Below are 56,118 nucleotides of genomic sequence, written 5' to 3' on the forward strand. Positions count from 1 at the left end.
CCGGATTCAGCAGCGACATGCTGCTCTGGATCTCCTGCGGCGTGAAATGCAGCGAGCGGCGCGTGCCGGCGTCCTGCAAGAATGGAACAGCGGGCGGGCTGGGGCGTGACATGGGAAATGGGATGAGCCTGGGGACCAGGCCGCCGCAATGCGGTCCGCAGCCTGTAAGAACGCCGATAGTACCGAATTGCCCCGCTGCCGTGCGCCCCATGGCTACCGCACCGGCTCCGCCAAGCCGGGGTCGAACGCGCCGCAGCATTGCAGGGGACGCAGCGACCTGTCACCGTCCCGCAAGCAATGTTCCACCACGTCATGATGGTTCGCCTGGGATGAACTGCCTGCACCCGTTCTTCTGGGTCACGAGTTGCAACGCAAAGCCAGATGCTCGGCTCGCGGTACTCGAAAATGGTCGCTGGCCCGTACGGGAACGTGATCGTCCGGCCAATCCCTACGCACGAGGCTCGCGCATCGCATGGGCAGCCGCCATCATACGGTTGGGGCGAACGCCGGCGCGACGTCCGCTCAGGGCTTGCGCTCGGGTTTTGCGTTAGCCCGGGGCACCAGCAGGACAGGGCACACGGAAAGCCGCAGGTAGGCTTACGCCACGCTGCCCAGCACAAACCGCTGGAAGCCGCGCCTTCCGTGGCTGCCCATGACCACGATGTCGCTGTGGAAGTCGGCCGCCGCGTCGAGGATGTCCTGCGTGGCCGAGCCTCCGACGCCGGCGGAATCCACGATCTTCGTCTCGCCGGCGACATCGCTCTGCGCCATCTGCTGCAGCGTTTTGTCCAGGACGCGCTGCGCCTGCGCGACGAGACCGTCGTGGAAAGCGCCGATGTCGATGAAATCAGAGTCGTAGATCATGCTCGGGTATTCGATGACAAAGACGGCCAGCAGCCGCGCGCGCTACGACTGGGCAAGCCTGAGGGCGTGCGCCAGCGCCTGCTTGGCCGTATCGCTTCCATCGACGGCCACGAGAATGCGTTCGTACATAGTGTGCTCCGCAGCGTGAAGGTCGCGCACCCGTGCCGGTCAATGCGAGAACATGACCGGTACCGTCATGCTGGCCAGCATCTCGCGCGACGCGCCTCCCAGCATCCACTCGCGGGCCCGGCTATGCCCATAGAACCCCATGACGACGAGGTCCGATCCGGAGTCGGTGGCGGCGTTCACGATCGCGTTGCCCATGCCGATCCCGCGCGAGGTGCCCGATACAAGCCTGGCCTCGACGTAGCCATGCGCGCGCAGATAGCCATCCAGGCCGTTCATGGCCTCCCCGGGGGCGAGATCGGTATCCCGGTCCAGCAACAGGACCCGGATTTCCTGGGCCTTCGCAAGGAAGGGCGCGGCGTCGGCCACGGCCCGGGCGGCCTCGCGGCTGCCGTTCCAGCAAACCAGCAGGTTGTCGATCCGCTCGAGTTTCCCCCCGATGTACGGCAGCGCCACGATCGGCCGGCCCGCCGTCATGATCACCGATTCGAGCTGGTGCGACTCGATCAAAGACTGATGACCCTTCGGGTCCGCCTGGCTGAGCACCAAAAGGTCACTGCATCGCACGTATGGCGGCAACTTGTCCTCCAGGCGGCCGTCGAATTCCTGCCACGCGGCCGGTACCCCGCTGGACGCCGTCCAGCGTCGGAAATTCTCTTCGCATCGTCGCCGGTTGTCGGTCCGCAGTCCGCGTTCCAGCTCCATCAGGCCGGGGGAAAGGACGGACTCGCCGTAACCGTAGACGAACAGCGGCTCGTTGACGTAGGCGCCCAGGACCTGCGCGCCATGCATCCTAGCCAGCGCCAACGCGTTCTCTACTCTTCCCTGGCAGGCAGGGTCCTTATCGATGTGAACGACGATCCGCTTCAGCATGGTTGATCTCCAGGGCGTTCGGAAAGCGTGTGATCAGAGGTGATTGGCTGCCAACAGCCCGGCCGGCTCTTCCTGCGCCACGACCAGGCCCTGCATGGAATGGGACCGGGACTGTCCCCGATCCCACCTGAATTCGCCGGGCGGCGTCCACAACGCCTGCGCGGACCGCAGCACCTCCGTGCCCTCGTCATAGCTGACGCCGACGGTGATCAGGAATTGATTGAGCATGGCTGCGAGCAAGGCAATGTCATAGGATTCGCGTTTCATGTTGCACGGCTCCAACTGTGTCGGCCTACGGCCGACCTGTCCATCGGCAGGCGTGGGCATCAATGTTCAAGCACATACGTGCCTGGCGCCTCGCCCAAAGTCTTGGCGGCAGGATACGGAGGGGCGGGCGCCTTCGCGCCGGAATGCCGCGCCAGCCATCCCTGCCAATGGGGCCACCATGACCCCTCTTCCAGCTTGGCGCGCTCCACCCATTCGTCGGGGGAAACGTAGGCCCCTCCCGGTGACCTGGTCTTCCAGCGGAAGTACCGCTTCGGCTGTCCCGGCGGGTTGATGATTCCCACGTTGTGCCCTCCGGAACACAGGACGAACCCCAGTTCACCATGCGTCAACAGATGGATCTTGTGGACGGATCGCCAGGGAGAAATGTGGTCTTTCTCGGTGGCGACGACCATCATCGGCACCTGTATGTCGGCCAAGGCGACCCGCTCGCCGGCGACGCACAGGCGACCGCCCGCCAGGTTGTTCTCCAGGTACATGTTGTGCAGCACGTCGCTGTGCAACCTGTAGGGCAGCCGCGTCGTGTCGGCGTTCCATGCCATGAGGTCGGTCATCGGCAAATCACGCCCCAGCAGGTACTCGTGGGTCATCCGGGACCAGATCAAGTCGCGGGAGTTCAACAACTGGAACACGCCCGCCAGTTGCTTGCCGCCGAGGAAGCCTTGCTGCCACATCAGCGCGTCCAGGAACGACACGCCGCTGGAACTGGTGAACAACCCCAACTCGCCTGGCTCGGAGAAATCCGTCTGCGCCGCCAGCAAGGTCATGCTTTTCAGCAACGGTCGCCTGGCGTGCTTGCGGGCCAGCGCCGCAGCGCCCACCGCCAACAAGGTGCCGCCCAGGCAATACCCCACCGCGTGCACCGGATTGCCGTCCATCTCGTGGCTGGTGTGGTGCAATGCCGCGCGAAGCCCTTCCTCGAGGTAGGTGTCCAAGCCCCAGTCCTTGCTTTCCTCGCGCGGATTCTTCCAGGAGATCATGTAGACCGTGTGGCCGCTTTCGACGAGGTACCGCACCAGGGAGTTCCGGGGCGACAGATCCAGGATGTAGTACTTGAGCAGCCAGGACGGGACGATGAGTACCGGCTCGGGATGGACGTGGGGCGTTTGCGGCGTGTACCGGATAAGCTCCATGATCTTGTTGCTGTAGACCACCGAGCCAGGCGTGATCGCGAGATCCAGGCCCACGCGGAGCCCTGTCGCCTTCGACTCCGAGGTGCCCGGCGCCCTGCCGGCGGCCAGGTCGCGGGCGTCGGCCTGCATGCGTATCATGCCTCGCACCAGACACTGTCCATGCGTCTGCTGCACGGCCTCCATCACTTCGGGATTCGCAAACCACACGTTGCTGGGCGAGAGCGTGTCCAGCATCTGCCTGCCGAGGAAGCTCACGACGCTCTGATGCCTAGGCGTCACGCCACTGACCTCCGTGGTCGCCGCCGCCCAGCAGGCTTCCATGCGCTGGAAGGCGGCCATGTACGCGCTGTAGGGCCAATGGGTCCATCCGGGGTGTTTGAACCTCGGGTCCTTCAAATAGGGCGAGCGGCCCAGCCTGAGATCGGCCCCGACGGCATCGGGCCGCAGTGCGGCACGCAGCAGCGTGGTCTGCTTGCCGGGCGATATCGCCAGGTGCATGGCCCAGTCCATGCAATCGAGATACAGGCTGATGGGCGACACGCCGCCTGACATGTGTCCCAGCGCCGCCTGGATCACGCGGTCGAGGTCGCGCCAGGATGGCTCCCGGTGCGGTGGCGGGCATGATGGCATGCCCGCCACCGCGGCGTCCATTGACGGCGCCTCCACCTCGAATGGGTTCCTGTCCATGTCTGCTGCCCTCGTGTCGACGGAAGACATCGCCACACGGCGGTGTTCATGCACCCATCCTACGGACCCGGCCCCCCCGCGTTATTGATCTTGCGCAAACATCCCTGCCTGCGACCCGGCCGGCGAGCCCGTGGCGAAACGCGGCGGCTTGACGCGCGTCAACCAAGCGGTCGAAACCGGCGCCTAAGGTGTGGACATTGCGCGGTTGCGCGGCAGACTGGAGGAGAACCATCATGCCTGTAAGGACAGCTCTGGTAACGGGGGGAATGGGCGGCCTGGGCCAGGCGATCGTGGCCAGCCTCAATGATGCCGGCGTCCGCATCGTGGTCACCGTGTCTGTGCAGAATCGTCACGCGCAGGGATGGCTGGAAGAACGACGGCGCAGCGGGCTCGAGGTGTGGGCCTATCCGGCCGACGTATCGGACTTCGACAGTTGCGACGTGGCGATCAAGCGCATCCGCGCCGAGGTGGGACCGATCGACATACTGGTGAACAACGCGGGGATCACTCGGGACGCCAAGGTACGCAATATGAGCCGCGCCGATTGGGCGGAGGTCCTGCGCACCGATCTCGACTCCGCATTCAACGTCACGCAGCCACTGCTGGCAGACATGATCGAAAAGCGGTGGGGCCGCATCATCAACATCTCGTCCGTGAATGGCCAGCGCGGGCAGATAGGCCAAGCAAACTATGCGGCGGCGAAAGCGGGGCTGCACGGCTTCACGATGTCATTGGCGCTGGAACTGGCCCGCTACGAGATCACCGTGAATACCCTGACGCCGGGTTACTTCGATACAAAAATGGTGGCGGCCGTACCGAAGGACGTCATGGAAAAGCACATCCTGCCGCAGATACCGCTGGGACGACTCGGCCGACCCGAAGAAGTGGGTGCCCTGGCGGCGTTCCTCGCATCGGACGCAGCAGGTTACATCACCGGTGCAAACTTCGCGATCAACGGCGGCCTGCATATGCAGTGACGGATCGCGGCGCCTCAGTCCCGCTGCGCCGTGTCCCGCGACCTCCAGAGCCACCGCAGGCTGCCTGCAGCGCGCGGCGGCCTACGCCATCTGTACCAGTCCATCTTTCTGGCCTGGGCGCGCCCTTGGCGCTAGAATCAATCGATGAGCGACGAAGATCGTCCACTGGTTCGCAGCCCAGGCCCCCTGCGCAGACGACTGGCACAATGAAGGGCGGCGCATCGGCGCCGCCCCGCCATCACCCATCCGGTCTAGCTGCTACGGGTGCCTGTGCCTCAGGAGGCATCCGTGAATTTCCCGGAGAAAAAGGACACGGAGGCGCCGGCGCCGAACATCGTCTGGCTGCCTTCGTCTCGCACGCTCCCCAGCTCCGGCGTGCCCCTGCCCTGCAGCGATTGCGACGCGGAAAGGCCGTGCCAGGTCCCGACGATAGCGGCGGGACATCTGGTAAGCGCCCTCGGCTCTCAGATCGGAATGCGCGTAGTGCGTGTTGGCAAAGCCATCTATCGGGCCGGCGACGTGTTCCGCAATCTCTATGTTCCCCGTTGCGGCATCTGCAAGTGCGTCCGTCTCGACCGGGACGGGCGTCAACAGATCACCGGCTTCAAGATCGCGGGAGAATGCTTCGGCATGGATGGCATCGCGGGTGGTATCCACCAGTTGGAAGCCGTTGCACTGATCGACATGCAGGTGTGCATTATCCCCTTCTCCGGCATCGAACTGGCCGCCGGCAATCTGCCCGATGTTCATCGCGACATGGAACGCATGTTGAGCATGGAGCTCATGGCCACGGAGTCGCTGCTCATGCTGGTGGCGCAGTGCAACGCACAGCAGCGCGTCGCCGGGTTCCTGCTCGACCTGGCGACCCGATATGGCCGCCGAACGTCGCGGCCCGACCGGTTTCCCCTGTGCATTAGCCGGGAAGACATCGGCGCGTACCTCGGCCTGACGCTGGAGACCGTCAGCCGCGTGTTCAGCCGGCTCAAGAAGCAGAATCTGATCAATTGGGAAGGACGGGTCATGCACTTGCTGGATATGCAGCGCCTGGCAGCGCTGTAGGAAAGCTTGACGCAGGTCAATGCCCGACGGCGCTCCCTGGCGGTATACCGAACCGGCGACAATCGGAAGGGAAACCTCATGTACGACAGGATTCTGGTGCCGGTGGACGACGGGGAAGAGAACCGGCGGGCAGTGGAGCATGCCGCCGCATTGCGCAAGCTCAGCGGCGGACGCATCTGCCTTCTGCACGTCGTCGATCCGCTTTGGTATGCCAATGGCAGGGAGTGCGCGGCCATCTATTTCAACAGCGTGCTTCCCGCCATGCGGCGGGATGGGCAGCGCATCCTGCAGGAATTCCGGGACATGCTGGGCGATGACGCGGTATCTTCGGAGCAGGTGCTCGAAGAGTCCGGCATACGCAGCGTACCGGAGATCATCATCGGGCAGGCGAAACAGTGGGGGGCCGATGTCATCGTGATGGGTACGCATGGCCGCCGCGGCTGGAACCGCACGCTGATGGGCAGCGTGGCGGAAGAAGTGGCGCGCCTTGCACCGGTCCCCGTGATGCTGGTGCGCCCCGCAACACCGAAGCAGCCGTAGTGCGTTCCCTGCAGGGGCACCAACGAGGCGGCCCGAGACCTGCCCGCGGAAGATGCCGCGGGACGCCCAGGCACTGCAGGAATGCGTGCGCGGCACGGACGTGTTTGCCAGGGCATATCCTCAGCACAAGCCGCGCCTGGTCAAGGCGATACAGGCCAACGGGCTTTTTTTCGCCATGACGGGAGACGGCGTGAACGACGCACCGGCCCCGCACAGGGCGGATGTCGGCGTGGCGATGGGGATCAAGGGCACGCAGGTCACCCGCGAGGCTGCCGAGATGATCCTTGCCGACGACAATTTCGCCTCGATCTCTGCTTCCGTGAAAGAGGGGCGGTCCGTCTACAACAATATCGAGAAAGCCTTGCTGTTCATGCTGCCGACCAATGCGGGACAGGGTGCGGTGATCGCTGCGGCGATCCTGTTCGGTTTTGCGTTGCCGATCACTGCGCCTCAGATCCTGTGGGTCAACATGGTCACGTCCGTTGCTCTGGGACTGGTCATCTCGTTCGAGCCCCATGAGGCTGTCGATGCGAGCCCTTACCGGCAACCCCGTGCTCTGGCGCGGCATCCTGTCGATGATGGTGCTGCAGCTGTTGTTCACCTACGCGCCCCCCCTGCAGGTTATGTTCGATACCACGGGATTGCCCATCGGTGTCTGGATGAAACTGCTGGCGGGTGCGGTAGCGCTCCTTCTCGTCGTGGAGGCCGAAAAATTGGCCGTCAGGTCTGTCCCCGCCTGGCGATGCGCGGCGCCCCCCCGGACAAAGAACGGTTCGCCGCAGCGAGCCCGGGTTTGACGCGGTAGGCACGGCGACGCGTCGTCGCGAACGCTACTTGACGACGGTCACGGGAACGTCGGACAGGTGCAGCGTCCTGGTCGTGACCGAACCAAGCCAGAGCCCGGCGGTGGCGCTCAAGCCGCGCGACCCCATGACGATCTCGTCGCACCCGGCCTCTTTCGCGCACGCGACGATCGTCTCTGCGATCCGCCCCACCTTGACCTGCGCTTCATACGCCAAGCCGGCGACGGCCAGCAGTTCCCGCGCGCGGGCCAGTTCCGCCTCGCCTTCCTCTTGATGGAATTGGCTGATCGTCGCCTGGTCGATGAACAGGTGGACCGTACCGGTGGCGATGGGAGGCTGCACGTTGAGCAGCAGCACGCTGAGCGGCTTGAACCGCTGTTCGTTCTTGATTACATGGTTCAGGGCGCGCAGCGCGCAATCGGAACCATCCATCGGGATCATCACCTTGCTCATGGCTGCCTCTCTTTGCGGATGGCCGGCAACCCTGCGAAGGCCGCTTGGTCCGTACCATAGTGGCTCATGGTGCCCGGCGCCAGCGGCGCCGGCTTTGATCTCGATCAAGCCGCGACGAATGCGCGCGAAGGATGATGTCCGCAGCCCTGCCGGCGCCCGCCGCCTAGGGCCGCCACGCAACTTCCAAGGAGCCGCCATGGCCAGGACGATGAAGGCCGCCGTGTTCGTCGAACCCGGACGGATAGAGATAAGGGAAAAGCCGATACCCGAGGTCGGGCCGAACGATGCGCTCATCAAGATCACCACCACGACCATCTGCGGCACCGATGTGCACATTCTCAGGGGCGAGTACGCGGTCGCAACGGGCCTGACCGTGGGGCACGAGCCGGTCGGCACGATAGAAAGACTGGGCAGCGCCGTAACCGGATACCAGGAAGGCCAGCGCGTGATCGCCGGAGCGATCTGCCCGAACTTCAATTCCTACGCCGCGCAGGACGGATATCCCTCCCAGGATGGCAGCTATCTGGCGCACCAGGGCGCTTGCGGGTGCCACGGGTATCAGGCTACGGCTGGCTGGCGCTTCGGCAACAAGATCGACGGCGCACAGGCCGAGTACCTGCTGGTGCCCGACGCTCAGGCAAACCTTGCGCCGGTTCCAGACGGCCTGAGCGACGAACAGGTACTGATGTGCCCGGACATCATGTCGACCGGTTTCAAGGGCGCAGAGAATGCAAACATCCGCATCGGAGACACCGTGGCGGTATTCGCGCAGGGGCCCATCGGCCTGTGCGCCACAGCGGGGGCCCGGCTATTGGGTGCGACCACGGTCATCGGCGTGGACGGAAACCCCCATCGCCTGGATATGGCGCGCCGCTGGGGAGCCGACGTCGTGCTGAACATCAACGACTGCGATGTGGTCGCCGAGATCATGCGGATGACGCAGGGCAAGGGCGTCGATTCTGCCATTGAGGCGCTGGGACAGCAGAAGACGTTCGAGTCCGCGCTGCGGGTCATCAAGCCGGGAGGCACCCTGTCGAGCCTGGGCGTGTACTCCGAAGACCTCAGGATCCCGATGGCTGCCTTCGCCGCCGGCCTGGGAGACCATCGGATCAACACCGCGTTGTGCCCGGGCGGCAAGGAACGCATGCGGCGCCTGATGAACGTGATCCAATCGGGACGCCTCGACCTCGGCGCCATGGTCACGCACCGGTTCCCGCTGGACCAGATCACGGACGCCTACGAACTGTTCTCGCATCAGCGCGACAACGTGCTGAAAGTCGCGATCCGCACGTTCTGAGCGCTCACGACGCAAGGCGGACCAGCCTGTGTGGCCCGCCTCGCTCGCACGCAGGGCATTACGCCACGGTCAACCTGCGCTTGCCCTCGCCGGCCCGCTTCGGCAACGTGAGCCGCAGCACGCCATTCTCGTAGCTGGCGCTCGCCTTCTCTTCGTCGACCGGCGCCGAGAGGATCAAAGCGCGCTGCAATTCGCCCCAGTACCGTTCGCTGCGCAGCAGCGTGCCGTCCTTCTCCACTTTGTTCTCGGACGACTTCCTGGCGGAGATCCGCAGCGTGTTTCCGTCGATGTCCACATTGATGTCCGACTTTTCCACGCCCGGGATCTCGGCCTGGATGATGTACTCGCTCTCGGTTTCCGACAGGTCGAGATCCATGCGGGCACCATCGTCGACGAAGCCGCGGATGGGGCGCAGGAATCCCTCGAAGGCATCGGCCAGCGGATCGGCCGAAAACGGGTTGTATCGTGTGAGGCGGGTCATGAATTTGCTCCTGTTGCAGATGACGATTGGAGATGTCGGCCGGGCCGGGACGGCGTCAGCCGATCGACAGCGGGTTCACCACCGAGGTCACGCCTGGGACGGACCACACGGCCTGCTGCACGGCATTTCGCTCATGCCAGCTGTGCACATTTCGCTCATGCCAGCTGTGCACGCGCCCCGACGCCGTCACGGCGCCGGCAGGGATGATCGCGTCCCAGGAGCAGATGTCCAGCACGCGTTGGGCGAACTGGTCGTCGTCGGTATGGGCGGACGCGGGGCGGACCTCGATCTCCTCGGCCAGGCCGCGCACGCCCTTCACGCGCTGCACCGCGCGCTCCGCACTGTATTTTTCCGCGTGGCACGTGACGTGGCCCGTCAGCGTCACGATGCCGTCCTGTACCGCCACGCCGATGTTCCTCGCATCCACGCTCGGCTCGAACTCCAGTTCGTCCAGGACTAGCCTACGCAATTCCCGATCGCTCATGATGATCTCCTTGATTGGTCGCAAGGAATACGGCGCCGGGCGCCGTGCGGTCACTATCGCCAAAAGGCCCGGCCGGGGGTTTGATTTCCGTCAATTCGTCCGGCCAGGCATCGGCGCCTTGCGCTCATATGCCCTGCGGTGGGACGGCCGCCTCACCTGCCTGATCGCGCCCGCCGCCATGGCGATCAAAATGACTCCCGAGATCACCGAACTCCAGACCAGCGCCCCGGCATCCGAGAATCCCAGGATCCACGGCGACAGAAACACGTATAGGCCCACCAATGTGGTGATCCAGTACTGCCAGCGCTGCTTTTTCATGATCGCACTCCATCCAGTGAGGTGAGCAGGCGCTCGCCCTCGGCCTCGGCATTCGGGGCGCCAGGGGCTGGCTGCTTCATACTAGACCCGTGGCCAAGCCCGCCTTTGACATTGATCAAACCCATCCGGGCGTTTGCGATGCGTCAATTCCCACTTCGGACGGCATCGCACGCTTTCCGGAAAAGCGGGTGTCGCCGGGCATCGGGAATCGCGCAGCCGCGCGTCCGCAATGAAGGATTGGCCATGGAAGAACCACGTTGCACGGACGCCTGCCGGACAGGGCTCCCGCACGCAGTTTCTGGCGGCCCTGGCTGACCGCCTCCAGTGCGGGAAACGTCGGGCACGCCTCGGTCCACAGTGCGGGCATGATCAGCTTGCGTCGGCGAGCGACTTCACCGCTTCCTTGAATTCGGCGTCTTCCAAGCGGTTGATCGAGGTGCGATCGTAGGTCGGCAGATGGCCGATGACGTCACGCAGTTGCGGGATCGGCGGCTTGTTTCGGCCGGGCGGCGCGCGGCGGGCGCGGCGCTCCTTGCCTGGGCCCAGGCGACAGGCAAGGCCCGGCCAGATCTCGATGGGAACGAGCTGTTCGACGTGATTGCGGCGCTCGCCTGGCTGCGCCAGCGCCCTCGCACGCCCTCCGCGCCGAGCGCCTGTTCGAGGGGATTGCCGGCGCGATCCTGGCAGGCCCGTGCCGGTATCGCCCGGCCAAACGCGCAGGGCACCCACATCTTGGGCACAACGCGTGCACAAACTTCACGTAAGCCGTTGATATTGTGGCGCGCCCGACAGGAATCGAACCTGTATCAAGAGCTTCGGAAACTCTCATTCTATCCATTGAACTACGGGCACAGCGCGGCAACTATTGTACCGGACTTTTCGGACAGGCCCGCCGGCCCTTGTGCGGTGCGGTCTTGGCGCATCGGCCTTTGTAGATATAATCGTCCGCTTGAGGAGGAAGTGGAGGGAGGCCACTGCAGTCCTGGGTGATAGCCTGCCCGACGTACAAGAGTAAAAGTTGCCGCCGACAAGGCGCCCCTAGTACCCGTTACGCAGGAAAGGCTATGAGCAACGAGCATCAGGCAGAACATCAAGAACACGCGTCCCCGATCAAGACGCCGAAGCAATTGGTCGTCACGATCGTCCTGTCTTTCATCATCCCCATCGCAGTCATTCTTCTGTTGGTGAACTACGTCACCTCCGCCGACAAGGTGGGGGCGGGTTCCGACACGATGAGCCCCAAGGCCATCGAAAATCGCATCATGCCGGTGGCCGGCTTCGAGCTCGTCGATGCCAATGCGCCCAAGGTCTTCAAGACGGGCGAGCAAGTCTTCCAATCCACCTGTACCGCCTGCCACACGTCGGGCGCCGCCGGCGCGCCCAAGCTGGGAGACAAAACCGCCTGGGCGCCCTTCATCAAGACGGGCTTCGACGAAATGCTCAAGGTGGCCATCCACGGCAAGGGCGCGATGCCGGCCAAGGGCGGCAATCCCGGACTGGACGACTTCGAGATCGCGCGCGCCGTCGCCTATATGGCGAACAAGTCCGGCGGCGACTTCCCGGAACCGAAAGAGCCCGAGAAGAAGGCGGAGAAGACCGCCGACGCGCCTGCCGCGGCGCCGGCTCCCGCAGCAGCAGCAGCCCCCGCGCCGCAACAGGCCCAGGCCCCCGCCCCGCAACAGCAGGCCCAGGCGCCGGCCCAGCCGCCCGAACCGCAGGCGGCCGTCAACCCGGCCGGCGAGAAACTCTACAAGACCACCTGTTTCGCCTGTCATGGCACGGGCGCCGCCAACGCGCCCAAGCTGGGCGACAAGGCCGCCTGGGCGCCTTACATCGCCACCGGCCTGGACACCATGGTGAAGGTCGCCACGCAAGGCAAGGGCGCGATGCCGCCCAAGGGTGGCGCGATGAACGCCTCCGACGCCGACTTCCGCGCGGCGGTCGAGTACATGGTCAACGCGTCGAAGTAAGCCGCGTCCCGGCCCCGCGCCGGGGATATCCGCGAATCAGTCGATAGGGCCGGCACCTACGCCGGCCACCGGTGTTGTGCGCGTCCATTGTCCGCTGACGGATATCGCTCATGACTTCATCGAGTGGCCGCGGGCCGGCATGCGCGCGCCCCCAAGCCAAGAATAGAGGGAACTCCGGCGCTCAAGGCAAGGCAATCCCGTCTGTCTCTTCAAATATAAAATGTTATATCATTTCATATTTACAAATGACTGAACCGCCTCCCGGAGCGTGGTTCCCGATCCGGCATGAAGACCGCCTCCTCGCCACGCCTCTCCCGGCAGCACAGCCTTTCCTCCCTTCCAGACCTCCGCAAGAATCGGTTGCCGCGAGCCTGCCATGCCATGGCGCTGGCATGCTGGGCCAGCGTGGCCGCAGCCCAGGAACCGTCGCGCCCCCGGGATTCGTCCTTCCATCTGCCAACCGTGCAAGTCACGGGCGCCGCGCCGGACGATGCCACGACCGAAGGCACGGGCAGCTACGCCACTCCCCGCCTGACGGTAGGCGGCAAGACGCCGGTTCCCGTCATGGAAATACCGAACTCGGTCAGCGTCATCACCCGCCAGCGCATCGAGGACCAGAACCTGCGCAGCGCCGAAGAGGCCCTGGCCCAGGTGACGGGCGTGACCGTCACGCCCTGGGACGGCACGTCGTCGCAGATCCGCTCGCGCGGCTACTTCCTGGAGCCCAGCTACGACGGCATCCCGGCCTATGGCGGCCTGAACGCCACGCAGCAGTACGACATCGCCATGTTCGACCGCATCGAAGTGCTGCGCGGTCCGGCCGGCCTGTTCCAGGGCTCGGGCCAGCCTGGCGGCACGGTGAATTTCGTGCGCAAGCGCGCGCCGTCGCAGTTCAGCGGATCGGCCGCGCTGACCTATGGCTCATGGAACGACAAGCGCGCGGAAGCCGACATCGGCCTGCCGCTGAACACCGAGGGCACCCTGCGCGGGCGCGTCGTGGCCGCGGTCCAGGACCGCGACTTCTATTACGATCACGCCCACGGCAACAAACAGTTCGTCTACGGCACGCTGGACTACGACCTGACGCCGGCTACGTCGTTCTCGCTCTATGCCGCCTTCCAGGACGACAAGACCGATCCGTTCACGGGCCTGCCCGCCTATACCGATGGGCGGCTGATCGACGCGTCGCGCTCGGCCAACACCATGGCGCCCTGGAGCCGCTACGACACGCAGAACAGCACGGTCGCGGCCGAGGCCGTGCATCGCCTGGCCAATGGCTGGCAGTTCAAGGTGCATGCCGCGCAGGCCGAACGCGACTGGCGCCTGCACGACGGCTATCCCACGACCGGCGTGAACCCGGCCACCGGATTGATCAGCAGCTATACGCGCCGAGGCTGGGACGACGAGACCACGCGCAAGGCCATCGACCTCTACGCCACCGGGCCGTTCCAGTTGCTGGGTCGCCGCCATGAGGCCACGGTGGGCTACAACTACGAACGCTATCGCGGCCAGACCCTGTACGGCGCCACTACGACCGTGCCGAACATCCCCTTCGGGCGCCCTGACCTGGTCCCCGAGACGTCCATCACCCCCTACGTGCGCGGCAGCGGCTACGAAACACGGCAGGATGGCTTCTACGGACAACTGCGCCTGTCCGTCACCGACCCGCTGACGCTGGTGCTGGGCGGCAGGCTGAGCGACTTCACCACGCGCAATCGCAACGTCTCCCCCTCCACGCCCACGCCCTGGACCGAGGCCACGCGCGAGCGCGACGTCTTCACGCCCTATGCCGGCGCGGTCTACCGCCTGTCCGAACAGTTGGCCGTGTATTCGAGCTACGCCGACATCTTCATGCCGCAATCTCAGAAGGACGTGAACGGCAACACGCTGGACCCTCGCGAGGGCAAGCAGATCGAAGCCGGTATCAAGGGGGAACTGAACGGCGGCAAACTGCAGTTCAACGCGGCCGTGTTCCGCACCCGCGACGTGAACCGCTCGTATGCCGACATCGACAACCCGGGTTTCTTCCTGTCCGCCGGCGAGGTCGAGATCAGGGGCGCGGAGGCCGAAATCAGCGGCAGCCCGATCCGGAACCTGCAACTGACGGCCGGCTACGCCTACCTGACCAGCCGCTACGCGACGGATCGCAACAACGCCGGCAAGGCCTTCTCGCTGTTCGAACCCCGCCATGTGTTCAAGCTGTACGGCAACTACCGCGTGCCGGACACACCGTGGATGGTGGGCGGCGGCGTGCTGGTCAGTTCCGCGGTGCTGGGCAGCGGCGCCGAAGGCGTCCGGGAAGGCGGCGGCTATGCGGTGATGAACGCGCAGGTGGCGTATGCCGTCGATGCGGACACGCGCGTGACGCTGGCGGTCAACAATCTGGCCGATCGCCGCTATTACGCGCGGGTCGGCGGATTGAACAGCTACAACATCTACGGCGAACCGCGCAGCGTATCGCTGAACGTGCGCACGCGCTTCTAGCGCGCCGTGCCATGCATCCGCCGGCATGACGACACATGCCGGTTGGCGCAGACCAGGCGCTCATCCGCCAAGTCTTGCGCCACGTGGAGAATGGCCCCGCGAGACGCCGAGGGGCGGCCTCTGGCCGGGCTTATCCGCGCGCAGCTTCCCGCAGCGACATGCCCAACTGCACGCGGCGCTGCAGCCACAGACTGGGGCGGTAGCGCATGTCGCCCGTGACACGCTGCATGTTGCGCAGGATCTCGAGGATGCGCTCGCTGCCCAGCTCGTCGCCCAGCGTGAGCGGACCGGCCGGATAGCCCAGGCCCAGCGTCACGGCCAGGTCGATGTCTTCCGGCGTGGCGATGCCCTGCTGCGCGATGTCGCAGGCGATGTTGACGATGCTGGCCACGATGCGCTGCGCGACGAAGCCCGCCGAATCCTGCACCACCGTGACCGGCGCGCCATCGGCGGCGAACAGCGCATGCGCGGCGTCGCGCCATTCGGCCGTCGTGCCCGGCGACGCCATCAGGGTGCGGCGGCGCGTGGGCTCGAAGGCATGCAGCGTATCCAGTCCCACGGTGCGCGCGGCATCCAGGCCCTGGTCGGCCACGCAAGTGGAGACGTCTTCACCGAACGGCGTGACCACGATCAGCGCATCGGCCGGCGGCTTGGCCGCGGCCACCGGCTCGGCGCCCAGCGTGCGCAACAGCGCGGCGGCGCGCGCATGGCCATCGGCATGCCTGGGGCTGATCCACACCTTCAGGCCAGCCTTGGCCGCCGGCACGGGCGGCTCGGCCGGCACCTGCTTCTGGCCATCCTGGTACACGTAGAAGCCTTCGCCCGCCTTGCGCCCGACCAGGCCGCCCGCCAGGCGCACGGTGGTGATGGGCGACGGACGGAAGCGCGGCTCGTCGAAGAACTGGCGGTAGATGGACTCCATCACCGGATGCGACACGTCAAGCGCGGTCAGGTCCAGCAGCTCGAACGGGCCCATGCGGAAACCGGCCTGTTCGCGCATGATGGCGTCGATCTGGCTGAACGTGGCCACGCCTTCCTGGGCGGTGCGCAGGCCGTCGATGTTCATGCCGCGCCCGGCGTGATTGACGATGAAGCCGGGCATGTCCTTGGCGCGCACGGGCGTATGGCCCATGCGGCGCGCCAGTTCGGCCAGCACGTCGCCGGCGGCCGGATCGGTGCGCAGGCCGTCGATGACCTCGACCACCTTCATCAGCGGCACGGGGTTGAAGAAGTGATAGCCCGCCACGCGCCCAGGTTGCTGGCAGCCGGCCGCGATGGCGGTGATGGACAGCGACGAGGTGTTCGACGCCAGGATGCAGTCGGCGCCGACGATGGCCTCGAGCTTGGCGAACAGTTCCCGCTTGACGTCCAGGCGCTCGACGATGGCCTCGATCACCAGTTGGCAATCCGCCAGGGCCTCCAGGTTGGGAGCCGCCACGACGCGCTCGAGCGCGGCGCTGGCCTGCCCGGCGCTGAGCTTGCCCTTCTGCGACAGCTTGTCCCAGGTCTGGCGCAGCGATTCCCGCGCGGCCGCGACGGCGTCCGCGCTGGTGTCGTACAGGCGGACCGTCAGGCCGGCCTGCGCGGCGATCTGGGCGATGCCGCGCCCCATGGCGCCCGCGCCCACGACGCCGATCGTCTGGATGTCCTTCATCGTATGGCTCCTCGTCTTCTCTATGGTTGGATGGCGGCTGGCGCGCGGGCCTCAGGCCCGCGGTTGCGCCAGCGCCTGGATATCGTCTTCGGACAGGCCCAGGCGCTCTTGCAGCACCTGCCGGGTGTGCTGGCCCAGCATGGGCGGCGCGTGGCGGTACTGCACGGGACTGCCGGAGAATTTCAGCGGGCTGGCCGCCATGGGCACCTTGCCCGCGGTGGGATGCGGCAATTCCAGCCGCATGTTGCGTGCCAGCACCTGCGGATCCTGGTAGACTTGGTCGAGCGTGTTGATGGGGCCGGCGGGCACGCCCGCGGCTTCCAGTTCGGCCAGCCACCTGTCGCGCTCACCGGTGGCCATGCGCTCGGCCAGCAAGGGCACCAGCGTGTCGCGGTTCTGCACGCGCTGCGGGTTGGTGGCGTAGCGCGGATCGGCGGACAGCTCGGGCAGGCCGATGACGCGGCTGTAGTTGCGGAACTGGCTGTCGTTGCCCACGGCCACGATCAGGTGGCCGTCGCGCGCGGCGAACACCTGGTACGGCACCAGGTTCTGGTGCGCGTTGCCGGCGCGGCGCGGCGCCTTGCCCGAGGTCATGAAATTGAGGTTCTGGTTGGCCATCATGGCCACCTGGCAGTCGAGCAGCGCCATGTCCAGGTGCTGGCCCAGGCCGCTGCGCGCGCGCTCGTGCAGCGCGGCCAGGATGCCCACGGTGGAGTACATGCCGGTCATCAGGTCGGCCACGGCCACGCCGGCCTTCTGCGGACCGCCGCCAGGCAGGTCGTCGCGCTCGCCGGTGATGCTCATCAGGCCGCCCATGCCCTGGATCATGAAGTCGTAGCCGGGACGGCTGGCGTAGGGGCCGGTCTGGCCGAAACCCGTGATGGAGCAGTAGATGAGACGCGGATTGATCTGGCTCAGGCTGTCGTAGTCCAGGCCATACTTGCGCAGGCCGCCCACCTTGAAGTTCTCGACCAGCACGTCGCTTTGCGCCGCCAGTTCACGCACCAGCTCGGCGCCACGCGGCGTGGCGATGTCCAGCGCCACCGACAGCTTGTTGCGGTTGGCCGAGAGATAGTAGGCCGCCTCGGTGGTGTCGTTGCCGTGCTCGTCCTTCAGGTACGGAGGCCCCCACTCGCGCGTGTCGTCGCCCGCGCCGGGCCGCTCGATCTTGGTGACCTCGGCGCCCAGGTCGGCCAGGTTCTGGGTGCACCAGGGACCGGCGAGCACACGGGTCAGGTCCAGCACGCGAATGCCGGTCAGGGGAGCGGAGCGTTGCGACATGATTCAGGCACTGTCTGAGAAAGGGAATCGACCATATTAGCCGCGCGGACCGCCCGGCATGTTCCGTTTTGCGCACGTTCTTGTGCCCCCCGGACACAATGGGGGCACCAGCCGTGAAAACGCTTCAGCGATGGGCTTTCAGCACTTCGCGCGCGATCACCACCTGCTGCACCTGAGAAGTGCCTTCATAGATGCGGAACAGGCGCACGTCGCGGTAGAAGCGTTCGACCGCGTACTCGGCCATATAACCCGCGCCGCCGTGGATCTGCACCGCGCGGTCGGCCACGCGGCCCACCATCTCGCTGGCGTACAGCTTGCAGCAGGCCGCTTCCAGCGTGGTGTTCTCGCCGCGGTCGCGCTTGCGCGCGGCGTCCAGCACCATGCAGCGCGCGGCATACAGCTCGGTCTGGCTGTCGGCCAGCATGGCCTGCACCAGCTGGAAATCGGCGATGGGCTGGCCGAACTGCTTGCGTTCCAACGCATAGCGGGCCGCGTCGCGCACCAGGCGTTCGGCGATGCCCACGCACAGCGCCGAGATGTGCAGGCGCCCTTTGTCCAGCACGCGCATGGCGGTGCGGAACCCCGTGCCCTCCTTGCCGCCCAGCAGGCTGGAAGCGGGTACGCGGCAATCCTCGAACACCACGTCGCAGGTCAGCGCGCCGGCCTGCCCCATCTTCTTGTCGGGCTTGCCCAGCGTCAGGCCCGGGGTGCCGGCCTCGACCAGGAAGCAGGAAATGGAATCCGCGCCGCGTTCCTGCGAGGTGCGCGCCATGACCGAGAACAGCCCCGCGATGGGCGCGTTGGTGATGAAGCGCTTGGTGCCGTTCAGGATGTAGTGGTCGCCGTCGCGCACGGCGCTGGTGCGCAGCGACATGGCATCCGAACCGGCCTCGGGTTCGGTCAGGGCGAACGAACCGATCACCTCGCCGCTGGCCAGCAGCGGCAGGTAGTGGCTGCGCTGCTCGTCGGTGCCGCTCATCACGATGGATTGCGAGCCGATGCCGATGTTGGTGCCCGCCAGCGAACGGAAGGCCGGCGAGGTCTGGCCCAGCTCGAACACCACGCGCACCTCCTCTTCCATGGTCAGGCCCAGGCCGCCGTAGTCGGGCGAGATCGACAGGCCGAACAGGCCCAGTTCGCGCATCTCCTGGACGATGCCTTCGGGCATGGCGCCCGTGGAGGCCAGCTCGTCCTCGGCGGGCACCAGGCGTTCGTTGACGAAGCGGCGCACCGCGTCCAGCAGCAGGGTCAGGGTTTCGTTGTCCAGAGCCATCGGGGTTCCTGGCGAATCAAGAGAAGAAAGAAGAGCCCGCGTCAGGGACGCAGGCCGTTGGTGATCAGATCGAAATAGCCCTCGGCGATGCGCTGCGCGCTGTCGCCCTGGCCGGGCTTGTACCAGCGCACCATCCAGTTCAGCATGGAGAGCACCGCGCGGCCCGTGGCCGCCACGTCGACGGCCCGGAAATGGCCTTGCGCCACGCCTTCGGCCAGCACTTCGCGCAGCAGGGCCTCGTAGCCGTCGCGCAGGCGAGCCGCGTCGGCGCGCTCGGGCAACGCCATGCCGGAATAGCCGATCAGCATGGTGACGAACTGGGCGTGGTGGCGCTCGAAGAAGCCGGCGTGCGCCTGCATGAAGGCGCGCAGCTTGGGCAGGCCCGGCTCGGCCTGGAAGGTGGCCGAACGCACCGCCTGCGACAGCCCCTCGATGGTTTCGAGGATGATGGCGTCGTAGATGTCCTGCTTGGTCTGGTAGTAGTGGTAGATGGCCGCCTTGGAGACGCCCAACTGGCCGGCCAGGTCGGCGATGGAGCTGTTCTCGTACCCGCTTTGGGCGAACAGGCTGGCCGCGGCGGCCAGGATGCGTTCGCGCGGGGCCTCCAGCGTGGGAGGACGGCCGCGGCGGGGAGAAGGGGACGGTTCTGCCATGAGGATCGAGCTTTTCGCGCATTGACAGCGCGACGGAGCCTGCCGTTAAATTTGTGGAGCGATTTAATTACCGGACGACCGGTAGATAATTATAGGACGGCCCGCCGCGTTCGGACAATCCCCGTCCCTTGTCGAGGAGCTTGCATGAGTACACCCGCCGTTTCCGCCCGTCCCGCCACCGTCACGGACCTGTACGCCCGCCTGACGCTGCCCGTGGTGTGTTCGCCCATGTTCATCGTGTCCAACCCCAAGCTGGTGCTGGCGCAATGCGCGGCCGGCGTCATGGGCTCGTTCCCGGCCCTCAATGCCCGCCCGCAAAGCCTGCTGGACGAATGGCTGGACGAAATCAACGGCGGCCTGCAATCGCTGCGCGAGGCCGAGCCGCAACGCAAGATCGCGCCCTACGCGGTCAACCAGATCATCCATACCTCGAACGACCGGCTGGAGCACGACCTGCAATCGTGCGAACGCCACAAGGTGCCCTACATCATCACCAGCCTGCGCGCGCCGGGCGATGTGGTGGCGGGGGTGCACGCCTGGGGCGGCAAGGTCTTCCACGACGTGACCACGCTGCGCCACGCCGAGAAGGCGCTGGAAGCGGGCGTGGACGGCCTGATCCTGGTGTGCGCGGGCGCGGGCGGCCATGCCGGCACGCTGAGTCCGCTGGCGCTGGTATCCGAAGTGCGCCGCTTCTACGACGGCCCGCTGATCCTGTCGGGCGCCATCGCCACCGGCGACGCCATCCTGGCCGCGCAGGCCATGGGCGCGGACTTCGCCTACATCGGCACGCGCTTCATCGCCAGTGCCGAAGCCAACGCGGCCGAGGGCTACAAGCAGGCCATCGTCGAGGCCAGCGCCTCCGACATCCTGTACACCCCCTTCTTCACCGGCATTCCGGGCAACTACCTGAAATCCAGCATCGTCGCGGCGGGCCTGGACCCCGCGGCCCTGCCCTCGCCCGAGGCCGGCGCGTCGAACTTCGGCAGCTCGCGCACCAAGCCCTGGAAGGACATCTGGGGCGCGGGCCAGGGCGTGGGCGCCATCGACAGCGTGCTGCCGGCAGGCGAAATCGTGGCGCGGCTGCATGGCGAATACACGGCCGCCCGCGCGCGCCTGGCCAACGGAGCCTTCTGGTGAACGCGCCGGCAGAAGACACGGGTGTCGTCAGCACGCGCGAAGGCGCGGTGCTGACGCTGACCATCGACCGCCCCGACCGCCGCAATGCGCTGCACCTGGCCGCCTACGGCGAACTGGCCGCGCAATTGAAGCGCGCCAACGAGGATCCCGGCCTGGCCGCCGTGATCCTGACCGGCGCGGGCGCGCACTTCACGGCGGGCAACGACCTGCGCGACTTCCAGGCGCAGCCCCATCGGCCGGCGGGCGACAGCGCGGGCCTGGGCTTCCTGCGCGCGCTGATCGACCTGGACGTGCCGGTGATCGCGGCGGTCGAAGGCTACGCCATCGGCGTGGGCGTCACGCTGCTGCAGCACTGCGACTTCGTGCATGCGGCCGGCAACGCCACGCTGCGCATGCCTTTCACGTCGCTGGGCCTGTGTCCGGAAGGCGGCTCCAGCCTGATGATGGCGCGGCTGGCGGGCGCCCGCAAAGCAGCGCAATGGCTGCTGCTGGGCAAGGCCATCGATGCGCGCGAAGCCTGCGAGGCGGGCCTGGTCACCAGCGTGACCCCGGCGGGCGGCGCACTGGCGGCGGCCCAGGCCACCGCCGCGCAGTTGGCCGCGCTGCCCGCCGGTTCGCTGCGCGCCAGCAAGTCGCTGATGCGACGCGCGGACCGCGCGGCGCTGCACGACACGCTATCGGTGGAAGCGGATGCGTTCCGCCAACGGCTGGCCTCGCCGGAAGCGCAGCAGGCGTTCGCCAAGTTCTTCGAGAAGAAATAGCGGGTCGGGCCGCCGGCACGGCGGCCGCTGCACGGGTCCGGGAGCTCGGGCCGGACGCCCGGACGGCGCGCAGGTGCGCGGCGTCCGCTCAAGCACCGCGCCCGCTTCAGAACGGCGCGTTCGACGTGAAGTTCGGCGGCCGCCGCTCGCGCAGCGACTGAATCCCTTCGCGCACGTCCGGTCCCGCGAAGCCCATGAACTCCAGCGCCAGCGAGGCATCGAAGCTGGGACCGGCCAGGCGCAGCCAATTGTTCAACGCATACTTGGTCCAGCGGATCGCCGTCTGCGAACCCGTGGCCAGGCGATTGGCCACCTCGAATGCCCGCGGCAGCAGGTCCGCCTCGTCCACGCACAGCGACACCAGGCCGATGCGCTCGGCCTCTTCGCCGCTGACCGTCTCGCACAGCAGCAGGTAGTACTTGGCCTTGGCCATGCCGCACAACAGGGGCCACACGATGGCGGCATGGTCGCCGGCCGCCACGCCCAGGCGGGTGTGGCCGTCGATGATGCGCGCGTCGCGCGTGGCGATCGAGATGTCGGCCAGCAGGCCCGCCACCAGCCCCGCCCCCACCGCCGCGCCATGCATGGCCGACACGATGGGCTTGCCGCAGTTGATCACGTTGTAGACCAGGTCGCGCGCCTCGCGCCACACGCGGGCGCGGATCTCGAAGTCATCGGCCATCTGCTGGACTAGGTCCAGGTCGCCGCCCCCGGAAAAGCCCTTGCCCTCGCCCCGCAGCACCACCGCGCGCGTGTCGGGATCGGTGTCGATGTCGCGCCAGATGTCGGCCAGTTCGCGATGCATGCGGTCATCGGCCGTGGACAGGCGGCCCGGCTGATGCTGGGGCGATCCCATGATGACCTCCAGCACGCCGTGCGGGTGGCGGCGCAACTTGAGCGATTGGTAATGGGCGTAGTGATCCAGCTCGGGATTGAGCATCGTTGGTCTCCTGGATATGTTGCAGGCCATGGCCCGCATTTTTCTTTTCTCGCCGCACGCCGGAACGCGGGAGAGGTTTTTCGACGCCGAGCGCCCTGCGCGGGGCGGCGCCGCTTGAAGCGCCATCCCGCCGAAGCCCGGCGTAGGGGCCAAGCCCCCACATCAGGCACTATAGAGGGATCGTCCACCGCCTGCCCGCCCGACGTATCAGCCCATGAACACTGCGCCCGCCCCCATCCTGCGCGAACACCTGCCCGCGTTGTTCGCCGCACGCGCCGACGACTCGCACAAGGGAACGCACGGCACGCTGGCCGTGCTGGGCGGGGGGCCCGGCATGGCAGGTGCGGCGCTGCTGGCCGCGCGCGCCGCGCTGCGCACGGGGGCGGGCAAGGTATTCGTAGGCTTCGCGCAAGAAGGTCCGCCCCTGGCTTGCGACCCCATGCAACCGGAGTTGATGCTGCGTGTCGCGGACGACTTGCTCGCCGACGGCGCCCTGGGCATCACGGCATGGGTGGCGGGTTGCGGATTGGGCACCGGCCCGCTGGCCGTCAGATCGCTGTCGGCCCTGTTCGCGCGGCGCGGCGACGCCGCGATGGTGCTGGACGCGGATGCGCTGAACCTGCTGGCCCAGGGCGCGGTAGCCGCGCAATGGGGCCAGGCGCCCGTGGCGCTGACGCCCCACCCCGCCGAAGCCGCCCGGCTGCTGGGCTGCACCACCGCCGACGTGCAGGCCAGCCGCCCCGAGGCGGCACAGGCCCTGGCCCGCCGCTACGCCGCGTGGATCGCGCTGAAAGGCGCCGGCACGCTGGTGTGCCGCCCGGATGGGCACTGCGCCATCAACACCACCGGCAATCCTGGCCTGGCCACGGCAGGCACGGGGGACGTGCTGGCCGGCATCATGGGCAGCCTGTTCGCGCAACGCATCCCCCTGGACCAGGCGGTACCCGGCGCCGTCTGGCTGCATGGCGCCGCCGCCGACCGGCTGGTCGAGGCCGGCGTCGGGCCTATCGGACTGACGGCTGGTGAACTGGCCGATGCGGCCCGGCGCATCCGCAACGGCTGACCGACAGCGCGCCCCCTCTGGCCACGGCTTGGCGGCTGGGCAGCGGATAACCGGCAGATGACAAGTCTTGGTCAACGGATGGACGGGCTGGGGTCCGGCCAACGCCCCAAATCCAGGGGTTGCCTGCCGCACACACGGCCCTGTTCCAGGCGCGCGACACTCCAAGGCCACCGTCCAATATCCAATAACCCAATGATTCATAAAGGATTTTCTTGGATAAAGTTTGACTGCGCCACTCCTGCTCATCGTGGAAACGCCGCTGGCTCGCCTGTGGAAAAGTGCATTTTTGCCACACCTAGGGTTTTCCCCTAAATTCTGCTTGCGCTCGATCTAGGGTTATCCCTATAATCGTTTCTACTGATAGACCAACTGGAGTACACCATGAGCGACCTGAGCCTGAACACCAATAGCCGTCTGACCGATGCGCTGGAACGTGACCTGCTGCGTGGCGCAATGGAAAACCCTTCGTCCCTGCGTGCCCAGAACGTGCTGATGTCCGCCGTTTCGGGTGTTGCCCGCGCGATCGGCAATCTGTTCGCCTTTTTTGACGAAGTCCACGAAACGATGAACCGCGCCCGCGCCCAGAACGCGCGCTTCAGCGGTTCGCACTGGTAAGCCGTCCCGACGTGCGTGCCGGGCGGCGACCGATCTCCCGCCCAGCCCGGTCCAACCACGTCCCGACGGTCACGCGGCCCGGCCTCACCCGCGCCGCCCGCCATGTCCCCGCGAGCAGCACCTGCCCGGACATGGCGCCCCGATGTCGTGCAGTTGTTGTCGTGCAGTGCCTGAGGTAGTGCCTGAGTTGAAGTACCCGCAAGTGCAGTCGTTGTTTTCCGCAGTACCCAAGCCTGGCGTTGTCGCAGTCGATGTTCAGCAGTATCCGGGCTTGAAGCAGTAGCCGTTGCGCAGTATTGAAGCCGCAGTAAGGCAGGCGCCCCAAGACCGCTGTTTCGGTCTTGGGGCGTTTGTTTGTCCGCTCTGCGGCAACCGCATTGGGTCAGGCGGGCAGGCGCAGCACCTCGTCGGAGGGCCGGTCGGCGTCGTCCGCATCGCCGCGCCAGGCCCGCCGCAGTGTCGTGGCGAATCCCCCCGCCACGCGGGAATAGGCTCTCGCGCTGGTCGTGACCCTGGGGCGAGCCGACCATGCGATCACCGTCCCCGCCCGCTCGAAGCGATCCACCAAGGCCTGGTCCTCGCTGCAGGCCAGCGCCTCGAAGCCGCCGATCCGCAGATAGGCCTGCGCGTCGATGCCCAGGTTGGCCCCATGCACATGCCGGTGCCCCTCCCGGTCCTGGTAAGCGGCGAGAAACCCGGCTCGCGCCGTTTCGGCATGCATGCCATGGCTGTCCCAATCCATGACGCCAACGGTTCCGCACACCACCTCGGCGCACAGGGCCAACTGATCCGTCAACCACGATTCCGAGACCAGCGTGTCGGCATCCGTGAAGGCCAACCAGCGTGCTCCCGCCGCGATCAGGTGGGTGGCGCCAACGGCACGCGCCACGCCTACGTTGCGGTGCTGCACCGGCAGCAGAGTGACGCCCCAGGCGCTGGCCCGTTCCGCCGTGCCGTCGCCGCAGGCATCCAGCACCACCACGATCTCGACGGGCTCTCCGTTCAAGCCCTCATGGATCGAGGCGCCCACCACTGACGCCAGGCAGCGGTCGATGTAGTCCTCTTCATCATGTGCCGGAATACAGATCCCGATCATGCCGTGCCTCCCGGCTTGCGCCAGACGTCCAGGCGAAACCGTGCGTCCTCATGCATGACGATCCGGCCGAATCCCGACAATGCGTCCACTCGCGCATGGACGCGCGAGGTCGCCTGGCGGCGGTCATGGAAATCTTCCGTGCAGTGGCACATCACCCAATCTCCTCCTGGCGCCAGGCAGCGCAGGCACTGGCCTACGAAGACATCCAGGTCGTGATCGTCGAGGTAATAGGCCAACTCGGACACCACGATCAGATCCGTCGATTCCAGGGTGCCCGCGGGCCACTGCCGCGGCAGTTGCAACGCCTGCGCACTGACGTGCGTGCTGCCCGATTGCTCGATCCACTGGCGGCATCGCGCGACGGCGGCCTCCGACCCGTCGATGGCGTATACCCGCTCGCACCGGCCGGCCAGGCGGCGCGAGGCCTCGCCTTCCCCGCATCCCAGATCCAGGGCCAGCCCATAGCGTTCCCGTGGCAGACAGGCCATGAGCAGGTCCAGCTTGCGGCGCTCGTACCAATCCGTCCGCAATCGCCAAGGATCGGTTTGGCGGCGGTACATCGCATCGAAGTCGGTCATCTCAGCAGCACCTCGAAGCAGCGCAACACGCGAGCCAATGCGAATCCAGGCAGGATCGGTGCATTCCCCGTGCTGGGATCGGGCTCGAGCTGGCTGCGGAACTGCGCGACGGCACGGTGCTTGGCGCGCAGGTCGTCCTCGCCCAGCCGCACCGCCACCGCCCGCTGCCAAGGGAAGCTGCCGTCCTCGGGGTCGGCCCAATGCCACCCCCAGATCGGCGCTTCGAAACACCGGCATGCCTTGGCGCGCGCGGCCTCTCGGCTCGCCCTGCCCGCCGCTTCGTGATCGGGATGACCATCCAGGCGCCATGGCGCGATGAGCAGGTCGCCGGGCGACAGCCGCTGGGACAGGCGCTCCACCAGCTCCTGTTCGCGGGCCGCGACACCGCCATCCGGCAAGGACAGGCGTGTCCGGGTGACCGGCACGTTCAATGCCGCCAACGCCTGCTCGCTCTCGCGCGCGCGCACGGCCGCCAGTTGCGAGGGCGACCACTGGCGCGAACCGGGGTGGCTGGCTTCGCCATCCGTGACGGCGAGGACGTGGATCGCGGCCCCCAACGCATGCCATAGCCGGAGCAGGCCTGCACATCCGAGGATCTCGTCATCGGGATGCGGCGCCACGACGTGTACGGTGCGGCTGTCCTGCAGCAACGCCGCCGCATCCGCGAGCGTTACGGGATGGGAGTGCATCCATGCCTGCCAGCGGGACTCGGCGGTCCCTTCCCCAAAAATAAGCCGTGGCATTACAGCGTCCATGCCTGCTCCGCGGGCTTCATGGCCATTTCCTTGCCATGCGCCGCGAGGTCGCGTTCCGCATGGCTCTGGCGGATGTAGACGGGCAGATCGGCGAACAGGCGCGCCAGGCCGGCATCCTTGCACAGCGGCCCGGCGCCCAGGGCGCGCGGCGCGTGTTCCAGCACGGCCTGCACGGCGGCTTCGACTGCCAGGCGAGCCCGCTGCACCGCTGCCGTACAGCGATCGAAAGGGCGGGCGTCGATATCCGACGCGGCCTCGCGCAACAGGCTGGCGGCCTGCGCCAGCGCCACGTCCACCGCCCCCAGATGGGCCTGCGCGAACACATCATCCGGCCGCCGCTGGGCAAGCCGATGCAGATGGCGCGCGATGCCCACCGCCCCGCCATACCAGCAGGCCGCCACGCCGGCGGCGCCATGCATGAAGCCCGGCCGCTCAGTGTAGGCACGAGGTCCACCCAGGACGATGGCGCGAGCGCCATCGAACTGGACGTCTCCACTGGCGGTGCCCGCCATGCCCACGGCATGCCAGCCCCGCGCGGTAGCGCGGACCGTGGGCTGCGACATGTCCACTGCCGCCAGGCAAGGCTCGCCATGGCCGTTCCAGCCGCTGACCACGGCATTCGTGACCCATTGCGCGGCGGAACACCATGCCTTGGCGCCATGCAAGGCAACGCCCTCGTGCCCCCCATGGCGGAATTCCAGCCGGTGATCGGGCGGCTCCGCGCACCACACTGCCCAGGTCTGACCAGGCGATACACAGGCCGCACCGCGCAGCTCGTTCAGGATGGCCAGGGCGTCGGCATGGCTCTCCAGCAGCTTGGCCAGGACCAGGTCATGCTCACCGACCGCCGCCAGCACCGCCCAACGCTCAAGCGTCCGTCCCGAGGCGGGCATCGGCAGATCGCCCCAGCCCGCATCCACCAGGCGCTTCAATGCCGCGCCCGCGTGCTCGCCATCCGCCGATCGCTCCAGGCAGTCGCGCAGCTGCGCCCTGCCGCGCTCGGCCATCCACGCCCGGTTCCGTCCATCCGCCATGATCATCGTCACCCTGGAATCGAGAAAAAGGCCGCCCCGCGGGCATCCGATCGTGGCGGCCCGAGGATCCGGCGACAGGGGGGAACTCGGGGTTTACCGGTCGCGTGCGCGGCCGCCCCAGGTCGCCGTCCAACTGGCAACGAACGCACCGATCAGCAGTGAGGCGAACGCCCACAGCGCAAACACGGCGGCTGCCTTGCGGGCGGCATCGGCCGCTTCACGCGCCTTCTGCTCGGCCTGGGCCACGGCCTGGCGGGCCTGGCCGGCCAACTGGTCCACGCGTTGCTGCGCCGTGGCCTCGTCCACGCCCGTGCGGCGCGCCACCAGCTTCACCAGATAGGCGCGGTCCTGATCGGACAGTTTCCCTTCCGACAGGCTGTTGGCCAGGATGCGGCCGACTTCACGGCGAGGATCGCCGTTGGTTTCCGGCGGCGCCGCGTCGCCGGGACGCAGCAACGCGTCCGTGAAGTAGTCCAGCGAGAAGCCAGGCATGTCCGGGCGTTCGCTGCGCTGCGCCATCGCCGCTGCGGCGCCCCCCGCGGACCCGGCCACCGCGCCGGCCGCGCGGCCCGCGGTGTTCAGCAGCGAACCTGCCGCCGCGCCCAGCATCGCCACCGCCAGCACGGCGCTCAGCGCCCACACCAGGAAGCCGTGCGCGGTATCGCGGAAGTAGATCTCGTCGGCCGCCGCATCGGTCCAGCGGGTGCGCAACCGGCCAGCCACGTATCCGGCCACGCCATAGGCGACGACCTGCGTGACCAGCAGCCAGGCGATGGTGCCGATGGCCAGTGCGCCGCCCGAGGCGCCTTCCTGCTTCCACGGCGACATGGCCAGGAAACCCAGTCCCGATCCGCCGACCAGCAGCATGGCCGACAGCGCCGCCGCGATCACCGCGCCGGCAATGACGGCGCCCCAGGAAACGGCCGAGCCGTTGGAGACCACGCCGGCCGGCGCATAGCCAGCCATGGGGGTAGTGACAGTGCTCATGTTGTTTTCCTCTTGGATATGCGTTTGGGTCCGCTCAGTGCCAGAACAAGGCGAGCAGGATGATCACGGGAATCGGTACACCCAGCATCCAAAGAATGATCGATCGCATAACCCCTCCATCGTGTCGCATGAAAATCGTGGAATACCGCCTGTCGGCGGCCAGTCCGGAAGACCGCTGGTCGGACGTTCCCGGATTCACGCCTTTCAGCAAATGGCGTGCCTGACCCGCCAAAGGGGGAACCCGCAAGGTGCGAGACGCAGGCATCGCGCCTTGCGGCGGGACGCCGCCGGCCCGGTGTGCCGTCCCATCGATACGCCGGCACGGAATATCCCTGGGACAGCGCACTAGAATGGCTCCATGTTCAGAACGGCACGTGCTGCGCCAGGGTCCTCCCGGCCCCGGGGCAGCCGCTTGCCATCGGCCAACCGACCCGGCCCAACATCCACGCAGTTCCGGAGCCTCCATGTCCGCCCCTCTCCGCCCTTTCGAGCTGGCCTGTCCCGACCTGTCGGCCGAACGCATCGGCAATACCGATACCCCCGGCGTCTGGTGTTTCGACTCCGGCGTGCCCGGCCGCCATGTCATGATCAGCGCGTTGGTCCATGGCAATGAACTGTGCGGCGCCTGGGCCCTGAAGACATTCCTGGCCAGTGGCCTTCGGCCCCGCCGCGGCCAACTGACGCTGGCGTTCTGCAATCTGGCCGCCTTCGACCGCTTCGATCCCGAGCAATACATGCGTTCGCGCCTGGTCGAGGAAGACATGAACCGCGTCTGGAGCGCCGACAAGCTCGCCGATCCGTCCACGCAGGAACGCCGTCGCGCCGCCGAACTTCGTCCCTGGGTGGAGCAGGCCGACTGGCTGCTGGACATCCATTCGATGAGCAACTCCGACGTGCCGCTGCAACTGACCGGTCTCTTGCCGCGCAACATCGAACTGGGCCTGCAACTGGGCACCCCGTCCAAGGTCATCGCGGATGCCGGCCACGCGGCAGGGGTGCGCATGCGCGACTACGGCCGTTTCGGCGAACCCGGCGACAACGGCACGCGCTCGCTGCTGATCGAATGCGGCTTCCACGGCGCCCCCTCCGCGCGTGACGTGGCCATCGACCAGATGGCGCGCTTCCTGGCGGCCTCGGGCGCGTTCGACCGCGCCGAACTGCCCGGCGGCTGGTTCATGCCGGACGCCCCGTCCCGGCAGGCGCTGGAAGTCACGCACGCGATTGCCCGCAAGAACGAGAACTTCCGCTTCGCCCAGCCCTGGCAGGGACTGGAATGCCTGCCGTCGGCCGGCACGCTGATCGGCTGGAACGACGACGAGGAAGTGCTGACGCCCTACGACAACTGCGTGCTGATCATGCCGTCGCTGGGCCAGCCCCGGCCCGGCGTGACAGTGGTGCGGCTGGCGCGGCCCATCGCATAAGCCACGGTCCGTGCGCACGGCGTCCGTGCCCGGACGTACACTCTTGCCACGCTGGCCGACACACGCGCCACTCCCTGCACGCTTATCAAGACCGATGAACCCTCTGGATCTTTCCAACGCCGACCGCATCGCCCTCGAATTGGGCCATGCCGGCCGCAACGCCATCGCCTACGTGGACGATGACCGCAACTCGGATCGCCCGTTCACGCTGCACACCTACCGTCCGTACGGCTACACCGCTGACCGGCCGGTGGTGATCGTGCAACATGGCGTGCTGCGCAACGGCGCCGACTACCGCGACTACTGGATAGAGGCCGCAGACCGGCACAAGCTGCTGATCGTGGCGCCGACCTTCTCCGAAGCGATCTGGCCAGGGCCCGAAAGCTACGAGAATGGCCGTGTCTTCAGCGCGGGCGGCAATCCGCGCCATGTCGATGGCTGGGCCTACGCGCTGCCGGCCCGCGTGCTGGCCGACCTGCGCGCGGGCGAGATCAGCGACTGCAAGGCGGTCTACCTGTTCGGCCATGCCGGCGGCGGGCAGTTCGTGCATCGCCTGCTGAGCAGCCAATCGTCCGAGCCTTACCATGCCGTGGCCATCGGCAATCCGGGCTGGTACAGCCTGCCCACCCTGGACCTGCCCTTCCCCGAAGGCCTGGGCAAGGTCGGACTGACCGACGCGCACGTCGAGCGCCTGTTGGCCTATCCCCTGCAGATCCTGGCGGGCGACCAGGACATCGCCACCGAAGGACCGTACCTGCCCGCCGAACCGGCCGCGCTGCGCCAGGGCGAGCACCGCCATGCGCGCGCGCATCATTACCTGGAAGCCGGCCGTGCGGAGGCCGCGCGCCGCGGCGTACCCTGCAACTGGACGCTGCGAAGCGTGCCCGGCATCGGCCATGACGGCCGCGCCATGTCGGCCGTCTGCGCCAGCCTGTGGTTCGACGGCGGCATGCCGGACGCCGATACGATGGCACGCCTGGCGGCGGGCTGAATCCTCGATGGCGGGCCGCCCGCAGGCGACACCCGCGACATATCTCAAGAAGGCACATCAATGAGCACGCTACCCGACACCGCCCGGCTGGTCGACGGCATCCAGGACTGGATGCGCTGCGAGTCCCCCACGAATTCGCCCGCGGGCGTCGCCGCCATGGCCGAGATCGTCGCGGCTTTCGCCAGCAGCCTGGGCTTGCGCGTGGAACTGACCCCGCTGGGCCCGCGCACGGGGCCGCTGGTGTATGCCACCAACCGCGCGGCGGGCGACGAGCGCCCCGGCATCCTGGTGCTGGCGCACCTGGACACCGTGCATCCCATCGGCACGCTGGACGCCAACCCGATCCGCATCGAAGGCGACAAACTGTACGGCCCCGGCGGCTACGACATGAAAGCCGGCCTGTATCTGGCACTGTCGGCCATGACCGGCCTGGCAACGCCCGGCGCAACCCGGCTGCCGGTCGATTTCCTGATGGTGCCCGACGAAGAAACCGGCAGCCACGCTTCGCGCGAACACACCGAACGCCACGCCCGCAACGCCAGGTACGGGTTGGTGTGCGAACCGGCGCGCGCCAACGGCGGCAAGTGCGTCACCGCCCGCAAGGGCACCGGCATGCTGCGCCTGGGCGTGAAGGGCCGCGCCGCGCATGCCGGCGTGCAACACCAGCTGGGCCGCAGCGCCATCCGCGAAATGGCGCACCAGGTGCTGGCGCTCGAGGCCATGACCGACTATGAACGCGGCGTCACCGTCAGCGTGGGCACGATCGAGGGCGGCACCACCACCAACACCGTGCCGGCGCTGTGCAACTGCGTGGCCGATTTCCGTGTCCCGGACATGGGCGCCGCGCAGGACGTGCTGCGCCGCATGCGCGAGCTGTGCGCCGTGGGCCCGGACATGGAGCTGGACATCGACGTCGAACTGAACCGCCCGCCCATGGTGAAGGACGCCGCCGTGACGGCGCTGCTGGATCTGGCGCGCGGCTATGCGCAACAGGCCGGCTTCGTGCTGGAGGACGCGCCGATGACGGGCGGCGGCAGCGATGCCAACTTCACGTCGGCCTTCGTGCCCACGCTGGACGGGCTGGGCGCGGATGGCGACGGGGCGCACACGCTGCACGAGCACATCCTGGTGTCCACGCTGGAAATGCGTGTGCGGTTCTGGAATCTGCTGCTGCGCGAACTGGCTTGAGCCCGCAGGCGGCGGGCCACGGGCTCGCCGCAGGGCTTTCCTTCCTGGATCAGGAAGGCTTGTTCAACAGCGCCTTGAGCATCCCCAGGCGTTCCTTGGGGCTCATGGCGCGCGTGGTTTCGTCTTCCTGCGGCTTGGCCTGCTCCAGGCCCATTTCGTCGATGAAGCGCGAGGGCTCGCAGACGCGGTCCTCGCGTGCACGGCGGCGCCGGCGGCACCAGCTCAGGTGCAGGGTACGCTGGGCGCGCGTGATGCCCACATACATCAGACGGCGTTCTTCCTGGATGCGCACGGCCAGGTTCTCGGCCGCCCGTTCGGGATCGCCGGTGTCGTCGTCTTCCTTGCCCAGGTGCGGCAGCAAGCCCTCTTCGACACCGGCCAGATAGACGTGCGGATACTCCAGGCCCTTGGATGCATGCAGGGTCGAGAGCTTCACCGCGTCGGGCTCTTCCTCGTCGCCACGTTCCAGCATGGTCACCAGCGCCACGTGCTGCACCAGGTCGACCAGGGCCATGTCGTCTTCCTCGGCCTTGCGCTTGAGCCAGCTGACCAGTTCCAGCACGTTCTGCCAGCGCGTCTGCGCGGGCTTCTCGTCGAACATGTCGTACAGATAGCGTTCGTACTGGATGGCCGACAGCAGATCGTCCAGCAACGGACCGGCGGCCTCGCGCGGGCGCGCGTCTTCGACCGTGGCGGCCGGCTTGCCGGCGCGCCACTGCATGCGGATGATGAAATCGGCGAAGGTGCGCAGCGGCTCGAGCTGGCGCGGCTGCAGCAGGGATTCCAGGCCGGTCTCGCCCACCGCCGACAGCAGCGAGATATGCCGCTGCGAGGCATAGGTGCCCAGCGTCTGCAGCGTGCCCTGTCCGATGCCGCGCTTGGGCGTGGTGGCCGCGCGGATGAAAGCGGGATCGTCGTCCTCGTTGGCCAACAGGCGCAGGTAGGCCAGGATGTCGCGCACTTCGGCCTTGTCGAAGAAGCTCTGCCCGCCCGAGATGGTGTACGGAATCTTCAGGTTGCGCAGGGCCTGTTCCAGCACGCGCGCCTGATGGTTGCTGCGGTACAGGATCGCAAAGTCCTTCCAGTTGTTCTTGCGCTCGAAGCGCGAGGCCGAGATCTTCATGCCGATGGACTCGGCCTCGTGCTCGTCGCCATCCATGGGCGAGATGGTGATGGGTTCGCCCCAGCCCAGGTCGGACCACAGTTTCTTGTCGAACAGCTTGGGATTGCGCTCGATGACGCTGTTGGCCGCGGCCAGGATGCGTTGCACCGAGCGGTAGTTCTGTTCGAGCTTGATCAGCTTCAGTTGGGGATAGTCGCTGGGCAGCCTGGCCAGGTTCTCGACGGTGGCGCCGCGCCAGGCGTAGATGGCCTGGTCGTCGTCGCCGACGGCCGTGAACATGGCGCGGTCGCCGGTCAAGAGCCGCACCAGCCGGTACTGGCACACGTTGGTGTCCTGGTATTCATCCACCAGCAGATAGCGCACGCGGTTCTGCCATTTGGTGCGTACGGCTTCGTTGCTGGCCAGGATCTCGGCGGGCAGGCGGATCAGGTCGTCGAAGTCCACCGCCTGGTAGGCCGTGAGCGTGGCGGCGTAGCTGCGAAAGACGATGGCGGCCTCGACCTGGGTGGGCGTGTTGGCCACCTTGGCCGCCTCGTCAGGGTCGATCAGGCCGTTCTTCCACAGCGAGATGATGGACTGCACCTCGCGCAGACGGCCCTTGTCGGTGGTCTGCAGCAGCTCCTGGATGATGGACATGGCATCGTCGGAATCCAGGATCGAGAACTGGGGCTTCAAGCCGGCGCTGGCGGATTCTTCGCGCAGGAAACGCACGCCCAGCGCGTGGAAGGTGCTGATGGTCAGCCCGCGCGCCAGCTTGCCGTCGACCAGCGTCTTCACGCGTTCGGCCATCTCGCGCGCGGCCTTGTTGGTGAACGTCAGCGCCACCACGTTGCGGCCCATGTAGCCGCAATCGCGTAGCAGATAGGAGATCTTCTGGGTGATGACGCGCGTCTTGCCGCTGCCGGCGCCGGCCAGCACCAGGCAAGGACCGTCCAGGTACAGCACCGCCGCCCGCTGCGCGGGATTGAGGCCGGCCGGTACGGAAGTGGGTTCAGGAGCGCTCATCGCGTGAATTAGATTTCCAGGGGATCGACTTCCAGTTGCCAGCGCACGCGCGACTCGGCCGCCACGTGCGGCAGCCAGGCGGACCAGGCGGTCAGGAAGGCCTGCAACGCGGGGCGGCTGGTGCTTTCCACCAGCAACTGGGCCCTTTCGACGTGGGCCACGCGCACCACGCGCAACGGTACGGGATCGTACCGCGTCACGAGATCGAGCGCAGGCAGATCGGCCTCGTCGGCCACGTCGCGGGCGCGCTGCAGGAACGCCAGCGCCTGGACCAGTTCGCGGGCTTCGGCGGTCAGCAGGGCCTGATAGGCGAACGGCGGCAGGCCGGTCTCTTCGCGTTCCTGCAGCGAGTGGCGCGCGAAGCCCGCGTAGTCGTGCCGCACCAAGGCCTGGTAGACCGGTTGCTCGGGATAGCCCGTTTGAATGATGACTTCACCGCCCGCGGTATGGCGGCCGGCACGGCCAGCCACCTGCATCAACTGGGCGAACAGGCGCTCGGGGGCGCGGAAATCCTGCGCGAACAGCATGGAATCGGCATTGATCACGCCCACCAGCCCCAGCCGAGCGAAATCGTGCCCCTTGGACACCATCTGTGTTCCCACCAGGATGTCGACCTCGCCGGCATGCACGGCGGCGAACAGGGCCTGCGCACTGCCCTTGCGGCGCGTGCTGTCCGCATCGATGCGCGAGATGCGCGCCTGCGGGAAGAGTTCGGCCAGGTGTTCCTCGACACGCTGCGTGCCTCGGCCCATGGGATTCAGGTCCTGGTCGCCGCACTCGGGGCAGGCGCGCGGCACCTGTGCCTGATAGCCGCAATGGTGGCAGTGCAGCCGATAGCCCCCCGCACCGGCGCCACGATGCAGCACCGTGAACGCGGAACAGCGCGGGCAGTTGCTGACCCAGGCACACGAATTGCAATGCAGCACCGGGGCATAGCCGCGGCGGTTCAGGAACACCAGCGCCTGCTCGCCTCGCTCGATCCGCTGGCCGATGGCCTCGACCAGTTGTGGCGACAGGCCCTGCTGCATCTGCAGGCGCCGCGTATCCACCAGACGGACGCGCGGCAGGCTGCTGGCGCGCGCGCGGTTATTCAGCGTCAGGCGCAGATAGCGGCCGCGTTCGGCGTGGTGCCAGGACTCCAGCGCGGGCGTGGCCGAGCCCAGCACCACGGGGATGTCCAGGTCGTGCGCGCGCCATACCGCGAGATCGCGTGCCGAATAGCGCAGGCCTTCCTGCTGCTTGTACGAGGGATCGTGCTCTTCGTCGACCACGATCAGGCCCAGTTCGGGCATGGGCGCGAAGATGGCCATGCGCGTGCCCAGCAGCATGCGCGCCTGGCCGCGCTGCGCGGCCGCCCAGGCCTGTATGCGTTCACCGTCTGCCAGGCCGCTGTGCAGCACGGCCACGGCATCCGCCCCGATGATGGATTCGAGCCGGGCGCGTAGCGCGTTCTCGAGTTGCGGCGTCAGGTTGATCTCGGGCACCAGCAACAGCACCTGCCGGCCAGCCGCCAGCACCCGCTGCGCGGCGCGCAGGTACACCTCGGTCTTGCCGCTGCCCGTGACGCCATGCAGCAACACGGGCTTGAAAGCCTGCAACGCGCAAATGGCATCGACGGCCGCCTGCTGCTCGTCGTTCAGGGCCGGCGCCTGGTCGGGCGCGGCCGCTGTGCCGGCCCCGCGAGACTTGCGCGCATCGCGCCGCGCGACGGGCCCCAGGCCCGAACGCTTGCCCTGGTAGGCCGACGGCTTGCGCAGCGGCGGCGGCAGCACGGGCAGCATCACTTCGCCCAGTGGACGCTGGTAGTAGTCGGCCGCGAATCGCGCCAGCTTCAACCAGCGCTCGGGAAAAGGCGGCAGATCACGCAGCACCTGTTCGACGTCCTTTACCTGGGCCACGTCGATGGCGGGCGCATCGGGCAACTCGACGACCACACCCACCAGCTTGCGGCGACCGAACGGCACGATCACTCGCAGGCCGACTTCCACCGGTTCGTTGCAGCGGTAATCGAACGGGCCCGGCAACGGCACGTCCAGCGCCACGCGCACCCATCGGGAGGCGGGCGCCAAGGTGGCGCAGTCGGGAGAAACCAGTTCGATCATGGGGTCCAAGGAGGCGGCGACAGGCAGGCCGAACTTAAAGTGAATTCTGGATGTGGCCGCTAAGCGACCGGCGCGGTTCAGTGATTGTTCCAGCGGGAAAACTGGGCCGGGAAGCCTGTGGATAACATTGGGGAAAACATGCCGCGCCGCATTAATCTTAGGCAACACTTGTTGCTAGCACGACTGCATGTATTCTTGCAAATTCCTGTTTTCCCTATATTAATCATGGCGTTATGGGAATTTCCAAGACTGCGCCGCAGGTTCGATGCGCTGATCCGATCCAAGCCAAATTTGTGCACAACTCGATGCCCGGCGACAGGCCCGCACCGCGCGCGGGCGACGAAGCAACCACTTACTTGGCGTGATAGCGGCGGCTGTAGGTATGCACTTCGTCGACCAATTCAGCCACCATCTCGGGCGGGGTGTATTGCGAAATGCCGTGCCCAAGGTTGAAGACGTGCCCCCCCTGCCCGACCCGCCCGAAAGCCTCCAGCGCGCGGCGCGCCTCGGCGCGGACGGCCTGCGCGCCGCCGAACAGCGTCATGGGATCGAGATTGCCTTGCAGCGCCACGGTGTCTTGCACGCGCTGGCGCGCCTGGCCCAGGTTGACCGTCCAGTCCAGGCCCACGGCATTGCAGCCGCATGCGGCGATCTCTTCCAGCCAGATGCCGCCGCCCTTGGTGAACACGATGACCGGAATGTCCTCGCCTTCGTGCCGGCGCGCCAGCCCGGCCACCACCTTGCGGGTGTAGGCCAGCGAAAATTGCTGGAACAAGCCGTCGGCCAGTACGCCTCCCCAGCTGTCGAACAGCATGACGGCCTGCGCGCCCGCCGCGATCTGTGCGTTCAGATACTGGCGGGTGGCTTCGGCGTTGATCTCGAGCATGCGATGCAGCAGGTCGGGGCGCGCATATAGCATCGACTTGATCTGCCGGTAGTCGTCGCTGCCACGGCCTTCGACCATATAACAGGCGATGGTCCAGGGGCTGCCCGCGAAACCGATCAGCGGCACCTTGCCGTCCAGGGCGCGGCGGATGCTGGTGACGGCATCGAACACATAGCGCAGGGAATCCATGTCGGGCACGGCCAGGCGCGCCACGTCGTCTTCGTTGCGCACCGGGTGCGCGAAGCGCGGCCCCTCGCCGGCAACGAAATCCAGGCCCAGGCCCATGGCGTGGGGCACCGTCAGGATGTCGGAGAACAGGATGGCGGCATCCAGGTCGTAACGCGCGAGCGGTTGCAGCGTGACCTCGGTGGCATATGCCGGATTCTGCGCCAGCCCCATGAACGAACCCGCACGCGCACGCGTGGCGTTGTATTCGGGCAGATACCGCCCCGCCTGGCGCATCAGCCAGATGGGCGTGTAAGGCACCGGCTGGCGCATCAGCGCGCGCAGGAACACATCGTTTTTCAGGGTGGGGAAGGACACGGGAAACCTTTGGATTCTGAAGCGGTGATTTTACTGCCCTGGTCAAGACCTGCTGCCTGGCCCCCGGCCGGCCCGGCATGCGTAGGCGATTGACCCGCGCAAACGGCCCCGGCACGGCCATCGACCGGAACGTCACGTCGCCCGGGCTTGCGGGGTGACTCGATAGGGCGCCGCCTCGATGCGGTGCTTGCGCATCAGCGCCCAGAACGCGCGGCGATGCTTGTTCGAGGCCTTGGCCGCCTGCGCGACGTTGCCTCGGTGCCGCTGCAAGGCCTGCCGCAGATAATCCTGCTCGAAGCCATCGACCACGCGCGCCTTGGCCTGCCGGAAGGGTTCGTTGGAGACGGGATCCGGTGCTTTCGCCTCTGCCGTCTCGTCATGCCGCCGCGCGCCTGGCCGAGCCATGGCGCAAACAGAGCCGCCATCGTCGGTGAGGCGCCGGGATCCGACATGACCGCGCGGATAGGCGCCCGTTGGCATGGCACGCACCGCCAGGCCCGGCAGCACATGCGGCGGCATCGGCCGGTATTCCGCCCTGCCACCGCGCGGATACGCCGGCATGGCCTCTTGCACCGCTAGGCGTTGCCAGGCATCGCCCTCGGACGCAGGAAAATCCGCGTCACCCACCGTGGGCTCGGGCCGCATGCCGCGCCGCGCCACGATGCGCAGCAGCCGCGCCCGCAATTCCTCGGCACACAAGGGCGCGCGCAGGAAATCCGCCGCGCCCAGCGCCAGCAGATCGGCCAATGCCGGCGCCTTGACCTCGTGGGACAGCACCAGCACCGGTGTGCGCAGCACCCCCTGAGCGCGCAACAGCGCCAGGCGCACCCACGGCAAGGTGGACGGCTCGACCGGCAACAGGCACGCGTCGTAGCGCTGCAGATGCAGCGCGGCGGCGGCGATGAGAGACGCCGGATCGGCGTCGGGCGCCGAGCATTCCGCCAACGCATGGGCCTGCAGCCGCAGCCGCTCGCCGGAAAGCTCGGGCTGTGCCCAGGGCGCATTGCCCGCCGCCCCCCCGGGCGCCACCAACAGGGCACATTCGAAACGTTCACGCATGTCGCATTTTCCGCAAAGCGATGTCAGGAACACAGCTTACGGACTGGCGCACAGATGGGAAATTCGTAATTCACGCACTGCGGGAACTACGTACGCGGCCATGCAGCCGGCAACCATGCAAAAGGGGCGCACGAATACGCCCCTTTCCGAAACCAGACGTCCGGGCGAGCTTGCGCCCGCCAGGACCTCTCAATGACGCGACGACGGTGCGCGCATCTTGCGCGCGGCGGCGACTTCCGCGGTCAGCGCGGCCAGTTCGGCCTCGACCACGGCGATGTCGGCCTTGTCCTTGGCATTTCGCAGGGCCTCTTCGGCCTTCTCGCGCGCCGCCACGGCACGGGCTTCATCCAGGTCGGAGGCACGGATGGCGGTGTCGGCCAGCACCGTGACGGTGCCCGGCTGCACTTCCAGAATGCCGCCGGCAACGAAAATGTTCTCTTCGGAGTTGTCCGGGCGCACGATCTTGACCGTGCCCGGGCGGATGCGCGAGATCAGGGGCGTGTGGCCGGGCAGAATGCCCAGTTCGCCCGACTCGCCAGGCAGCGCCACGAACTTTGCCTCACCGGCGAAGATCGCTTCTTCCGCACTGACGACGTCCACTTTCAGGATAGCCATGTCGGATCCATATATCAGTTGTTCATGGCGCAGTACGCCACCCTGGCAGAAGGAAAGAACCCGCCCCCGATCCAGGGCGCCGCGGCTTCCGGCTTTGCCGGTCCGCCAGCGCCGCCCCTCTGGGGAGAGGCGGGCGCGGCGGCGCGCAGGGGGGGCCTTACCCTCGGCGCTTACTGCAGCTTCTTGGCCTTCTCGAAGGCCTCGTCGATCGTACCGACCATGTAGAAGGCCTGCTCGGGCAGCGAATCGCACTCGCCGTTGACGATCATCTTGAAACCACGGATGGTCTCGGCCAGCGGCACGTACTTGCCCGGCGAACCCGTGAACACTTCGGCGACGTGGAACGGCTGCGACAGGAAGCGCTGGATCTTGCGCGCGCGGGCCACGGCCTGCTTGTCTTCCGGCGACAGTTCGTCCATGCCCAGAATCGCGATGATGTCGCGCAGTTCCTTGTAGCGCTGCAGCGTCTGCTGCACGCCACGGGCCACCTGGTAGTGCTCTTCGCCCACGACTTGCGGGTCGAGCTGGCGGCTGGAGGAATCCAGCGGATCCACGGCCGGGTAGATACCCAGGGCGGCGATGTCACGCGACAGCACCACGGTCGAGTCCAGATGCTGGAAGGTCGTGGCGGGCGAGGGGTCGGTCAAGTCGTCGGCAGGGACGTACACGGCCTGGATCGAGGTGATCGAGCCGGTCTTGGTCGAGGTGATGCGCTCTTGCAGCTTGCCCATTTCCTCGGCCAGCGTCGGCTGGTAGCCCACGGCCGAAGGCATACGGCCCAGCAGTGCCGACACTTCGGTACCGGCCAGCGTGTAGCGGTAGATGTTGTCGACGAAGAACAGGATGTCGCGGCCTTCGTCGCGGAACTTCTCGGCCATGGTCAGGCCGGTCAGCGCCACGCGCAGACGGTTGCCCGGGGGTTCGTTCATCTGACCGAACACCATGGCGACCTTGTCCAGAACGTTCGACTCTTCCATTTCGTGGTAGAAGTCGTTGCCTTCACGGGTACGCTCGCCCACGCCGGCAAACACCGACAAGCCGCTGTGCTGCTTGGCGATGTTGTTGATCAGTTCCATCATGTTGACGGTCTTGCCCACGCCGGCGCCGCCGAACAGGCCGACCTTGCCGCCCTTGGCGAACGGGCACACCAGGTCGATGACCTTGATGCCGGTTTCGAGCAGCTCGACCGACGGCGACAGTTCGTCGAAGGCGGGAGCAGCCTGGTGGATGGCGCGCTTTTCGTCCGAGGCGATGGGGCCGGCTTCGTCGATCGGACGACCCAGCACGTCCATGATGCGGCCCAGGGTGCCCGTACCCACCGGCACCGAGATCGGTGCGCCGGTGCCGGCCACGGACATGCCACGGCGCAGGCCGTCGCTGGAGCCCAGGGCGATGGTGCGGACCACGCCGTCGCCCAGCTGCTGCTGGACTTCGAACGTCAGGCCCTGCTCTGCGAACGAGGAACTCTCGTCAGCCAGCGTGAGCGCTTCGTAGATCTTGGGCATCTGATCGCGGGGGAACTGAATGTCCACCACGGCGCCGATGCACTGAACGATGGTTCCGTTGCTCATGTCGATTCCTTGCTTGATAGCTTGTGACGGGTTGCAGCCAGCTTAGACAGCGGCCGCGCCCCCTACGATTTCCGAAATTTCCTTGGTGATCGCCGCCTGACGGGTCTTGTTGTAGACCAGTTGGAGCTCACCGATGACCTTCTTGGCGTTGTCCGACGCCGCCTTCATGGCGACCATGCGGGCGGACTGCTCGGACGCCATGTTCTCGGCCACGGCCTGGTACAGCAGGCCTTCGACGTAGCGCTGCAGCAGCGCGTCGATCACGCTCTTGGCGTCGGGCTCGTAGATGTAGTCCCAGCTGTATTCCGATTTGATCTGCACGCTCGCGTCGTCGCCGCCCCGGAAGGGATCTTCCAGGCCGTCGTTCAGCGGCAGCAGGCGCAGGAACACGGGTTCCTGGCGCATCGTATTGATGAAACGCGTCGTCGCGAGGTAGAGCGCGTCGATGCGGCCTTCGAGGTAGTCGTCCAGCTGCACCTTGATGGCGCCCAGCAGGCGATCCATGTCGGGCTGATCGCCCAGGTGGACTTCCTGCGAGACCAGCTTGGCGCCGATACGCGTCAACAGGCCCAGGCCCTTGTTGCCAAAGGCCGTGGTTTGCACCGCAACACCCTTCTGCTGGAATTCCTTCAGCTTGGCCAGGGTGACACGGCTGACGTTGGTGTTCAGACCGCCGCACAGACCCTTGTCCGTCGTGACCATCACCACACCCACGGCCTTCGCTTCGCGCTCGACCAGGTAGGGGTGGGAGTACTCGGGATTGGCCTGCATCAGGTGCGCCGCGATCTCGCGCACCTTGGTGGCGTACGGACGGCCAGCGCGCATCCGTTCCTGCGCCTTGCGCATCTTGGACGCGGCGACCATTTCCATCGCCTTGGTGATCTTGCGCGTGTTTTGCACGCTCTTGATCTTGGTTCGGATTTCCTTGATTCCGGGCATTGCGCTTTCCTGTTGATTCGGCCGGACCGGCTTGCGCCGGGCGATTCCGGTCTGAGGCGCGCGGGGGGCGACGCAGCGCCCTCCCGCTAGCTCAGACGTGCCTTAAAAAGCACCGTGCTTCTTGAACTCCTGGATGATCGAGGCCAGGGTGGCATCGTCATCCTTGGACAGTTCCTTCGTGTCTTCCACGCGCTGGATCAGGTCGGCGTGCTTGGCCTTCAGGTGATCCTTCAGGGCCTTCTCGAAGGACAGCACCTGCGCCACGTCCACGTCGTCCAGGTAGCCGTTGTTGACGGCGTACAGCGACACGGCCAGTTCCCAGACCTGCAGCGGCTGGTACTGCGGCTGCTTCAGCAGTTCGACCACACGCTTGCCGCGCTCGAGCTGGCGGCGGGTGGCGTCGTCGAGGTCGGAAGCGAACTGCGCGAACGCAGCCAGTTCACGGTACTGGGCCAGGTCGGTACGGATACCGCCGGACAGCTTCTTGACGACCTTGGTCTGGGCGGCGCCGCCCACGCGGGACACCGAGATACCGGCGTTGATGGCGGGACGCACACCCGCGTTGAACAGGTCGGTTTCCAGGAAGATCTGGCCGTCGGTGATCGAGATCACGTTGGTCGGCACGAACGCGGACACGTCGCCGGCTTGCGTTTCGATGATCGGCAGGGCCGTCAGCGAACCGGTCTTGCCCTTGACGGCGCCGTTGGTGAACTTCTCGACGTACTCTTCGTTGACGCGAGCAGCACGCTCCAGCAGGCGCGAGTGCAGGTAGAACACGTCGCCCGGGTAGGCTTCGCGGCCCGGCGGACGGCGCAGCAGCAGCGACACCTGACGGTAGGCCCAGGCCTGCTTGGTCAGATCGTCATAGACGATCAGGGCGTCTTCGCCGCGATCGCGGAAGTATTCGCCCATCGTGCAGCCGGCGTAGGCGGCCAGGTACTGCATGGCGGCCGAATCGGAGGCCGAAGCGGCCACGACGATGGTGTATTCCAGCGCGCCATGCTCTTCGAGCTTGCGCACGACGTTGTTGATCGTCGATGCCTTCTGGCCGATGGCGACGTACACGCAGGTGACGCCCTTGCCCTTCTGGCTGATGATGGTGTCGACGGCCACGGCGGTCTTGCCGGTCTGGCGGTCGCCGATGATCAGCTCGCGCTGGCCACGGCCGATCGGCACCATCGAGTCGATGGCCTTGACGCCGGTCTGCAGCGGCTGCGACACGGAGCGGCGGGCGATGACGCCCGGGGCGACCTTTTCGATGATGTCGGTCTGCTTGGCGTTGATCGGGCCCTTGCCGTCGATCGGGTCGCCCAGCGTGTTGACCACGCGGCCACGCAGTTCGGGGCCGACGGGCACTTCGAGAATGCGGCCGGTCGTCTTGACCTGGTCGCCTTCCGACACGCCCGTGTAGTCGCCGAGAATCACGGCGCCGACGGAGTCGCGCTCGAGGTTCAGGGCCAGGCCGAACACGTTGTTGGGAAATTCGAGCATTTCGCCCTGCATCACGTCCGACAGGCCGTGGATGCGGGTGATGCCGTCCGTCACGGACACGACGGTGCCCTGGGTGCGAACGTCAGTGGAAGCGCCCAGGCCCTCGATGCGGCTCTTGAGCAGTTCGCTGATCTCGGAGGGATTGAGTTGCATATTGACTCCTGGAATCCTGATTGGGTCTGTGCCGGCTGCGTCAGGCGGCCAGCTTGTCGCGCATGCGAGCCAGCTGGGCTTGAACGGAAGTATCGAGCACCTGGTCTCCGACGGCCACGCGCACGCCGCCGATCAGCGAGGGATCGACGGTGACGTGCGGGCGCAGCTTGAGACCGAATTTGACTTCGAGCGCGGCGACCAGATCAGCGACCTGGGCCTCGGTGAGTTCGAACGCGCTGGTGATCTCCGCCTGTGCCGTGCCTTCGTGACGATTCTTCAGCGCGGTGAACTGGCTGGCGATGACCGGCAGCAACAGCAGGCGGTCGTTCTGGACCAGCAGTTCGATGAAATTGCGCGCAGCCTGCGGCAGGCTGGTCTTGACCAGCCCGACGAAGACGTCGGCGCGTTGCGCATCGCCCAGACGCGGGTCGGCAAGGGCCTCGCGCACGTCGGGGTTGCTGGCGATCTGGGCGAGTTCGTCTACCAGTTCGGCCCAGCCCGCGAGCCCGGTCTGGTCGTCACGCGCCGCGGCGAACAGGGCCTCGGCGTACGGACGGGCGACAGTGGAAAGTTCAGCCATGTCAGCCTCCGCGCGGCCGCCCGAAGGCGGCTGAAGCCCCCTCGGGGGGCAGCGAACGATTAGTGAGCGTGGGGGTCATTATCCCTTCCCGGATCAAAGCTGCGCCTTGAGCTGGTTCAGCAGCTCGGCGTGGGCTTGGGCGTTGACCTCGCGCTTGAGGATCTGCTCGGCACCCTTGACGGCCAGCGCGGCGACATCGTCGCGCAGCGCATCGCGAGCGCGTTGCACTTCCTGGGCGGCATCCTGTGCGGCTTGCGCCACGATGCGGGCACGCTCGGCCTCGGCTTCGCGACGGGCTTGCTCGATCAGCGAGGCGGCCTGTTTCTCGGCCTCGACGATGCGAGCGTGGTTCTCGGACTTGGCAGAAGCCTCGATGAGGCTGGCGCGCGCCTGGGCCTGGGCCAGATCGGCCTTGCCCTTTTCCGCAGCGGCCAGGCCATCTGCGATTTTCTGGCGGCGCTCGTCCATCGCCTTCGTCAGGGGAGGCCACACGAATTTCATCGTGAACCAGCCCAGAACGAAGAACACGAGCATCTGGAAGAAGATTGTCGCGTTCAGATTCACGGTCGTTCCTTAGACACCTTGCTGGGTCCGCTGAAGACGGACCCGAAGCTTTCGATACTTTGCCAGTGGCGATGCCGTTGCCTGCATCGCCACCGGCGGGGAGCCCGCTGCGCCGGGCAGCGGACGGCGCCTTAGCCGACGAACGGGTTGGCGAAGGCGAACAGCATGGCGATACCCACGCCGATCAGGAACGCCGCGTCGATCAGACCGGCCAGCAGGAACATCTTGGTCTGCAGGGCGTTCATCAGTTCGGGCTGACGAGCCGAAGCTTCCAGGTACTTGCCGCCCATCAGTGCGATGCCGATGCAAGCGCCGATGGCGCCCAGACCGATGATGAGACCGCAAGCGAGAGCAACGAAAGCAACGTTGGTCATGACAACTCCTTGGTTAGAAATCTGAAGTCAGAATTTTGTTGAGAAAACGGGAACTGCTTGGAATGCAAGAAACTCTTTTGCAAGAAACTCTTGCGACCCGGCCCGCGCCACGAGGCGCGTGCCAGGGAAACGGGATAAATCAGTGGCCTTCGTGAGCCTGGCCGATGTAGACCAGCGTCAGCATCATGAAGATGAATGCCTGCAGCAGCACGATCATGATGTGGAAGATCGCCCACACGGAGCCGGCCAGCACCTGGCCGATCCCCAGGCCGATGCTGGTGCCGTTGAAACCGGTCCAGGCGCCGCCCAGCAGCGCGATCAGCATGAACACCAGTTCGCCGGCGAACATGTTGCCGAACAACCGCATGCCCAGCGACACGGACTTGGCCGCGTACTCGATCAGGTTGAGCAGGAAATTGAAAGGGGCCAGCACGATGGCGCCGACGCCATGCGCATGGAAGGGAGCCGTGAACAGCTCTTTGACGAAACCGCCCGGGTGCTTGATCTTGATGCCGTAGTAGAACATCAGCAGCAGCACGCCCAGCGACATGCCCATGGGCACGTTCAGGTCGGCGGTGGGCAGGATGCGATGGTAGTACAGCGGGTCGCCGTGGTGGGCGCCCAGGCCCGTCCAGCGCCAGATGGACGGCAGCAGGTCGACCGGGATCAGGTCGAGCGCGTTCATCAGGACGATCCAGAGGAAGACCGTGAGGGCCAGCGGAGCCACGAACAGGCGGCTCTTGGCGTTGGTGACGATGCTCTTGGCCTGGTCGTCGACCATGTCCACGACCATCTCGACGAAGGCCTGGAAACGGGTCGGCACGCCCGAGGTGGCGCGGCGGGCGGCCATCCACAGGAACAAGATGACGATCACACCCATCAGGATGGACCAGAACAGCGAGTCGTAATTGATGACTTCGAACTGGGCGATGGCAGTCTGCTTTTCGCCCAGATTGTTGAAGTGCACCAGATGGTGCTGAATGTACTCGGACTGAGGCGACGCGCCGCTGGCTGCAGCCATGTGAAACCCACCCTTTTGCTGTGCTTTCCGGACTGGAGGCCCGGACTACCCACGATTGTTAAATACTGCTATGACAGCTTGCGCAACAACAACAGCGGAAGATAGCCCTTCAAGGTGAGGATGAGGCCCAGCAGCACTGCCGGCCACACCAGCCACTCGCGCGCCAGCCAGGACAGCAGTCCCAGCAACAACGCCGTTGCGAAAAGCTTGATCAGCTCACCGAAGAGAAAGGCGAAAGGGTTGCTTCGTGCAGACCTTGCGACACCCACAAGAAGGCGCAGCGCGAACAGCGCATTGGGCACCAGATATGCCACCGCCCCAAGCAATGCCGACAGCCCCGCAGCCGCCCCCGCAAATATCCCCGCTATTGTTGCCGCTGCGAGTCCCATCGCCGCCTGGGCGGCCAGAACCAGGAGAATTTCCCGGCAGGCTCGTGCATTGAGCGCCGTGCGATCAGCATCGGTCAGTACCAGACTCTTTTGCACCAGCTTGCCCCCTCAGGCCGAACAGGGCAGGACGTCGCGCCAGCGATTGAATCGCCTGACCGGCACGCCTTCCTCTTCCCTTCCCATTGCGGCAGGTTTTATCCCGCCGGTTTACCTCACCGTTGGGTTCGACCTAGGGTGTATCCCCTTGCTTTTTCCGCAAGCGTCAAACCCGCGAAGTATAGCGTGTTTTGGACAGCCGCAGCAAATTGCAAGGCAGCCGTAAGCCTGCCTCGCGGGCAGGTCGAGCGCAGGCCCTGGGCAGGGTGGGACGCCGAGGATAACGGGGGACGGAAAACCCGCCCCGGAGGGATGACGGGGCGGCGCAGCGCCGCCCCAGCGGCTCGTCAGTCCTCGCGCACGGGCGGCGGACCCCACTGGCCGTCCAGCGCCGTGTTGCGCGGCGCATACAGACGCATGTTCAACATGAAGTTGCCCTGCTGCGGCGCCGGCAGCCAGTTGGACTGCTTGTCCTTCGACGGCGGATCGCGGCGGATGTAGATGTCCAGCGAGCCATCCTCGTTGTACTTGAGCGAATCGGTGCTGGACAGCGCATAGCGGCCGATCGGATTCTGCGTGAAGCCCGGACGGGTGTCGTACAGGATCAGCGTCCAGTAGCCGTCCACCGGCGGCAACTGGCCGCGGTCGAAGTGCAGCACGTAGTCTTCGTCGCTTTCCAGCGGCTTGCCTTCGTCGTCGATGGCGGTCACCGGGTACAGCACTTCCTCGGGCGTGCTGGCGCCCAGGCCGGCATAGGCCACCGCGGCGCGGCGCGCGTAGTCGGTGCCATAGGTGCCGATGCCGTTGCGCACCACGGTCCAGCCGTTGACCGGCGTGCCCAGCGTATGGACCGCATCGGCGATGCGGCGCCCGGCCAGCGGCCGCGCTTCCGCCAGCGCCTGCTGCACCGAGGGCTCCAGCGCGCCGAACGAGAACGCCTGGCCTCGGCCGAAGCCGAGGCGGCGCAGCCGGTCGAGCATCGGATAATCGTTGGCGTGGGGCGGATTGGCGCGCACCAGTTCGTCGAACAGGGTGAAGTAGGTCGCCGCATCCATGGCCGCCACCTGCTCGGCGGGTGTGCCCTGCCCGCTCCAGGCCGGATTCACCTGGCCGGGGGGCGTGCTGTAGCCACGGCCCCAGGCGCTGAGCGGAGCGGCAATCATGTTGCTCTGGAACTGATTGACCACCGCGTAATCGGCGGCGCTCGGCGTGTGCACGCGGCCGATCATCCAGCCCTGGTTGGTCGGGCTGCGCACGGTGTCCACGCCCGGCGGCAGCGTGCCGTTCCACGACGGGCCGACGATGGCGAAGGTCTGCGCCACGTTGCCCGACGTGCGCGTGCCGCGCGCGGCGTACATGTCGGACCACATGTCATGCAGGGACAGCAGGTAGTAGCGCTTGTCGGCGGCGGGCACCTGGATGATCAGCGGCTCGCGGCTCACGTCGTACCAGAGGCTGGAATACAGCGCGTCGGTGCTGGGCCAGGCCACGTCGGTGGCGCGCGGATCGGGATAGGCGGTGCGGTGGCCGAACTGGTTCATCGGCGCGCGGCCGGCCAGCGGCGTCTGCACGTTGGTGGAGGCGCGGCGCGTCATCTCCATCAGCACCATCGGATAGGCGTAGATATAGGCGTCGACCGCGGCATCGCGCAGTTCGGCGCCGGTCATCGCGGCGACGGGAATGGAGGGAGCGGGGGCGGGTGCCGGCACGGGCGTCTGCGAGACCATGCGCATCGACGGACGGGGCATGCCCGAGGCGTCGGTGGCGGGGTACATGGGCGTGACCTGCGACGACTGGGCGTAGGCGATGCCGGCCAGGCTGGTGCTCAGTACGCTTGCCACGACGGCCGCCTGCCAGCGGCGCGTGGGAATTGCTCGGATACGCATGAGAGGCTCCTGCTCAGTGAGTGAAGGAGAGCCCGCGCGGAGACGGAAACGGCCGGATGGGCGCGCCCCGGCGCGGCTCGGTCAGAACTGACGTTCGATCAGGATAGGCCGCGTTGCTGCAACAGAGTGCTGCGCAAACGTTTCAACGGGCTACGCGCTCGGGGTCGGATCGCGCTTGTCCGGCGTGGCGAAAAAGGCCCGCGAGCCAATGCCGGCGGGGCGCGCGGGCCCGAGGCGGGGCGCCGGCGGATGTATCCGCCCAGCCCGCCTCCATGTAACCAGCATTAACGATGCTTGAATGCCGGCGCGCGTTTTTCCGCGAACGCGGCCATGCCTTCCTTCTGGTCTTCCGTGGCGAACAGCGAGTGGAAGACGCGGCGCTCGAACAGCAGGCCGTCATTCAGCGGCGACTCGTAGGCGCGGTTGACGCATTCCTTGGCCATCATGACGGACGGCAGCGACATCGAAGCGATGACGGTCGCGGCCTCGATGGCCTCGTCCAGCAGCTTGTCGGCGGGCACGATGCGCGAGACCAGGCCGGCGCGCTCGGCTTCCTCTGCGGCCATCATGCGCGCGGTCAGCACCATGTCCATGGCCTTGGCCTTGCCCACGGCGCGCGGCAGGCGCTGCGTGCCGCCCGCGCCGGGAATGACGCCCAGCTTGATCTCGGGCTGGCCGAACTTGGCGTTGTCGGCGGCGATCAGGATGTCGCACATCATCGCCAGTTCGCAGCCACCGCCCAGGGCGTAGCCGGCCACCGCGGCGATGACGGGCTTGCGCACGCGCTTGAGCGTTTCCCAGTTGCGGGTGATGTAGTCGCTGCCGTAGACGTCCATGTACGTCCAGCTTTTCATGGCGCCGATGTCGGCGCCGGCCGCGAAGGCTTTCTCGCTGCCCGTGATGACGACGGCGCCGATGTTCTCGTCCGCGTCGAAGGCCAGCAGCGCGGCCCCCAGCTCGTCCATCAGTTGATCGTTGAGCGCATTGAGCGCCTTGGGCCGGTTCAGGGTGAGAAGGCCGACCCGGCCACGGGTCTCGACCAGCACGAACGATTCGCTCATTGAATGTCTCCAGAGAGGGATAGGAATAAGATAGGCGGATGAACGACGCACCCATAATTTACCGCTTGCAGCCGCATGATCCCGCCGGCCACCGCTATCGCGTATCGCTGACGGTCGCCCGGCCCGATCCCCACGGCCAGTGCCTGGCCCTGCCCGCCTGGATACCCGGCAGCTACCTGATCCGCGATTTCTCGCGCCAGATCGAAACCCTGGCGGCCCGGGCGGGCAACCGCCCGGTCGCCGTCGACAAGCTGGACAACCACACCTGGCGCGCCGCGCCCTGCGAGGGCCCGCTGCACGTCGAGTACACCGTCTACGCCTGGGACCTGTCCGTGCGCGGCGCGCACCTGGACGAAAGCCACGCCTTCTTCAACGGCACCAGCGTGTTCCTGTGCGTGCAGGGCCAGCAGGCCGAACCCTGCCTGGTCGACCTGCAACCGCCGCGCGGCATCGACGGCTGGAAGGTCTACACCAGCCTGCCCGAGGCGCGGGGGGTGGCGGGCGCCGCCCGGCGCCACGGCTTCGGCCTGTACCGCGCCCCCGACTACGACGCGCTGATCGACCATCCCGTCGAAATGGGCACGCCGCAGGTGGCGCGTTTCACCGCGCACGGCGCCGAACACGAACTGGTGTTCACCGGCGAGGCGCCGCGCCTGGACATGGCGCGCATCGTCGACGACGTGCGCCGCATCTGCGAGACGCAGATCGCCTTCTTCGAGCCACGCACCAAACACGCGCCGTTCCTGGACAGCAGCGACCGCTATGTGTTCATGACGATGGTCACGGGCGACGGCTATGGCGGCCTGGAGCATCGCGCCAGCACCGCGCTGATGGCCTCGCGCAAAGACCTGCCCGTGGTGGGCCAGCAGGGCCAGGGCGAGGGCTACCGCACCTTCCTGGGCCTGGTCAGCCACGAATACTTCCACACCTGGAACGTCAAGCGCATCAAGCCGGCCGCCTTCGCGCCCTACCGGCTGGATCAGCCCAACCTGACCCGCCTGCTGTGGATCTTCGAGGGCTTCACCTCGTATTACGACGACCTGCAACTGCTGCGAGCCGGCGTCATCACGCAGGCCGACTACCTGCGCCTGCTGGGCAAGACCGTCACCGGCGTGGCGCGCACGCCGGGCCGCCACAAGCAGTCGGTGGCCGACAGCTCGTTCGATGCCTGGACGCGCTATTACAAGCAGGACGAGAACTCGCCCAATGCGCTGATCAGCTACTACACCAAGGGCGCGCTGGTGGCGCTGGGCCTGGACCTGGTCATCCGCCGCGACAGCCACGGCGCGTACTCGCTGGACGACGTGATGCGGCTGCTGTGGCAGCGCTACGGCCGCGACTTCTATCGTGGCAAGCCCCAGGGCCTGGACGAGGATGCCTTCCCGGCGCTGGTGCGCGAGGCCACCGGCGTGGACGTGCGCCGCTTCGTGGCGCGCCATGCCTACGGCACGGCGGACGTGCCGCTGGCCGAACTGCTGGCGCCGCAAGGCATCAGCGTGCAGTGGAAAGCCGCCGCGGCCATCCCGGGCCTGGACGTGCGCACGCGCAAGCAGGGCGACAACCTGGTGCTGGCCACCGTGCTGGAAGGCGGCGCGGCGCATCGCGCGGGCCTGTCGGCCGGCGACGTGCTGGTGGCGGTGGATGGGTTGCGCGTCGAGGCGCCGGCGGGACTGGATACGCTGCTGTCGCAGTACCAGCCGGGCGAGCGCGTGCGCGTGCACGTGTTCCGCCGCGACGAGCTGCGCGCCTACACCGTGCGGCTGGCGGCGCCCGCCGCGCTGGATTGCGTGGTGAGCGCAGAGAGCCAGAACGCGGGATAGATTCGCCCGGATCGGCTTGACCTGAAAATCAAGTCCATCAAAGTTTCGCCGTCGGAGCGACTGACCGGATGAGATAGAGCGCTCCCCAGCAGTGAAAACTGTATCTGCGCAAGGCAGATTGCAAATGGTGTCCGGATCGGTTTTAACGTGTACCCAGAAGGCGCTGAATATTCAGCGCCTTCTGCTTTATCAGCGACGGGTATTCGCCTTATCCCCAAGGTATACCTTTCCGCAAAGCAACTGGAAAGCCATGCTGCCTTTCAGTGCGGGGGGTGGGCTTGGCGGCATCCTGTGGATAAGCGCTTTCTACGATCAGGTTCAGTTCCTGCCTGCCTCGTGCGGCACTGCCAGCCCGCCTGACTTCAAAGAAAACGTAGTACGGACCTGCCGGGTCGTCAATCCGCAAGACATGGCACCCATTTCGTTCATGTGCGGTCTCCCATACTTTCGCCCTTGCGTCGTTCAAGCTGGCCATCACGGCAGGCAACTGCCGAGACAATCCAATCTGAAGCGGCTTGAGGCACCTCACGCCTATGCCCTCGATTCCTGAGCAAAAGGCGCAGTATTCCAGGCACACAGCCTGGAACACAGGCACTAAGTGACGCTTTCGCGTCTCTGCGGCACACGTTCCCAGCGCCGCTGGATGTCCTTGGCCGCCACCACTCCATCGGCCATCGCCGTGACCACGCAGGGATGCATGCGGTTGGCCACTTCGCCAATCGCATAGATGTCCGGCAGGCTGGTCTGGGCCGTGGCGAAGTCGGTCTGGATGTAGCCGCGCTCGCTGCGCGCCAGACGCAGGCCATCAGCAAAAGCGGCCTGGGGCTCCCAGCCGTAGAAGACCAGGATCAGGTCGTACTGCCGCCCATCGACGGTGCGCGCGGCGGGGTCGACCTCGTAGGCGCCGACGTGCACGTTCTCGCGGCCGGCGCGCACCACCCATTGCTGCTGGGCACGCACGGTGCGGGCATAAAGATGCACGTCGCCAGCGCCGCGATTGCGCACGTAGACGAAATTCTCGTAGGCGTTGTCGCCGCCGCCCAGCACCGCCACCTTCAATCCGCTGTAGTCCTGGGCCACGATGGGCGAACCGGGGCCGACCAGCACGCCGGGCCACGAGGCCGTGGAAGGATGGCCCGGCAAACCACGGGCGCGCACGCCCGAGGCGATGACCAGGGTCCGGCCACGCAGCAGTTGCCCCTGGGCCTGGCCGCCCAGCGCGACCTCGACGCCGCCCTTGACGGGGCGCACCCGCAGCGCCGGCGCGCGCAGGTGCACCGGCACGCCGGCCTCTTGCACGCTGCGCGCGACGTTGGCCGCGCCCTGCTGGCCGGTCTGGCCGGGCAGGACCGCGATCCAGTCGTCGCGGAAGGGGTTGCCGTTGCCCAGGCCGCCCAGGCGGTCCGAGGCCTCGACCAGCACGGGCGCCAGGCCCAGCCGCGCCAGCCAGATCGCGCAAGAGGCGCCCGCCGGACCTCCGCCCACGATGACCGCGTCGTATACCTGCTGCATCCTGTGTTTTCCTGAAAGCTGAGAGCGGCCCGGTCCACGGGCCCCGCTGGCCGGCACGGCGCCTGCGCTTGCCGGCCAGCCTGCCTCGATTGTAGTCAGCCACGGCCACGCGCCCCGCCCACCCCGCGGGCTCCCGCCGCCCGGGGCGGACGACGGCATCCGGCGGCCCGTCCCCTTACAATGCAGGCTTCCTCCCACAGGTTTTTGCGATCATGGCGACTCGCCGCATCATCATTTCCCGGCTTGCGCTGGATGCCCGCATCGGCATTCTCGAACACGAGCGCCGTGCCACTCAGCCGCTGCACGTCGACGCGGAATTCGACGTCGACATCCGCCGCGACGTGGACGACCACGACATCCACAGCGTGCTCGACTATCGCAGCCTGCGCGACGCCATCGTGCAGGAATGCACGCAGGCGCACGTCAACCTGATCGAAACCCTGACCGAACAAGTGGCCGAGCGACTGCTGGCCGATTTCCCCGATATCCGCGCGCTGCGGCTGCGCATCAGCAAGCCCATGGCTTTCTCGGACTGCGACGCCGTGGGCGTCGAGATCCAGACCAGCCGCTAGCGCCTCATTGCCATGAACGCCATCGAAACCCTCCCCGAACCAGCCGCCCCCGCGGACGTCCAGAAGCCCGAGCGGGTGCGCTCCCCCGCCGAAGACCGCGCCCGCCACGAAGGCAACAAGCTGACCAAGCGCCTGGCGCGCGAGACCACCCGCGCCCTGTCCGACTACAACATGATCGAAGCGGGCGACCGCGTCATGGTCTGCCTGTCGGGCGGCAAGGATTCGTACGCGATGCTCGACATCCTGATGACGCTGCAGAAACGCGCGCCGTTTCCGTTCGAGCTCATCGCGGTCAACCTGGACCAGAAGCAACCGGGCTTCCCGCCCGAGATCCTGCCCGACTACCTGACCAACCTGGGCGTGCCCTTCCACATCGAGACGCAGGACACGTACTCGATCGTCACGCGCGTGATCGAGGAAGGCAAGACCATGTGCTCGCTGTGCTCGCGGCTGCGGCGCGGCATCCTGTACCGCGTGGCCGACGAGTTGGGCGCGACCAAGATCGCGCTGGGCCATCACCGCGACGACATCCTGGGCACGTTCTTCCTGAACCTGTTCTACGGCGGCAAGTTGAAGGGCATGCCGCCCAAGCTGGTGTCCGACGACGGCCGCCACACCGTCATCCGTCCGCTGGCCTACGTGCCCGAGCGCGACCTGATCGCCTACGCGCAGCTCAAGCAGTTCCCCATCATCCCGTGCAACCTGTGCGGTTCGCAGGAGAACCTGAAGCGCAAGGAAGTGACGCGCATGGTGCAGGAATGGGACCGCAAGCATCCCAACCGCTCGTGGAACGTGTTCAACGCCCTGTCGCGCGTGGTGCCTTCGCACCTGATGGATCTGGATCTGTTCGATTTCGTGGGGTTGAAGCCCACGGGCAAGCCGGACGCCGACGGCGACACGGCTTTCGATCAGGTCGATCCGGAAGACGCCTCGGCCGAACCCTGTGCCGAGCCGGCGGATGCGCTGAGGGAACAGCGCATCGTGTTCCGCTGATCAGGCCGCGGGGTTCAGCACCCGCACCGGGCTGCCGGCCGCCCAGGCCGCCACGGCCTCGACGGCGCTGCGGTAGAACGCCTCGAAGTTCGGCTGGCTGACATAGCCCAGGTGCGGGGTCAGCACCACGTTGTCCAGCGAACGCAGCGGGTCGGTGGGCGGCAGGGGCTCGGTCTCGAACACATCCAGCCCCGCCCCCGCCAGGCGCCGCTTGCGCAGCGCATCCAGCAGCGCTTCGTGGTCGACCAGGCCCGAGCGCGAGGTATTCACCAGGAATGCCGAGGGCTTCATCGCGGCCAGCATCTCGGCATCGACCGTATGCCGCGAACGCGCGCTGAGCACCACGTGCAGGCTGACCACGTCGGACGTGGAAAACAGTTCGCGCTTGTCCACGCGCCTGACGCCGACTTCGGCCGCGCGCTCGTCGGTCAGGTTGGGGCTCCAGGCCACCACGTCCATGCCGAAGGCCAGGCCGACCCTGGCCACGCCGGCGCCCAGCTTGCCCAGGCCCACCACGCCCAGGCGGCGGCCCGCCAGCAACAAGGGCATGCCAGTCTGCCACAGGCCGCGGCGCATGTTGTCGTGCTCTTGGGGAAGACGCTTGAACAGCGCCAGGATCAACGACCAGGCCAATTCCGCCGTGGCGTTGTTGCCGTCGGCGCTGCCGGGCGCGCCGCACAGCGTGATGCCGCGGCGCGTGCAGGCCTCGGCATCGATGGCGTTGTTGCGCATGCCGGTGGTGATCAGCAGGCGCAGCCTGGGCAGCGCATCGATCAGTTCGGCGGGAAACGGCATGCGCTCGCGCATCGCCACGATCACGTCGAAATCCTGCAGCGCCGCCGCGCGCGCCGGCCCGGCGGGCAACGGATCGCGGAACGTCTTCACCCGGGCCTGCGGGCCCAGCCTGCTCCAGTCGGCATAGCGCTCGGCCACGCCGTGATAGTCGTCGAGAATGGCGATCTGCATGAGGGTGTCTCCGTTTTATCGTGATCGCTGGGAATGCCCGCGGGCGTTATCTTTTCCCGTCCAGCCGCGCCTGAAACAGGTCCAGAGGCATCGCGCCGCTGACGCGCGAGCCGTCTTCGAAGAACATCGTGGGCGTGCCGCGCACCATCAGGCGCTTGCCCAGCGCCAGCACCTGCTCGGTGGGCGTGTCGCACGACTTGGAGGCCGGCGTCTTGCCACGGATCATCCAGTCGTTCCAGGCGCGGGCGGGATCGGACGAACACCAGATGTCGCGCGACTTGACCGACGAGTCGGGCGCCAGGATGGGATAGAGGAAGGTGTAGATGGTGACGTCGTCCAGGGTCTCGAGCGTCTTGTGCAGTTGCTTGCAATAGCCGCAGTTCGGATCCTCGAAGATGGCCACGCGGCGCTTGCCGTTGCCCCGCACCTGCTTGACGGCCAGATCCAGCGGCAGCTCGGCCAGGGGCACTTCGCCCAGTTTCTCCTGGCGCTCGGCGGTGACGTTGCGGCGGGTCATGGCATCGACCAGCGTGCCC

Annotated in this window: 53 protein-coding genes, 1 tRNA gene and 3 pseudogenes (2 of these 57 cut by a window edge); 18 read left to right on the top strand and 39 right to left on the bottom strand. The window is 66.9% G+C overall.

Translation table 11 applies throughout. From position 1 onward, the window contains the following. From A6745_RS15325 to A6745_RS15345, 5 genes and pseudogenes are all read right to left on the bottom strand, one after another. Nucleotides 1-211: the 5' portion of a fused MFS/spermidine synthase gene (locus A6745_RS15325; RefSeq protein WP_407922733.1), read on the bottom strand. The gene continues 629 nt to the left of window position 1, outside the view; only the first 211 of its 840 coding nucleotides appear in the window; the start codon lies at nucleotides 209-211; its stop codon lies off the left edge, out of view. Between the two features lie 386 nt (nucleotides 212-597). Further along, nucleotides 598-993 (bottom strand): annotated as a pseudogene (locus A6745_RS15330) (universal stress protein). Nucleotides 994-1,032: 39 nt separating this feature from the next. Continuing rightward, nucleotides 1,033-1,863, bottom strand: a complete 831-nt coding sequence (locus tag A6745_RS15335; protein ID WP_066128489.1) for a universal stress protein — start codon at nucleotides 1,861-1,863, stop codon at nucleotides 1,033-1,035. A 33-nt stretch (nucleotides 1,864-1,896) separates the two neighbouring features. Further along, complete coding sequence (locus A6745_RS15340) at nucleotides 1,897-2,130, bottom strand: hypothetical protein (RefSeq protein ID WP_066128493.1); 234 nt, start codon at nucleotides 2,128-2,130, stop codon at nucleotides 1,897-1,899. Between the two features lie 59 nt (nucleotides 2,131-2,189). Beyond that, nucleotides 2,190-3,968, bottom strand: a complete 1,779-nt coding sequence (locus A6745_RS15345; RefSeq protein ID WP_231886008.1) for an alpha/beta fold hydrolase — start codon at nucleotides 3,966-3,968, stop codon at nucleotides 2,190-2,192. Between the two features lie 233 nt (nucleotides 3,969-4,201). Here A6745_RS15345 and phbB point away from each other — a divergent pair, with 233 nt between their 5' ends. From phbB to A6745_RS29745, 4 genes are all read left to right on the top strand, one after another. After that, a complete protein-coding gene (gene phbB, locus A6745_RS15350; RefSeq protein WP_066128501.1) occupies nucleotides 4,202-4,945 on the top strand; it encodes an acetoacetyl-CoA reductase in 744 nt (247 codons plus the stop codon). A gap of 288 nt (nucleotides 4,946-5,233) precedes the next feature. Then, complete coding sequence (locus A6745_RS15355) at nucleotides 5,234-6,004, top strand: helix-turn-helix domain-containing protein (protein ID WP_156513390.1); 771 nt, start codon at nucleotides 5,234-5,236, stop codon at nucleotides 6,002-6,004. 6 nt (nucleotides 6,005-6,010) lie between these two features. Continuing rightward, on the top strand, nucleotides 6,011-6,544 hold the full coding sequence (locus A6745_RS15360; protein ID WP_156513391.1) for a universal stress protein: 534 nt from the start codon (nucleotides 6,011-6,013) through the stop codon (nucleotides 6,542-6,544). Nucleotides 6,545-6,596: 52 nt separating this feature from the next. After that, nucleotides 6,597-7,349, top strand: a complete 753-nt coding sequence (locus tag A6745_RS29745; RefSeq protein WP_066128507.1) for an HAD-IC family P-type ATPase — start codon at nucleotides 6,597-6,599, stop codon at nucleotides 7,347-7,349. Nucleotides 7,350-7,374: 25 nt separating this feature from the next. Here the strand turns inward: A6745_RS29745 and A6745_RS29060 are convergent, their stop codons facing one another. After that, nucleotides 7,375-7,800 carry a universal stress protein gene (locus tag A6745_RS29060; RefSeq protein ID WP_066128510.1) on the bottom strand — a complete coding sequence of 142 codons (426 nt, stop codon included), beginning with the start codon at nucleotides 7,798-7,800 and terminating at the stop codon, nucleotides 7,375-7,377. Nucleotides 7,801-7,996: 196 nt separating this feature from the next. Between A6745_RS29060 and A6745_RS15375 the strand changes: the two genes are divergently transcribed. Then, nucleotides 7,997-9,097 carry an NAD(P)-dependent alcohol dehydrogenase gene (locus A6745_RS15375; protein WP_066128511.1) on the top strand — a complete coding sequence of 367 codons (1,101 nt, stop codon included), beginning with the start codon at nucleotides 7,997-7,999 and terminating at the stop codon, nucleotides 9,095-9,097. A gap of 58 nt (nucleotides 9,098-9,155) precedes the next feature. Here the strand turns inward: A6745_RS15375 and A6745_RS15380 are convergent, their stop codons facing one another. The 4 genes and pseudogenes from A6745_RS15380 to A6745_RS29390 all read right to left on the bottom strand — a co-directional run. Continuing rightward, complete coding sequence (locus tag A6745_RS15380; RefSeq protein ID WP_066128512.1) at nucleotides 9,156-9,578, bottom strand: Hsp20/alpha crystallin family protein; 423 nt, start codon at nucleotides 9,576-9,578, stop codon at nucleotides 9,156-9,158. A gap of 55 nt (nucleotides 9,579-9,633) precedes the next feature. Then, nucleotides 9,634-10,062 (bottom strand): BON domain-containing protein, encoded by a 429-nt coding sequence (locus A6745_RS15385; RefSeq protein WP_066128515.1) that lies wholly within the window; start codon nucleotides 10,060-10,062, stop codon nucleotides 9,634-9,636. A 90-nt stretch (nucleotides 10,063-10,152) separates the two neighbouring features. Further along, complete coding sequence (locus A6745_RS29705; protein WP_082853076.1) at nucleotides 10,153-10,380, bottom strand: SPW repeat protein; 228 nt, start codon at nucleotides 10,378-10,380, stop codon at nucleotides 10,153-10,155. Nucleotides 10,381-10,684: 304 nt separating this feature from the next. Continuing rightward, a pseudogene (locus A6745_RS29390) lies at nucleotides 10,685-10,884 on the bottom strand (hydrolase); the annotation flags it as partial. Here A6745_RS29390 and A6745_RS29640 point away from each other — a divergent pair. Beyond that, nucleotides 10,822-10,959: pseudogene (locus tag A6745_RS29640) on the top strand (hypothetical protein); the annotation flags it as partial. The pseudogenes A6745_RS29390 and A6745_RS29640 sit on opposite strands and share 63 nt — an antisense overlap. A 198-nt stretch (nucleotides 10,960-11,157) precedes the next feature. On the opposite strand, the gene A6745_RS15400 reads toward A6745_RS29640, so the two are convergent. Beyond that, nucleotides 11,158-11,232, bottom strand: a tRNA-Arg gene (locus tag A6745_RS15400). Nucleotides 11,233-11,444: 212 nt separating this feature from the next. Between A6745_RS15400 and A6745_RS15405 the strand changes: the two genes are divergently transcribed. Continuing rightward, nucleotides 11,445-12,350 (top strand): c-type cytochrome, encoded by a 906-nt coding sequence (locus tag A6745_RS15405; RefSeq protein ID WP_066128526.1) that lies wholly within the window; start codon nucleotides 11,445-11,447, stop codon nucleotides 12,348-12,350. 381 nt (nucleotides 12,351-12,731) lie between these two features. Beyond that, the gene (locus A6745_RS15410; RefSeq protein WP_197488162.1) at nucleotides 12,732-14,834 is read left to right on the top strand and encodes a TonB-dependent siderophore receptor; all 2,103 of its coding nucleotides are present in this window, start codon (nucleotides 12,732-12,734) and stop codon (nucleotides 14,832-14,834) included. Nucleotides 14,835-14,964: 130 nt separating this feature from the next. Here the strand turns inward: A6745_RS15410 and A6745_RS15415 are convergent, their stop codons facing one another. The 4 genes from A6745_RS15415 to A6745_RS15430 form a co-directional block, all read right to left on the bottom strand. Then, nucleotides 14,965-16,488, bottom strand: coding sequence for a 3-hydroxyacyl-CoA dehydrogenase (locus A6745_RS15415; protein WP_066128529.1), 1,524 nt, complete (start codon nucleotides 16,486-16,488; stop codon nucleotides 14,965-14,967). Nucleotides 16,489-16,539: 51 nt separating this feature from the next. Beyond that, a complete protein-coding gene (locus A6745_RS15420; protein WP_066128532.1) occupies nucleotides 16,540-17,769 on the bottom strand; it encodes a CaiB/BaiF CoA transferase family protein in 1,230 nt (409 codons plus the stop codon). 124 nt (nucleotides 17,770-17,893) lie between these two features. Next, nucleotides 17,894-19,042 carry an acyl-CoA dehydrogenase family protein gene (locus tag A6745_RS15425; RefSeq protein WP_066128536.1) on the bottom strand — a complete coding sequence of 383 codons (1,149 nt, stop codon included), beginning with the start codon at nucleotides 19,040-19,042 and terminating at the stop codon, nucleotides 17,894-17,896. A gap of 41 nt (nucleotides 19,043-19,083) precedes the next feature. Next, nucleotides 19,084-19,695, bottom strand: coding sequence for a TetR/AcrR family transcriptional regulator (locus tag A6745_RS15430; RefSeq protein WP_066128537.1), 612 nt, complete (start codon nucleotides 19,693-19,695; stop codon nucleotides 19,084-19,086). Nucleotides 19,696-19,839: 144 nt separating this feature from the next. On the opposite strand from A6745_RS15430, the gene A6745_RS15435 reads away from it, so the two are divergent. Both A6745_RS15435 and A6745_RS15440 read left to right on the top strand, forming a co-directional pair. After that, a complete protein-coding gene (locus A6745_RS15435; RefSeq protein ID WP_066128543.1) occupies nucleotides 19,840-20,832 on the top strand; it encodes an NAD(P)H-dependent flavin oxidoreductase in 993 nt (330 codons plus the stop codon). Then, on the top strand, nucleotides 20,829-21,593 hold the full coding sequence (locus tag A6745_RS15440; protein ID WP_066128546.1) for an enoyl-CoA hydratase-related protein: 765 nt from the start codon (nucleotides 20,829-20,831) through the stop codon (nucleotides 21,591-21,593). The genes A6745_RS15435 and A6745_RS15440 overlap by 4 nt, the downstream gene beginning before the upstream one ends. 106 nt (nucleotides 21,594-21,699) lie before the next feature. On the opposite strand, the gene A6745_RS15445 is transcribed toward A6745_RS15440, so the two are convergent. Further along, a complete protein-coding gene (locus A6745_RS15445; RefSeq protein WP_066128549.1) occupies nucleotides 21,700-22,533 on the bottom strand; it encodes an enoyl-CoA hydratase/isomerase family protein in 834 nt (277 codons plus the stop codon). A 214-nt stretch (nucleotides 22,534-22,747) separates the two neighbouring features. Between A6745_RS15445 and A6745_RS15450 the strand changes: the two genes are divergently transcribed. Both A6745_RS15450 and A6745_RS15455 read left to right on the top strand, forming a co-directional pair. Continuing rightward, nucleotides 22,748-23,596, top strand: coding sequence for an NAD(P)H-hydrate dehydratase (locus A6745_RS15450; protein WP_066128553.1), 849 nt, complete (start codon nucleotides 22,748-22,750; stop codon nucleotides 23,594-23,596). Between the two features lie 381 nt (nucleotides 23,597-23,977). Then, a complete protein-coding gene (locus A6745_RS15455) occupies nucleotides 23,978-24,211 on the top strand; it encodes a hypothetical protein (protein ID WP_066128559.1) in 234 nt (77 codons plus the stop codon). A 382-nt stretch (nucleotides 24,212-24,593) separates the two neighbouring features. Here the strand turns inward: A6745_RS15455 and A6745_RS15460 are convergent, their stop codons facing one another. The 5 genes from A6745_RS15460 to A6745_RS15480 form a co-directional block, all read right to left on the bottom strand. Next, on the bottom strand, nucleotides 24,594-25,307 hold the full coding sequence (locus A6745_RS15460) for a glycosyltransferase (RefSeq protein WP_066128562.1): 714 nt from the start codon (nucleotides 25,305-25,307) through the stop codon (nucleotides 24,594-24,596). Continuing rightward, nucleotides 25,304-25,885: a class I SAM-dependent methyltransferase gene (locus A6745_RS15465; protein WP_066128565.1), complete on the bottom strand. Its 582-nt coding sequence runs from the start codon at nucleotides 25,883-25,885 to the stop codon at nucleotides 25,304-25,306. The genes A6745_RS15460 and A6745_RS15465 overlap by 4 nt, the downstream gene beginning before the upstream one ends. Beyond that, nucleotides 25,882-26,574 carry a PIG-L deacetylase family protein gene (locus A6745_RS15470; protein ID WP_231886009.1) on the bottom strand — a complete coding sequence of 231 codons (693 nt, stop codon included), beginning with the start codon at nucleotides 26,572-26,574 and terminating at the stop codon, nucleotides 25,882-25,884. The genes A6745_RS15465 and A6745_RS15470 overlap by 4 nt, the downstream gene beginning before the upstream one ends. Before the next feature lie 53 nt (nucleotides 26,575-26,627). Next, on the bottom strand, nucleotides 26,628-27,680 hold the full coding sequence (locus A6745_RS15475) for an acyl-CoA dehydrogenase family protein (protein ID WP_231886028.1): 1,053 nt from the start codon (nucleotides 27,678-27,680) through the stop codon (nucleotides 26,628-26,630). 87 nt (nucleotides 27,681-27,767) lie between these two features. Then, nucleotides 27,768-28,661, bottom strand: a complete 894-nt coding sequence (locus tag A6745_RS15480; protein WP_231886010.1) for a hypothetical protein — start codon at nucleotides 28,659-28,661, stop codon at nucleotides 27,768-27,770. Between the two features lie 464 nt (nucleotides 28,662-29,125). Between A6745_RS15480 and A6745_RS15485 the strand changes: the two genes are divergently transcribed. From A6745_RS15485 to A6745_RS15495, 3 genes are all read left to right on the top strand, one after another. Further along, the gene (locus tag A6745_RS15485; protein ID WP_066128574.1) at nucleotides 29,126-30,082 is read left to right on the top strand and encodes a M14 family metallopeptidase; all 957 of its coding nucleotides are present in this window, start codon (nucleotides 29,126-29,128) and stop codon (nucleotides 30,080-30,082) included. A gap of 94 nt (nucleotides 30,083-30,176) precedes the next feature. Beyond that, nucleotides 30,177-31,073, top strand: a complete 897-nt coding sequence (locus tag A6745_RS15490; RefSeq protein ID WP_066128578.1) for a hydrolase — start codon at nucleotides 30,177-30,179, stop codon at nucleotides 31,071-31,073. Nucleotides 31,074-31,133: 60 nt separating this feature from the next. Next, the gene (locus tag A6745_RS15495; protein WP_066128583.1) at nucleotides 31,134-32,261 is read left to right on the top strand and encodes a M20 family metallopeptidase; all 1,128 of its coding nucleotides are present in this window, start codon (nucleotides 31,134-31,136) and stop codon (nucleotides 32,259-32,261) included. Nucleotides 32,262-32,310: 49 nt separating this feature from the next. On the opposite strand, the gene A6745_RS15500 is transcribed toward A6745_RS15495, so the two are convergent. The 15 genes from A6745_RS15500 to A6745_RS15570 all read right to left on the bottom strand — a co-directional run bounded on the left by A6745_RS15500 (nucleotide 32,311) and on the right by A6745_RS15570 (nucleotide 49,719). Next, on the bottom strand, nucleotides 32,311-34,389 hold the full coding sequence (locus A6745_RS15500) for a UvrD-helicase domain-containing protein (protein ID WP_066128586.1): 2,079 nt from the start codon (nucleotides 34,387-34,389) through the stop codon (nucleotides 32,311-32,313). An 8-nt stretch (nucleotides 34,390-34,397) separates the two neighbouring features. Continuing rightward, the gene (locus tag A6745_RS15505) at nucleotides 34,398-36,491 is read right to left on the bottom strand and encodes a primosomal protein N' (protein WP_066128588.1); all 2,094 of its coding nucleotides are present in this window, start codon (nucleotides 36,489-36,491) and stop codon (nucleotides 34,398-34,400) included. A 352-nt stretch (nucleotides 36,492-36,843) separates the two neighbouring features. Then, nucleotides 36,844-37,920 carry a uroporphyrinogen decarboxylase gene (hemE, locus tag A6745_RS15510; protein WP_066128591.1) on the bottom strand — a complete coding sequence of 359 codons (1,077 nt, stop codon included), beginning with the start codon at nucleotides 37,918-37,920 and terminating at the stop codon, nucleotides 36,844-36,846. 132 nt (nucleotides 37,921-38,052) lie between these two features. Then, on the bottom strand, nucleotides 38,053-38,979 hold the full coding sequence (locus A6745_RS29395; protein ID WP_066128595.1) for a helix-turn-helix domain-containing protein: 927 nt from the start codon (nucleotides 38,977-38,979) through the stop codon (nucleotides 38,053-38,055). A 189-nt stretch (nucleotides 38,980-39,168) separates the two neighbouring features. After that, nucleotides 39,169-39,594 (bottom strand): F0F1 ATP synthase subunit epsilon, encoded by a 426-nt coding sequence (locus A6745_RS15520; protein WP_066128598.1) that lies wholly within the window; start codon nucleotides 39,592-39,594, stop codon nucleotides 39,169-39,171. 170 nt (nucleotides 39,595-39,764) lie between these two features. Beyond that, nucleotides 39,765-41,165, bottom strand: coding sequence for a F0F1 ATP synthase subunit beta (gene atpD / locus A6745_RS15525; protein WP_066128601.1), 1,401 nt, complete (start codon nucleotides 41,163-41,165; stop codon nucleotides 39,765-39,767). Between the two features lie 42 nt (nucleotides 41,166-41,207). Continuing rightward, nucleotides 41,208-42,104, bottom strand: coding sequence for a F0F1 ATP synthase subunit gamma (atpG, locus tag A6745_RS15530; protein ID WP_066128603.1), 897 nt, complete (start codon nucleotides 42,102-42,104; stop codon nucleotides 41,208-41,210). Between the two features lie 102 nt (nucleotides 42,105-42,206). Beyond that, nucleotides 42,207-43,748 (bottom strand): F0F1 ATP synthase subunit alpha, encoded by a 1,542-nt coding sequence (gene atpA, locus A6745_RS15535; RefSeq protein WP_066128606.1) that lies wholly within the window; start codon nucleotides 43,746-43,748, stop codon nucleotides 42,207-42,209. Nucleotides 43,749-43,788: 40 nt separating this feature from the next. Further along, a complete protein-coding gene (locus tag A6745_RS15540; protein WP_066128609.1) occupies nucleotides 43,789-44,328 on the bottom strand; it encodes a F0F1 ATP synthase subunit delta in 540 nt (179 codons plus the stop codon). Nucleotides 44,329-44,421: 93 nt separating this feature from the next. Continuing rightward, nucleotides 44,422-44,892 (bottom strand): F0F1 ATP synthase subunit B, encoded by a 471-nt coding sequence (locus A6745_RS15545; RefSeq protein ID WP_066128612.1) that lies wholly within the window; start codon nucleotides 44,890-44,892, stop codon nucleotides 44,422-44,424. Nucleotides 44,893-45,023: 131 nt separating this feature from the next. Further along, nucleotides 45,024-45,266: a F0F1 ATP synthase subunit C gene (gene atpE / locus A6745_RS15550; RefSeq protein ID WP_003815363.1), complete on the bottom strand. Its 243-nt coding sequence runs from the start codon at nucleotides 45,264-45,266 to the stop codon at nucleotides 45,024-45,026. Between the two features lie 139 nt (nucleotides 45,267-45,405). Then, nucleotides 45,406-46,287: a F0F1 ATP synthase subunit A gene (gene atpB, locus A6745_RS15555; protein ID WP_066128615.1), complete on the bottom strand. Its 882-nt coding sequence runs from the start codon at nucleotides 46,285-46,287 to the stop codon at nucleotides 45,406-45,408. Nucleotides 46,288-46,355: 68 nt separating this feature from the next. Further along, complete coding sequence (locus A6745_RS15560; protein WP_082853078.1) at nucleotides 46,356-46,772, bottom strand: ATP synthase subunit I; 417 nt, start codon at nucleotides 46,770-46,772, stop codon at nucleotides 46,356-46,358. A gap of 347 nt (nucleotides 46,773-47,119) precedes the next feature. Further along, nucleotides 47,120-48,658 (bottom strand): DUF1254 domain-containing protein, encoded by a 1,539-nt coding sequence (locus tag A6745_RS15565; protein WP_066128619.1) that lies wholly within the window; start codon nucleotides 48,656-48,658, stop codon nucleotides 47,120-47,122. Between the two features lie 284 nt (nucleotides 48,659-48,942). Continuing rightward, the gene (locus tag A6745_RS15570; protein ID WP_066128622.1) at nucleotides 48,943-49,719 is read right to left on the bottom strand and encodes an enoyl-CoA hydratase; all 777 of its coding nucleotides are present in this window, start codon (nucleotides 49,717-49,719) and stop codon (nucleotides 48,943-48,945) included. Nucleotides 49,720-49,757: 38 nt separating this feature from the next. Here A6745_RS15570 and A6745_RS15575 point away from each other — a divergent pair, with 38 nt between their 5' ends. Beyond that, a complete protein-coding gene (locus tag A6745_RS15575; protein WP_066128624.1) occupies nucleotides 49,758-51,539 on the top strand; it encodes a M61 family metallopeptidase in 1,782 nt (593 codons plus the stop codon). Between the two features lie 594 nt (nucleotides 51,540-52,133). Here the strand turns inward: A6745_RS15575 and A6745_RS15580 are convergent. Continuing rightward, nucleotides 52,134-53,051, bottom strand: a complete 918-nt coding sequence (locus A6745_RS15580; protein WP_066128625.1) for an NAD(P)/FAD-dependent oxidoreductase — start codon at nucleotides 53,049-53,051, stop codon at nucleotides 52,134-52,136. Nucleotides 53,052-53,263: 212 nt separating this feature from the next. Here A6745_RS15580 and folB point away from each other — a divergent pair, with 212 nt between their 5' ends. Beyond that, nucleotides 53,264-53,623 (top strand): dihydroneopterin aldolase, encoded by a 360-nt coding sequence (gene folB / locus A6745_RS15585; RefSeq protein WP_066128628.1) that lies wholly within the window; start codon nucleotides 53,264-53,266, stop codon nucleotides 53,621-53,623. Nucleotides 53,624-53,635: 12 nt separating this feature from the next. After that, nucleotides 53,636-54,616, top strand: coding sequence for a tRNA 2-thiocytidine(32) synthetase TtcA (gene ttcA / locus A6745_RS15590; RefSeq protein WP_082853079.1), 981 nt, complete (start codon nucleotides 53,636-53,638; stop codon nucleotides 54,614-54,616). Here the strand turns inward: ttcA and A6745_RS15595 are convergent, their stop codons facing one another. Next, nucleotides 54,617-55,582 carry a D-2-hydroxyacid dehydrogenase family protein gene (locus A6745_RS15595; RefSeq protein ID WP_066128629.1) on the bottom strand — a complete coding sequence of 322 codons (966 nt, stop codon included), beginning with the start codon at nucleotides 55,580-55,582 and terminating at the stop codon, nucleotides 54,617-54,619. A gap of 46 nt (nucleotides 55,583-55,628) precedes the next feature. After that, nucleotides 55,629-56,118: the 3' portion of a DsbC family protein gene (locus A6745_RS15600; protein ID WP_066128632.1), read on the bottom strand. It continues 302 nt past the right edge of the window; the window shows 490 of its 792 coding nt (coding positions 303-792); its start codon lies beyond the right edge, outside the window — the gene reads right to left on this strand; its stop codon occupies nucleotides 55,629-55,631.

It is taken from the genome of Bordetella ansorpii, from assembly GCF_900078705.1.
Taxonomy (GTDB): Bacteria; Pseudomonadota; Gammaproteobacteria; order Burkholderiales; family Burkholderiaceae_B; genus Bordetella; species Bordetella ansorpii_A.

Bases quoted from the DNA above. Each gene is read 5' to 3' on its own strand.
- A6745_RS15335 (WP_066128489.1), bottom strand. From the start codon at position 1,863: ATGCTGAAGCGGATCGTCGTTCACATCGATAAGGACCCTGCCTGCCAG.
- A6745_RS15340 (WP_066128493.1), bottom strand. From the start codon at position 2,130: ATGAAACGCGAATCCTATGACATTGCCTTGCTCGCAGCCATGCTCAAT.
- A6745_RS15345 (WP_231886008.1), bottom strand. From the start codon at position 3,968: ATGGACAGGAACCCATTCGAGGTGGAGGCGCCGTCAATGGACGCCGCG.
- phbB (WP_066128501.1), top strand. From the start codon at position 4,202: ATGCCTGTAAGGACAGCTCTGGTAACGGGGGGAATGGGCGGCCTGGGC.
- A6745_RS29745 (WP_066128507.1), top strand. From the start codon at position 6,597: ATGCCGCGGGACGCCCAGGCACTGCAGGAATGCGTGCGCGGCACGGAC.
- A6745_RS29060 (WP_066128510.1), bottom strand. From the start codon at position 7,800: ATGAGCAAGGTGATGATCCCGATGGATGGTTCCGATTGCGCGCTGCGC.
- A6745_RS15375 (WP_066128511.1), top strand. From the start codon at position 7,997: ATGGCCAGGACGATGAAGGCCGCCGTGTTCGTCGAACCCGGACGGATA.
- A6745_RS15380 (WP_066128512.1), bottom strand. From the start codon at position 9,578: ATGACCCGCCTCACACGATACAACCCGTTTTCGGCCGATCCGCTGGCC.
- A6745_RS15385 (WP_066128515.1), bottom strand. From the start codon at position 10,062: ATGAGCGATCGGGAATTGCGTAGGCTAGTCCTGGACGAACTGGAGTTC.
- A6745_RS29705 (WP_082853076.1), bottom strand. From the start codon at position 10,380: ATGAAAAAGCAGCGCTGGCAGTACTGGATCACCACATTGGTGGGCCTA.
- A6745_RS15405 (WP_066128526.1), top strand. From the start codon at position 11,445: ATGAGCAACGAGCATCAGGCAGAACATCAAGAACACGCGTCCCCGATC.
- A6745_RS15410 (WP_197488162.1), top strand. From the start codon at position 12,732: ATGGCGCTGGCATGCTGGGCCAGCGTGGCCGCAGCCCAGGAACCGTCG.
- A6745_RS15415 (WP_066128529.1), bottom strand. From the start codon at position 16,488: ATGAAGGACATCCAGACGATCGGCGTCGTGGGCGCGGGCGCCATGGGG.
- A6745_RS15420 (WP_066128532.1), bottom strand. From the start codon at position 17,769: ATGTCGCAACGCTCCGCTCCCCTGACCGGCATTCGCGTGCTGGACCTG.
- A6745_RS15425 (WP_066128536.1), bottom strand. From the start codon at position 19,042: ATGGCTCTGGACAACGAAACCCTGACCCTGCTGCTGGACGCGGTGCGC.
- A6745_RS15430 (WP_066128537.1), bottom strand. From the start codon at position 19,695: ATGGCAGAACCGTCCCCTTCTCCCCGCCGCGGCCGTCCTCCCACGCTG.
- A6745_RS15435 (WP_066128543.1), top strand. From the start codon at position 19,840: ATGAGTACACCCGCCGTTTCCGCCCGTCCCGCCACCGTCACGGACCTG.
- A6745_RS15445 (WP_066128549.1), bottom strand. From the start codon at position 22,533: ATGCTCAATCCCGAGCTGGATCACTACGCCCATTACCAATCGCTCAAG.
- A6745_RS15450 (WP_066128553.1), top strand. From the start codon at position 22,748: ATGAACACTGCGCCCGCCCCCATCCTGCGCGAACACCTGCCCGCGTTG.
- A6745_RS15455 (WP_066128559.1), top strand. From the start codon at position 23,978: ATGAGCGACCTGAGCCTGAACACCAATAGCCGTCTGACCGATGCGCTG.
- A6745_RS15460 (WP_066128562.1), bottom strand. From the start codon at position 25,307: ATGATCGGGATCTGTATTCCGGCACATGATGAAGAGGACTACATCGAC.
- A6745_RS15465 (WP_066128565.1), bottom strand. From the start codon at position 25,885: ATGACCGACTTCGATGCGATGTACCGCCGCCAAACCGATCCTTGGCGA.
- A6745_RS15470 (WP_231886009.1), bottom strand. From the start codon at position 26,574: ATGCACTCCCATCCCGTAACGCTCGCGGATGCGGCGGCGTTGCTGCAG.
- A6745_RS15475 (WP_231886028.1), bottom strand. From the start codon at position 27,680: ATGATCATGGCGGATGGACGGAACCGGGCGTGGATGGCCGAGCGCGGC.
- A6745_RS15480 (WP_231886010.1), bottom strand. From the start codon at position 28,661: ATGAGCACTGTCACTACCCCCATGGCTGGCTATGCGCCGGCCGGCGTG.
- A6745_RS15485 (WP_066128574.1), top strand. From the start codon at position 29,126: ATGTCCGCCCCTCTCCGCCCTTTCGAGCTGGCCTGTCCCGACCTGTCG.
- A6745_RS15490 (WP_066128578.1), top strand. From the start codon at position 30,177: ATGAACCCTCTGGATCTTTCCAACGCCGACCGCATCGCCCTCGAATTG.
- A6745_RS15495 (WP_066128583.1), top strand. From the start codon at position 31,134: ATGAGCACGCTACCCGACACCGCCCGGCTGGTCGACGGCATCCAGGAC.
- A6745_RS15500 (WP_066128586.1), bottom strand. From the start codon at position 34,389: ATGAGCGCTCCTGAACCCACTTCCGTACCGGCCGGCCTCAATCCCGCG.
- A6745_RS15505 (WP_066128588.1), bottom strand. From the start codon at position 36,491: ATGATCGAACTGGTTTCTCCCGACTGCGCCACCTTGGCGCCCGCCTCC.
- A6745_RS29395 (WP_066128595.1), bottom strand. From the start codon at position 38,979: ATGCGTGAACGTTTCGAATGTGCCCTGTTGGTGGCGCCCGGGGGGGCG.
- A6745_RS15520 (WP_066128598.1), bottom strand. From the start codon at position 39,594: ATGGCTATCCTGAAAGTGGACGTCGTCAGTGCGGAAGAAGCGATCTTC.
- atpD (WP_066128601.1), bottom strand. From the start codon at position 41,165: ATGAGCAACGGAACCATCGTTCAGTGCATCGGCGCCGTGGTGGACATT.
- atpG (WP_066128603.1), bottom strand. From the start codon at position 42,104: ATGCCCGGAATCAAGGAAATCCGAACCAAGATCAAGAGCGTGCAAAAC.
- atpA (WP_066128606.1), bottom strand. From the start codon at position 43,748: ATGCAACTCAATCCCTCCGAGATCAGCGAACTGCTCAAGAGCCGCATC.
- A6745_RS15540 (WP_066128609.1), bottom strand. From the start codon at position 44,328: ATGGCTGAACTTTCCACTGTCGCCCGTCCGTACGCCGAGGCCCTGTTC.
- atpE (WP_003815363.1), bottom strand. From the start codon at position 45,266: ATGACCAACGTTGCTTTCGTTGCTCTCGCTTGCGGTCTCATCATCGGT.
- atpB (WP_066128615.1), bottom strand. From the start codon at position 46,287: ATGGCTGCAGCCAGCGGCGCGTCGCCTCAGTCCGAGTACATTCAGCAC.
- A6745_RS15565 (WP_066128619.1), bottom strand. From the start codon at position 48,658: ATGCGTATCCGAGCAATTCCCACGCGCCGCTGGCAGGCGGCCGTCGTG.
- A6745_RS15570 (WP_066128622.1), bottom strand. From the start codon at position 49,719: ATGAGCGAATCGTTCGTGCTGGTCGAGACCCGTGGCCGGGTCGGCCTT.
- A6745_RS15575 (WP_066128624.1), top strand. From the start codon at position 49,758: ATGAACGACGCACCCATAATTTACCGCTTGCAGCCGCATGATCCCGCC.
- A6745_RS15580 (WP_066128625.1), bottom strand. From the start codon at position 53,051: ATGCAGCAGGTATACGACGCGGTCATCGTGGGCGGAGGTCCGGCGGGC.
- folB (WP_066128628.1), top strand. From the start codon at position 53,264: ATGGCGACTCGCCGCATCATCATTTCCCGGCTTGCGCTGGATGCCCGC.
- ttcA (WP_082853079.1), top strand. From the start codon at position 53,636: ATGAACGCCATCGAAACCCTCCCCGAACCAGCCGCCCCCGCGGACGTC.
- A6745_RS15595 (WP_066128629.1), bottom strand. From the start codon at position 55,582: ATGCAGATCGCCATTCTCGACGACTATCACGGCGTGGCCGAGCGCTAT.